This is a genomic window from Pseudogemmobacter hezensis, from assembly GCF_013155295.1.
Taxonomy (GTDB): domain Bacteria; phylum Pseudomonadota; class Alphaproteobacteria; order Rhodobacterales; family Rhodobacteraceae; genus Pseudogemmobacter; species Pseudogemmobacter hezensis.
The window spans coordinates 57266-113931 of the sequence record NZ_JABJXT010000013.1 but is presented as its reverse complement, the minus strand read 5'-3'; the positions used below and the strand labels follow the sequence as shown (position 1 = coordinate 113931).

The following is a 56666-nucleotide window of genomic DNA, read 5'->3' as shown; positions in this document are numbered from 1 at the left end:
TGTCCCTGTAAGGGCAGGGATCAAAGGGAGATAATGTATGGAACTTCAGGGCAAGAACGCGCTGGTGACCGGGGCGGCAGGCGGGATTGGCAGTGCGATCCTGCGCGGGCTGATCGAGGCGGGCGCAACCGTAATCGCCTGCGACCGTGACGCGGCCGCGCTGGATCGTCTGGTGGCGGAATGCGGCCCGGCCTGCGTGCCGATGCTGGCGGATCTGGGCGATTCCGCAGCGCTGCAAACCCGGATCGCCGAAGTGCTGGCCCAGGTCGGCACCATAGACATTCTGGTGAACAATGCGGGCATCCTGTCGCCGAACAAACTGGCAGGCACCACGCTGGAAGAATGGCACAGGCTGATGGCGATCAACCTGGATGCCGCGCTTTTGCTGGTCCAGGCGGTGGTGCCGGGGATGAAGGCAAAGGCCTGGGGCCGTATCATCAATATCGCCTCTTACGCCTGGAAATCGGGCGGGCTGACGGCGGGCACCGGCTATTCGGTCTCTAAGGCGGCGCTGGTCGGGCTGACCTATTCCGCCGCCCGCGAGCTGACCGCGACCGGCATCACCTCGAATGCGATTGCCCCGGCCTATGTCGTCTCGCCGATGATCATGGAGCAGCTTTCGCAGGCAGACCGCGACCGCCAGCTGGCCGCGATCCCCGTGGGCCGCTTCTGCGAGCCCGAAGAGGTGGCCCATGCGGTGCGCTTCCTTGCGGCACCGCTGGCAGGTTTCATGACCGGCACCGTGATCGACATGAATGGCGGGCTGCAATTCGGCTAAGGCCGGACCGAACGCCCCCCTTTGCCATTCCGGCCAGCCGTGCAAATCCGCCACGGCTGGCCCAGCATGCATGAGAGTAAGCTGATATGACGGCCCCCAAAAATCCTCAGACCCGCCCGCGCCTGTCGATGGCAGGCCTTGCCGCCTTGCCAGAAGACATCATCCGCCCCGCCTATGACCGCGCCGCCGTGACACCCGGCATCGTGCATCTTGGCATCGGCGCCTTTCACCGCGCGCATCAGGCGGTGTTCATCGACGATTGTCTCGGGCGGGGCGAAACCGGCTGGGGCATCATCGCCGCATCCCTGCGCAGCCGCGACACCCGCGACGCCATCGCCCCCCAGGACCAGCTTTACACCTATTGCGAGCGCAATGGCGAAAGCGAAAGCCTGCGGGTGATCGGCTCGATCCTGGAGACCATCGTCGCCCCCGAAGATCCCGCCCGCCTGATCGCGGCGCTCAGCGATCCGCGGGTGCGGATCGTGACGCTGACCGTCACCGAAAAGGGCTATCTGGCCAATCTGGCCGAGCGGCGGCTTTTGTCGGATCACCCCGATATCCGCCATGATCTGGAACACCCTGACCGGCCGAAAACCATCCACGGCTATCTGACCGCCGCGATCCGGGCCCGACGCGCCGCAGGCGCGGTGCCGCTGACGCTTTTGTCCTGTGACAACCTGCCCTCGAACGGGCCGGTGCTGAAGGCGCTGCTGGCGGAATTTGCCGCAAAAAGCGATGCGGATCTGGCCGATTACATCCGCGAGACCATCGCCGCGCCCTGCGTGATGGTGGATCGCATCGTGCCCGCCACCACCGATGAGGACCGCGCCGCGATCACCGGGGCGCTCCAGGCCGAGGATGCCTGGCCCGTGGTGGCCGAACCCTATTTCCGCTGGGTGATCGAGGACGAGTTTCCCCATGGCCGCCCCGCCATCGAGCTTTCGGGCGCCGAGATCGTCACCGATGTCGAACCCTATGAGCATATGAAACTGCGGATGCTGAATGGCGCGCATACCGCGATTGCGGCGATCGGCCAGATCACCGGCCTTGCCACCGTGGCCGATGTCTTTGCCGAGCCGCGCTTTCGCCGCTTTATCGACCGCTACTGGCAAGAGGTAGACCCCGCCCTTTCCCCCCAGGTGGACGGGCCCACCTATGTCGCCGGGCTGCGTCAGCGTTTCGCCAACCCCTCGCTGAAACACAAGGCGGTGCAGATCGCCTCTGACGCCTCGCAAAAGGTGCCGCAGCGCATTCTGGCCCCCCTGCGCGAGCTTTTCGCGGCAGGAAAACCCTCGGATGCGGTGTTTCTGGCGCTGGCGCTCTGGATCCGCTCCTGTGCGGCGCATTCTGAGGCCGGCGAGGCGATCACCATCCATGACCCGGCCTTCAACGCCTGGGAGGCCCCCGATCAGACCGCCCTGCCCGCCGAGGCGGTGGTCGCGCAGTTCCTGACATTCGAGCGGGTCTTTGGCCCCGAGGGCGCGGCAGACCCCGCTTTCACGGCGGCGCTGACCGCCGCATATCGCAGCCTTAGCGAAGATGGCGTGGCCGGCGCCATCGACCGGATCCTGTAAGGAGATCACCATGAAAGAGACCTGGCGCTGGTATGGCGAGCCAGACCCGATCACCCTGGAACATGTGCGCCAGACCGGCGCGACCGGGGTTGTCACCGCGCTGCATGAGGTGCCCGACGGCACCTCATGGACGGCTGAGGACATCGCCACCCGTAAGGGCCTGATCGAGAAAGCGGGCCTCGAATGGACCGTCTGCGAGTCGATCCCGATGGAGCAATGCGTCAAGCGCGGCGACAGCGATGCGCCCTCCGCCATTGGCCGCTGGAAAGACACCCTGGCCAATCTTGGCCGCGCCGGGATCCCGGTTGTTTGCTACAACTTCATGCCCGTGGTTGACTGGACCCGCACCGATCTGCGCTGGCGCACGGCACGCGGCACCGGCCTTGCGCTGCGGTTCGAAATGGTCGATTTCATCGCCTATGACGTCTTTATCCTGGGCCGCGCCAATGCGGCGGATAACTATGACGCGGGCCTGGTGGCAAAGGCGGAAATCGCTTTCAAAGCCATGACCGAGGCGGAAAAGCTGGCGCTTGAGACGAATATCATCGCCGGTCTGCCGGGTGGTGCGCTGGTGCAAAGCCGCGCCTCGATCGCGGCGCTGATCGCGTCTTACCAGGGCATTGGACATGCCGAAATGCAGGCCAATCTGCTGACCTTCCTGAAAGAGGTGATCCCGGTCGCCGAGGACTTCGGCATCCGCCTTGGCATTCACCCCGATGACCCGCCCTTCTCGCTGTTCGGATTGCCGCGTGTGGTCTCGACGCCCCAGGATGTGCGCAATATCCTGGCGGTCTCGGACAGCCCCATGCATGGGATCACGCTTTGCACCGGATCCTATGGCTCGCGGGCCGACAATGACCTGACCGCCATGGCGCAGGAATTTGCCCATCGCGTCAATTTCGCCCATCTGCGCAATGTCACGGTCGAGGATGATGGTTCGTTCTTCGAGGATGACCATCTCGATGGCGGCACCGACATGGTCGCGGTGATCGAGGCGCTTTTGCGCGCCGAACGCGCGGCCCAGGCCAAAGGCAGCACTTTCGCGGTGCCCCTGCGATCGGATCACGGGCATTTGCTGGGCGAGGATATCGGCAGGAAAACCAATCCGGGCTATTCCTATATCGGGCGGCTCAAGGGGCTGGCCGAATTGCGCGGCGCAATCCGCGCCCTGACCCGCCAGCTGGACAAAGAAGAGGCCACAGCATGAAAACCCGCGAACTCGGCAAGACCGGACTGCAGCTGACGGAATTCTCGTTCGGCGCCGCCGGCATCGGCAACCTCTACCGCGAGATCCCGCGCGAGGATGCGATGGCCACCCTTGATACCGCCTGGGCGGGCGGCATCCGCTATTTCGACACCGCGCCCCATTACGGCCACGGCCTGTCAGAGCGACGCCTTGGCGATTACCTGCGCAGCAAGCCGCAGGCGGATTACGTGATCTCGACCAAGGTCGGGCGGCTTCTGAAGCCGGTGCCCTATGATCAGATCCCCGATCAGGGCTTTGTCAATCCGCTGCCCTTCGCCCAGGTGCATGACTACAGCTATGACGGCATCATGCGCTCTTATGAGGACAGTCTGCAGCGGCTGGGCCTGAACAGCATCGATATCCTTTATATCCACGATCTTGAGACCGCGACGCTGGGGGCCGAGGCCTATGCCGCCCATTTCCGCAGCTTCCTTGATGGCGGCGCAAAGGCGCTGGATCAGCTGAAATCCTCGGGCGCGATCAAAGCGGTCGGGCTGGGCGTCAACGAAGTGCCCGCCTGCCTTGCGATGCTGGATCATTTCCCGCTGGACGGGATCCTGCTGGCCGGGCGCTACAGCCTGCTGGACCGCGCGGCCGAGGCCGAGCTGCTGGCGCGTTGTCAGGCTCTGGGCACCAGCCTGGTGATCGGGGGGGTGTTCAATTCGGGCATTCTCGCCACCGGCGCAAAACCGGGTGCGACCTTCAACTATACCGAGGCCTCGCCCGAGGTGATGGCACGGGTCGCCGCGATGGAGGCCCTGGTCCAGGCCGCGGGCGTCAGCCTTGCCGCCGCCGCGCTGCATTTCCCGCTGGCGCTGGATCTGACGGCCAGCGTGCTGATCGGCACCGCGAAACCCTCAAGCCTGCAGCGCAATATCGATGTCTTCGACACCGTGCTGCCCGACGGCCTGCTGGAGAGGCTGGACGCCCTGGCGATCCGCTGAAACAAAAGCCCCCCGGTTTTATGAACCGGGGGGCTTTTTTGTCAGGCGACTGACCAGATCCGCCGGGCATTCGCCTGGAATACCGCGCGGCGCTCGCTGTCTGTGCAGCGCGCCAGCAAGGCCTGGCTGGCGGCCACCCATTCCGCAAGGCTGGAATGGTTCGTGCAGACCGGGCTGTCCGATCCCCAGACCAGGCGCTCTGGGCCGAAGCAATCCAGCACGTGATCGACATAGGGTTGCAGATCGGCCAGCACCCAATCCGGCCCGCCATAGGCACAAATCCCTGAAAGCTTGATATTGACATGCGGGCGTGCGGCCAGGCTGCGGATATCTGCGGCCCAGGCGTCAAACTCACGGTCTGCGATGCGGGGATTGCCGCAGTGGTCGATGATAAAGCAGGTATCCGGCGCGGCATCGACCAGATCCACCATCAGCGCCAGCTGACGCGCCAGCGCACAGATGTCGAAAGGCAGGCCCGCCGCACCAAGCGCGCGGATGTTCTGGCGAAAGACCGGCCTGGTGCTCAGCTCATCGGGGGATTCATGCAAGATCCGCCGGATACCGCGCACCACCTTGCGGTCAACCCGCTCCAGCCAGGGGGCGAAGTCGGGGCTTTCGGGGCGGGCAGCACTGATCGCACCCCGGATCAGACTGTCGGGCCGGGCCATCAGCTCGCGGATGAAATCCGTCTCGGCGTCGATATCTTCGGGCGCGACATCCACCTCCATATGCAGCACATCGGTGATGCCGATGCGCCGGGCGCTGGCCTCATAGTCCTCATAGCTCCAGTCGCGCGCAAGCGGCCCAGCCCCGGCCAGCCAAGGATAGCGAAGGCGGCTTCGGTCCACGAGATGCAGATGGGTGTCAAAGATCATGGGGCCTCCTGAAAGGTGGGATAACAGGGTAGCAGACCTGCCACAATCCAGACAGCGCAGCCCGGGTTTCCCGGCGCCGCACGACGGAGGTATTCCTGCCGCGTGAGCAGATCAGTTCGGGATGCCGGCGGCAAGGTCCATATGGCCCTGATGATGTGACCACCCCCTGACGGCATCGGTGTGCCAGGGCGGGTCTGCGAGGATCCACACAGGAAAGCGGTCGTGTCCGGGATTAACACCGTCGGGCTGGATCTGCCGAAGACTGTGTTCCAGGCGCATGGTGCCAACGCCTCCGGGCAAGCTGTGCTGCGCAAGAAGCTGAGGCGGGATCAACTGGCGTGACAACCTCTTCGTTGAACGCCTGTGGCGGGTCGTCAAATACGAGGAGGCCTGCCTGCGGGCCTGTGCAGCGTGCCCGAGGCCCGCGCCGGGATCGGGCGGTATCTGAACCTCTGCAACACCCGCCGTCCGCATTCGTCGCTTGGCGGGAAAGCCTTCGATCAGGCCTGGTTCAGCCAGCCAATGCCCGAAGCGGCAGCGGCATAACTGAGGCGGAAATCCACCTGGAAAACGCCCAGGGTATGGTCAGATCAATCGAGCCACCTCAGTTGCAGTGCCGACAGTCGGTTTACGCCCGTTGTGACGTTCCTGATGATGCTGTCACGTCTGACCCTCTCGTCAACTCGTCAGGGCTCGCAGGTCATTGGCCAGGCCGTTGCTCTGCACGGCACGCCCTTCTGAACGACTTTTCCTGCGGAGAGCTGTGGCATCGGGCCTATGGAATTACGGTTCTGACTTTCACCAACCTGTTTGCAGCGCAGTCAGCGCGACAAGCGCCGGCAGGGTCTGGACGAACAGGATCTTGCGGCTGGAGGTGACGGCGCCAAAGAGGCCCGCCACCGCCACGCAGATCAGAAAGAACAGCCTGAAGGCATCGCCCGTCTCGCCCATCACCAGCCCGGTGATCAGCCCCGCCGCCAGAAAGCCGTTGTAAAGCCCCTGATTGGCGGCCAGCGCCCGGGTGGCGCTGGCAAATTCGGGCTTCAGACCAAAGGCGCGCAGCCCCGCGGGCTTGTCCCACAGGAACATCTCGAGCACGAGGATATAGAGATGCAGCGCCGCAATCAGGGCGATCAGTATATCGGCGATCATCGGTCCGTCCTTTCCCCCGGCGCCCGTTCAGGGGCGCAGCAGCACCTTGCCGGCCTTGCCCGGCGCCAGCGAAGCCTGAACCGCATCGCCGATCCGGTCCAGCCCGAAGACGCTCTCGACCGGAAGTTTCAGCGCGCCGCCTGCAACCAGCCGCAGCAGCTCGCCGATCAGTGCGGCGCGCCTCTGGGCGGGCATCGCGGCGCTGACCCTGGCGCCCCAGAAGCCCTTAACCGTCGCCTGTTTGAAAATCACCTCGCCCGAGGGGATCTGCATCGGCTCACCCGCCATGGTCCCGAACGAGACCAGCGTGCCATTCTCGCCCAGCAGACCCATCAGATCGCGGCTGGCGCTGCCGCCGATGGAATCGACCGCTGCGCGGATCGGGGCGGCTCCGGTCAGCGCGCGGACCCGGTCCTGCCAGCCGTCCGATGCGGTCGAGACGGTGTTGGCTATGCCCAGTGCGGCCATTTCGGCAATGCCCGCATCGCGACGCACGAGGTTCACCACATTGACGCCGCGCCCGGCCGCCAGCATCGCCAGCGTCTTGCCGACCGCGCCATTGGCGGTGTTCTGGATGATCCAGTCCCCCTCCGACACCTGCAGGAAGTCCAGCAGGGAGAGCGCGCTGAACGGCATGGCGATCAGCTGGGCTGCGGCCTCGTCGGAAATGGCCTCGGGGACTGGCACCAGGCCATTGGCGGGCGCCAGGAAATACTCGGCCCAGGTGCCATGTACCGAGGCGACGGCGACCCGCTGGCCAAGGGTAATGCCGCTGACATCGGGGCCAAGCGCCTCGACCGTGCCCACCGCCTCGCTGCCGCCGATCGCCGGCAGCCCGGGCTTGTAGCCATAGCTGCCGCGCACGGTCCAGAGATCGTGATTGTGGATCGGCGCGAGGATGGTTTTGATCCGCACCTGGCCGGGTCCCGGCTCGGGTCGTGGGGCGTCGCCAAGGGCAAGAACCCCGGCCGGATCGCCGAACACGTTATGGATGGCACTGCGCATGGGGGGCTCCTTCACAGGGCGGTGACATGCAGGCGCACGTCGATATTGCCACGGGTGGCATTGGAATAGGGGCAGACCTGATGTGTCGCCTCGATCAGTGCGCGGGCCTCGGCCTCGGTGACGCCACGGGTTTCGACATGGATGTCGATGTCCAGCGCATAGCCGCCCTCGGGGCGCTGGCCGATGCCGACCTCGACCGAAGTCTTGCCGGTGACCTTGAGCTTGCGCTGCTGGGCGATCATGGCAAAGGCGCTGTCGAAACAGGCGGCGTAGCCAAGCGCGAACAGCTGCTCCGGGTTGACCCCGGTCTGGCCCGCACCGGGAGGGGTCAGGTCGAAGCCGAGGCTGCCGTCGTCAAGCTCGGTATGGCCCGAGCGGCCCCCGGTGGCGGTGGCGCGGGTTTTATAGAAGATTTTCATGGCATTGCTCCTGGGTCAGGGCTGGCCGGGCAGGCCAGCAGGGTTTCGGTGGCAGAAAGCGCAGCCGCCATGGGCGCCGGGCTTCGGCTCAGCCTGGCCAGCAGCGCGGCTCCCAGCCACATCTGGTAGATCACCTGTGCCAGCCGTGCTGCATCGGCACCTTCGGGCAGCGATCCGTCGTCGCGCCCCTCGATGATCAGCGCCGCGGTGCGGTTGATCAGACGGGTAACGCCGCCCTGAAGGACCAGCCGCATGTCTTCGGACAAATCGGCCACCTCGGCCGAAAGTTTGACCACCAGACAGCCCTCGGCCCAGCCGGGGCAGGACGGATCCCCGGGATCGCTGATCCAGGCCCGGAAGTAGCGCATCAGCCGATCATGGCCAGTGCCCGGAGTGGCCAGCAGCTGCGTCAGCCGATCAGAATAGGTCTCGACGTAATGGTGCAGCAGCGTGGTCCCGAACGCCTCTTTTGAAGCGAAGTAATGGTAGAAAGAGCCTTTTGGCACGCCCGAGTTCGCAAGGATTTCCTGCAGGCCAAGGCCGGAAAAGCCCTTGTGCAGAACCAGCGCATGGCCGGTTTCGAGAATGTGGCGCCGCGTTGCCGTGGCCTTCGGGGTGAGAGTCGTCTGCGTCATGATATAAAAATAGACCAGTCGTCTACTTGTTCAAGCCCCTGCGCGCGCTTTCAGTGAATTCGAGTGGCCGCTTGTCCTGTCTGTGGGGAACCCGGGCCGGTCTGCAGGCAGTCCAACGCCAGCGAACAGCGCCGACCTTCGCGGGAATCCGCAGCGACAGCGAAGCCTAGCGGGACCGGAATGCCAGTACTGCACTCAGCAGCAGCATCGCCGTCACCATCAGGCAGACCCCCATCCAATCGGCGCGTTGCCAGACCTGGCCGCCGAGCGATCCGGCGACACTGGCACCGAGGTAGAAGAAGATCTGATAGAGTGCGGTGGCCTGGGCCCGTGCCTGTCGGGCCGAGCGGCCGATCCAGCCGCTTACCACCGCATGGGCCGCGAAAAATCCGCAAATGAAGACCGCCACACCCAGAATGGCCGGTACGACCTGATCGACTACCGTCAGGCCTACGCCGAGGGCAGCCACGCCAAGGGCCCCGATCAGGACCCTGCGCGATCCGAGCCGGTCGACAAGTGCCCCGACGCGGGCCGATGTGACGGTGGAAAGCAGATAGACGAGGCTCAGCCACCCCACCGCAGATTGGCTGAGCGCAATCGGCTCGCGCATCAGATGAAAGCTGATGTAATTGAAAAAGGCAACGAAGCTGCCCATGATCAAAAATCCGGTCAGGAACAGCCGCAGCAGCAGCGGATTGCCCAGATGCAGCGCATAGCCGGAAATCGCATTGCCCAGCGACAATCGGCGCGGCTCGAAATGCCGCGAGGGCGGCAGCAACCGCCAGACAAGCACTGCGCCGAGCAGTGTCATCGCCCCCAGCCCTGCCACCGCCTCGCGCCAGATGTCGTAATCGGCCAATACCCCGACCGCCAGGCGTGACAGCATCCCTCCGAGTGAATTCCCCCCGATCATCAACCCCATCGCGAAACCGACCTCGCGCGGCTCGAATTCCTCGGTGAGATAGGTCATGTTGATCGCCGTGATCCCGCCAAGTACCAGCCCGAGGCCGCCGCGCAGCAGCAGGAAGGTCGTCCAGTCACTGGCAAAGGCCGAGGCGATGCTGAGCAGACCCGCCAGCAGCATAGAACCCGCCATGACGTTGCGGCGGCCCAGAGCATCCGAGATCGGCCCGGTGAAGATCAGGCCGACGGCGAGGGTGATGGTCGAGATCGAGACCGCAAGGCTGCTTTCGGCGGCGGTCACCCCGAAATCCGCCACAAGGGTCGGCAGGGCGGGCTGCAGGCAATAGAGCACGGCGAACGCCGAAAATCCCGAACCGATCAGGGCGATGCAGGCCCGTGTAAAGTTCGCCGTGCCGCGACGGATATAGGATCAGGCCCCATTGATTGTGCTGCTGTTCGGTGATTCAGCAGGTGTCAGGAGCCCCTTCTGATGAGCAATCTATTCTGGCTGACTGACGCGCAGATGGCGCGGCTCGAGCCGTTTTTCCCCACGAGCCATGGCCGTCCACGCGTCGATGATCGCCGTGTCTTGAGCGGCATAATCTTCATCAATCGCAATGGGTTGCGCTGGTGTGATGCCCCTCGCGAGTATGGTCCATCAAAGACGCTCTACAACCGCTGGAAGCGCTGGAGCCGGATGGGGGTGTTCACCCGAATAATGCACGGTCTGGCATCGGAGGCTGCCGACGAGAAGACCATCATGATCGATGTCGAGCCGGGGCAGCGCCACTGGTTCGAGCGCCCCGGCGAAGGGTACCTGAAAGCTCATCGCACGGCCTCCAGCCTGCGGGTGAAAAAGGGGGGCGTGGTCGCCTGATCGGTCGCACGAAGGATGGTATGAATACCAAGCTTCACGCCGTTGCCGATGCCCAAGGCCGCCCGATCAGCCTGTTTGTTACAGCCGGTCCGGTCAGCGACTACAGCGGAGCCGCTGCACAGCTCGCGCAGCTTTCCAAAGGCAGAGTGGATGCTGGCGGATCGGGGCTATCGAGCCGGTGACGCGCCACCGGTTCAAGCGAACCGGCGAGGGCCGATTGGTTCAGAGATGCGTTGAAAGACAAAGGCATAAGCACCTGCATCCCGGGGCGGAAAACCCGCAAAAAGAAAGTTCGATACGACAAGCGCCGCTAAAAACGCTGCAACCGCATCGAGATCATGTTCGGCAGGCTCAAGGACTGGCGACGAGTTGCAACCCGATACGACAGGTGCCCCATTGTCTTCCTCTCGGCCATAGCCCTCGCAGCAACCGTCCTCTTCTCGCTCTAAAGTTAATGAGGCTGGAGCCTAAGGCGCTTGAGGCTGCGCTACGCGATGCTCTCGCCCCATTTCCAGATAAGGGCAACTCCCCTTGGGCTTGTCGCGGGTTCAGTTTCAGCGGCGGACCCACGCCCGGGATGTGGCAGGCCACAATCGCGAAGCTGCCACCCGCGCATTGGCCGGGACAGAGGCGAACAAGCCCGCGACCGTTTCCGGGCAGAGACCAGGAGCGCCGCGCCTGGCAGAACCTCGCCAGGTGGAAGCGTAAGCCCAGATACATAACCCCACACACCGGCCTTCCCGGTGGGATGCGCTGGCAGGTGCTGACCCGCTCACATGCCAGATGTGTGGCGCTGCATCCCGCTGGGGTGACAGACGCGACATGGTAGCGGCCCACAAGACATCCGACAGGGGCAATGCCGTGCTGTTCTGGGACGCGGGCAACATCCAGCGTCTCTGTTAGGGGTTCCATGATGGGGACAGGCAGCGCGAGAAGCGGGCGATCCGATAGGGCGCTGCGCACCCGGTGCATGCGAAGCTGAATGGCCGATCAGAAAAAACCATCGACTGGCCCGCGATCAAAGCGGACTGGCGGAAATCCGATTGGAGTATCAGGCGAATATGCCAACAGCCTCTGCAACACGCGCAGGCAGCATTCGGAACCGGGCGACATCAGCCCCATGGAGTTCGAAGCCCGCGCTAAACCAGCTTAGCCCGTGGTCCACGAAACCAGCAGCAGCTCAATGAGCAGAACAGAGCCGAAGCGCGAAGGTGAAGGCTGCATTGATAATCGCTTGACGCGCGATCTGAAAATACCTAATGAAGCCAAGGCTCCGGCGGGTTGGCGGAGAGGTTACGCAGCGGATTGCAAATCCGTGAAGACCGGTTCGATTCCGGTACCCGCCTCCAAATCTTTTCAATCACTTAGCTGAAACGTGCGGCCTTTTCGGGGGCCCGTTTTACAGATCGTTTTACAATCCTGTTCCCGTTCTGGCCTTCTTGGCCGCCGTCAGGGCCTCAAGAACGGTATCGGACTCGTCGGGTGACAGGCGGGCATAATGCCCGATGACGTTCTGCGCATGGCGCAGCCCCCAGCCCATAAACCCCGCGATCTGCGCAAGGCTAAGGCCCGCGTTCAACAGCCGCGTGGCGGCCGTGCCTCGGGCATCCTGAAGCCGCAGCGTGTCCGACAGCTTGGCCTTGTCGCGCCACTGGCGGACGCCTTCTGATGCCCGGTGTTCGGTCAAGGGCTGGCCGTTGGCATTGGTCAGGATCAACAATCGGTCCTTCGGCGTAGCATCCAGAATGGCCGCCATACGGGGCAGCACCGGGATATGCGCCACCCGGCCGCGCTTGTTCGTCTTGATGCGGATGCGCCGCCCGCCCGGCGTCTCTTCGACATGGGCACGGTACAGCTTGATAAGATCGCCCGGCCGCAGCCCGGTTTCGCAGGCGGCCAGAAGGATGCGCGAGACCTATTCGGGCGCATGGGCGGTGAAGGTGGCAAGGTCAGCTTCGGTCCAGACCACCTCGGCCCGGTCGACTTTGTATGCCTTGGGCAAACGGTCGCAATGGTGTTCCGCGACCTTCCCGGCATCCCGCGCCCAATTCAGGATCAGCGTGACCACCGTTCCGGCATAGTCAAATTGCTTGGCCGAATGTGCCCACTGTTGCCGCCATTCGTTCACCTCGCCCCGCGAGGCTGGCTCTTCAAACATGGCGGCGGGATCGTCTTTGAACTCGGCCGAAGACAGATAGGCGTCCACCATCGCGGATGCCAGGTGGCACGTCTTAGGCTTGCCGGTTTCTCGCGCGGCCAGATAGGCCGTGAAGAACGCCGGATCAGTCGGGAAAGGATTGTCGTCCTTCCAGAAGCATGACTTCTTTTGATGGCGCAGGTTGAAGTAATAGCGCACCGCGTCGTCTGCCAGTTTCGCCCGGACCCGGTGTACCTCGGCGGGCAGTTTGTGTCCCCTATGTCGTACCACGCCGCGCCCTCCGCTGGGCCACGAGGCCACTTGCTGCCAAGCCAGAAGCGGTCGGATCGGCAGAAAGCCCTTGGGCTTCGTCCAACCTGCGGCGCACCAAGGCCGGATCATAGACGCCGCGCCGACCCGGAATCGGGTGAATTTTCATCAAGGCGCACCAATCGCGGAAAGCGCCGTTGACGCCGGAAAAGAGCATCTAGCGCGCAAGATCGTCGGCAGAGATCAGTTCAACCATGGGAACCCCCTTGCACGATTGCCAAGGACAGGCGCGGCCGCAGGGCCGCGCGGAGATTGATCGGATGGAGAGGCTCGCAGAGCGCAAAGGCTCTGATCACAGTGAATTGCACAACGGTTCCCTCCAGCGTTCTGGCTGTAAAAGGAACAATGCGAGATAAACCGCTTACCCCCGCTTAAGGGTTTCGAGGAAAACCGGGCCGATTTTCTGCTTTTCCGCTAACCGCGCGTTAACCGAAATAAGGTAGTGCGGCCGTTACCCTCGCATCTGATCCCGCGCGGCCAGCCACCGTGCCATCGCGGAGCGTATCGTGGCGCTGCCAAAGCCGGAAACGCGCCGCAGATCGGTCGCCATTTCCGCATAGATGCGGAGAGGCTGTCCAGCGGCTTCCGCAACGTGCAGACGCCCCAGCGAAGACGCCGAGTCGAAGCCCCGCCGCAGTGCATCGGGCGTCGTGCCGATCCGTGACGCCTCGACGGATAAATCAAACCAGCCCCGCACATCTTCAGCGTTTTCAATGTCGTCGTCGTCATCCATGAGAGGCACGGAACAATGCACCCCCATGGCAAACACGGCCAGCGCCAAGGTTTCGTTGGTCATACCAGGTGCCGCGAGCATTTCCTCCTCCTTATCAAATGGTTAGACAGCCCACCACAAGGCAGGTCCAACGTTCGCTCGACCAATCTTATCCGTCAACACGACATTTTCTTTCGAAGCGACTTTTCTTCAGAGGGGCGGCACGGATGAACCTGAACGGCCGCCCGGTCCCACCGTCGCAGGCGGAGAAGGCCGGAATGGGTAAGCGCGCCCCGTGAGGGACGCGCTTTTCGCTATTAGACCAACATCACCGTTACCCGTATCCGCTCACCGTGAAAGGGCGGGTGTAGCGTCGGTCAGGCGGTCACGGCGTCAGTAACCTTGGCGAAAGACTGGGGATGCCGGGTGGCAATATCCCACTCGGACCATGCGATCAGACGGACGCCCCCTTTGGCCGCTTCCGTCACATTGTCCACAACCAAGTCAATTCCGCCCCACTGTCCGATAATCAGGTCCGACCAGTTGCCGAAGATCAGCGTCGAGAGGCCGGTTCCGGTGCCCTTGGTGCCATTCGACGGCACCAGCGAGGAAAACGCGGCTTTGTAACCAGCGATCTGCCAGCCCGCCGTTGCGGTGTTCTGAAGGATCATGTCCACCGCCGCGTCTGCGGTCAGTTGCGACATAAGCGCGGCCTTCAGCTTGTGCGACATGAGCCAGCCGTAAGAGGTGCCGGACACGTTCTCGCCCTCAACCTCGGCCATGAGAGCGGCGATCTTCGGGAAGGCCAGCGCGGCACCATTGGTCCCCAAGGCCACGCTGCCAATGCCAGAGGTGGCAAGGATGCCACGGGGTTCCGGCGCGACACCGCTGCCGTTGACGGCTGCATCGTCCAGCGCCACGGCAATTGCTTTCCGAAGGTCCGCCTGAAGCAACGCGTCAATTCCGGGCAAACTCTGCTTCAGCACCTTGCGGCTGACTTGGGTGCGGGCCGCAAGCTGGTGCAGCGTAAGCGAAACCGAGTCGAACACGGGGTCGGATTCTGTCACAGCGCTGTTTTCAGCCACCCATTCGGCCGAGGGACCCGACACCATGCGCGGGATGCTGACGTTTTCAACAAGGCCCTGAAGCACGGTCGCGCCCAAGTTCATGACCTGCACCTCGGGGCGCAGCGCGTCGATGAACGACTCCCCGGCGTGATGGGTGCTCTTCATCGCTATGTTCGATCACGCTGATGAGTTGATCGCCGAAAAGCCCCCGCAGATAGGCCACATTGCGGGTGACCCATGTGCCATAGTCGGCACGCGCATCTGCCTCGGGGTTGATCTGCGTCGTCAGATGCGGGCGGAATGGGCAAGGCGGTCTATTCGGGCAGAGAGTTTGAAGAGGGCGAGGAGCTTGATGAGGAAGAAGTCTGATCCGTGAGGTGAGCGCGCACCTTGCGTGGGATCCTGAACGCGCTACAGGCCGAGGGCTCTTCGTGATCCGTCCGCCTGATTTCCGGACGGACCACGATGATATGCGGGTGCCGCCGCTATTCGGCCAAGATGATCGCCAGAATTGCGGCCGAAAGGTCAGGCCCCACGCGTTGGAAACCCAACAGCCGTGCCACAGCGCGCGTCATTTCCTCGGGCGGCATGAGGCCGCTTTCTGCCTTTATCCGTGCGGCGGCGGCCGCGATCTCCATCGGCGACAGGTATTCGGCTTTCAGGATGGCACCCGTTTCGGCCCGCCGATCACGGACGGGCGGCGTGGCAAGCTGCTCCTCGTTCAGCACAAACTCACCAACCCGACGCAGGCGATTGTCGCTACGCTTCTGTACGGCTTGCAGCGCGCGCATGGTGGTATCGACGATCCGCGCCCCGGTGCGCGTCTTTCCAAAGGCCGCGGTGATACGGCGGGCAAGCTCATCGACGTGGATCGGGCCTTCGATATCGACGATCCTGACAATCAGATCCCCGATCTGGCCCTGGGGTGCCTCATGTGGCTCAACGGAAGCGCGCACCGAAAGCTCGGCACGGATATAGGCGGGCGCTGTCAGCTCCAGATGCCCGATTTCGATCGCCTCGGGAGGGGCTTCGTCCTCCAAAACCGGCGCGATGAAGCCGCCGGTATTGGCACCTCGCACGGCAATCCCGTCCGCGCTCGCGTCCTTAGCTTCTGCCAGCGCATCGGCCAGGCGGCGGATTTCCTGCTCGCGGCGGTGGAACCAGTCCGTGCTCCAGATCCGGTGGAAGCTCCAGCCAAGGCCTTCCAGCACGTCCTGGCGCAACCGATCGCGCTCGCGCGCCCACAGGGCGGAGTGATAGGCCGCGCCATCGCATTCGACGGCCACAATGTACTGGCCCGGGCGATCCGGGTGGCGCACGCCGATATCGATGCGGAAACCTGCGGTTCCGACCTGAAGGTCGGCCTCATAACCGAGGCTCCGGATGACGCTGGCGACGTCCTCTTCAAAGGGGCTGTCGGCATCAAGGCAGGTGACAACCCGCTCTTCGATAACGCCGGTCTTTGCGAAATCGAGGAAGCGTTTAAGCACCCTTGGCCCCACACGCGTCGAACGGCTGGGATCGATATCGCCGGGATCAAACGAGGCAAAGACCTCGCAGCGCACCCTGGCGCGCGAGAAAAGCACGTTCAAGCGACGCTCGCCACCTTCGCCGTTGACCGGGCCGAAGGACATCGAGGTAAGTCGGCCATTCGGCTCTGTCGGGCCATATCCGACCGAGATCAGGATCACGTCACGCTCGTCGCCCTGGACGTTTTCGATGTTCTTCACGAAAACACCCTCAGAACGCCCTTCGCGCAGGAAGGCATCCAGGACCGCATCCTTGCGCCGCTCAAACTCAAGCGCCTCGGTCAGCGTATCGGATTGTGCCTTTGAAAACGCGACGATCCCGAGCGAGAGGTCAGGGCAGGTGCGGGCATGTTCGGCCACCGCTTTAACGACATGCTGGGCCTCGATCTTGTTGGTTCCTGCGCGCTCGGTCCCGGTTTTGCCCCTTGCATAAACCCCAGGAACACGGCGAAATTTCAGCCCATAGTTCGGGTCAAGCTGCAAAGGCGAAGGCGGCAGCACCAGGTTGTCGCCATAGAATTCGGCGTTCGAGACCCGGATCAGCGAAGGGTCGCGCGAACGGTAATGCCATTCCAGCATTCGCGAACGGAGACCACGCGCCTCGCAAAGCGACAGGATGCTCTCCATATCGGCGGCCGTGGCGCCGGCTGGCATATCCTCGTCCTCCTCTGCGTCATCGGCCTCGTCGACAAGGCGGTCGAAGAAGGAGGTCGGCGGAAGCTGTTTTTGGTCTCCGACCACGACGATCTGGCGCGCACGGGCGATGACGCCAAGCGCATCTTCGGGGCGGATCTGCGAGGCCTCGTCGATCACCAGAAGATCGAAGGTCAAGGTGCCTGGCGGCAGGAATTGGGCCACGGAAATCGGGCTCATCAGCATGACCGGCTTGATCCGCTGGACCATCGAGCCCGCGTTTTTCATCACCCAGCGGATCGGCTTGTGGCGGCTCTTGCGCCCGATCTCGCCGCGGATCACCCCCATTTCACCCATGCTGCCGCGCGGGATCTGCGCGAACTGGCGGGCAAGGATCAGGGATTGCGCGTCATTCAAGCGGGCGCGTTCCTTTGCCTGGAACATCCGCACCAACTCGTGACGATCAAGGCCCGCGAGGCGGCTAAGCTCCGGCTCTGCCTGGCGGGCGGCATTCCAGCGGGCCTCGGCACAGCCATAGGTGAATTCATCCACCGCTTTCTCAGCCTGAACCCTGCCATCCGCAACCGCGTCGATAACATCGCCGGCGCCTGCCTCAACCGTCTTGGCCATGGCACGGGCAAGCGCGGCCCAGTCGGAATAGCTGTAGCTTTCCGTGCGCATCTCATCGAAGGCCGCGGCCAGTTCAGCCAGATCGGCCTCAAGCAGATCGCCGCCAAGCTCTGCCTCAGCAAGGTTCAGCTTCAGCCTTGCGATTGGCTTCGCGGCCTTTGCCTCACAGTCACGGGCCTGGGTCGTGAGGGTTTGCGCAAGATCTGCGGGCGACTTGCTTGCAGCCAGGGCAGACAGTGCCTCCCCCGCAGAGACGAAACCTGCTGACTTCACCTGTTCCAGCCAGTCCGCCAGATTGGAAATTCCCGCAAAATCCGTGCGCTCGCCGCGCCAGTTTTCGCCGAGCGTCGCCTGCAGCCAGGCCTCGTCATCCGAAAGACGCCGTCTGAGGCCCTGAACAGATGCCAGCTGATCTATGAGATCCAGACGCTCGGATGCCGATTTCGGCAGCGGGTTACGCAACAAACCGGCAAGGGATGCAGATGCCTTTCGGTAAGGTCCAAAGAGGCGCGCCCAGAATGAGGATTGCCCGGCCGCAAGCGCGGAACGCAGGCTGCCCGTCTCGGTCGCCCATGCCTGATCGGCAAAGCGGGGCTCTGCCTCAGCGCGCGCTTGCGCCCAGTCGGCTCCAGCTGACAGCGCCTCTTTCAGGCGCGGCTGACCAACGCGTTCGAATAGGCTGTCCGTAACGCCATTGGCCGCAGCCTCCGGTGCGGATGCCAGAACCTCGAGCAGTTTCACAAGGTTGTCTATTGCCGAGAGTGTCAGTGGGGCTGGCCGTGCCAACTCTGCGCCGATGCGTCCGCCTTCGGTCAAAAGTGCGTTCAGAGCGGTGCTGGCCGCCGAGAGATCGCCCTCAAGCCGCAAAAGGTCGGTCGGCTGAAGGTCATAGTCCTGCACACCGCGGAAGGGATGGGCCTCGGGCGCGCCGATGACGGCCAATGCCTCGACAAACCGGCTGATCGACTGCGCCGCCGTGCGTCGCTGAGGTAGACTGAGCTTATCGAGATTATCCAATGGAATGGATGGCGGCTGCGCCCCCTTGCCGATCAGCCCGATGATCTCGGCCATCGCCCGGAACGGGGTATCGCCCGTTGGGCCTGATGGTGGGCCTGATGGCTTGTGCAGAAGATCCGAGATCCGGTTCAGCGCATCGCGGTCCTGGCGCAGAGCGTCTGCATCGGCGACATTTGGCACCGCGCTTGCGCTGGCCATAAGGGTCCGGCCCAGTTCCTGCGCGAGGGCCTTTTTGTTGGCGCTGCGTGAGTGCAGCTCGAGGCAGACATCGCGCAGGCCCGAGCGCACCAGCCGATGATGCACAACCGAAAGTGCGGCCATCTTCTCAGCCACGAAAAGCACGCTTTTGCCATCATGCGCGGCAGCCGCAATCAGGTTGGTAATGGTCTGCGACTTGCCGGTCCCGGGCGGTCCCTGAACCACGAGGTTCGATCCGCGCCTGACTTCTTCGATCACCTTGGTCTGCGAGGCATCGGCATCGACGACCTGAATGATATCCGCCGGATCAAGCAGCACATCAAGCTTGTCCTCGGGGCCGAATATCGATGTGCCACCGTCGAAACCTTCGGCCAGCAAGCCCGACAGAAGATCGTTTCCGGTCAACTCGCCGTCAGGCCACGACGCCGGGTCAAGATCCCGGTGCATCAAAAGCTTGGCAAACGAAAAGAACCCAAGCTGCATCCCGTCGGCATCCACAGCCCATCCGGACTGGCCGGAAACTGCATCCCTGACCTGCGCATAATAGGCCGAAGGCTTCCAATCCTCGCCTTCGTCGATATCGGGCAGGATGATCCCGAAATCCTGACGCAGCCGTTCCTGCAGCGGCAAATTGGTGGTGATATCGTCTTCGCGGGCGCGAATGTCATAGGTCGATGTGCGCTCATTTCGCACCAGTTCTACCGGCAAAAGCACCAAAGGCGCCTCGCGCCAGATATCAGAACTGCCGCTCTCGCGCCATTTCAGGAAACCAAGCGCCAGATAGAGGATGTTGAGGCCCTGTTCCTCCTCGGCCGTGCGGGCATCGCTGGCCAGCCGCAGCAGCCTGCGCGCCTGCGCCTCGGGCCCAAGCGGCGTTTCAAGGAACTGGTCGGTATAACGCTCCGGTCCCGCTGGGGCGTCGGTTTCGGCCTCTGTCGCCAGCAGCTCGAACTGGTCTTCGGCTTCAGCCTCGTCTTTGCGACGATCCCGACCTGTCGCCTTGAAGCGCATACGCTTGCCCTCATCGCGCAAGAGCGTAAAGACATCATCAGAGCGCTCGTTGATGATCCCAAGGCAATTGACGCGTTGGTTGGCCCGATTGACGTGGATGAGCCGATTTCGCGTCCCGGTCTCAAGCAGCTTGCGCCTTGCGGCATCCAGAATTTTCGTCGTCAATCGGTCTGAGCGGTCAGGCATGGTCAAAAATGTCTTTCGTATGGTCGCGCGGCCAGGGGGTCATAAAGATCCACGATGGTAAAAATGCGCCCACCTGGTGGCATTGCCGCATCTGACAACCTGTCGGTGTATCTTGGCAAGATCCGAGACAGGCTAAGTTGCGGGAATTCTGAAAGCGCTGGTTCGTGGCAACCCCTGAAACAAGTCCATCGACGCCTGAATATTGCCAATGCAGGCACTGCCAGACCTTCCGGTGCGGGGCAGCTCGCCACCCCTCCAGCCGCAACTGTCCCGGAACAGCGTCCAGAGATATGCCGTCTTGGTCTTGCCGGCCCGTGGATCGAGAATCGGGGCTGGATTTCACACATGAGCAGCCGTGCAGAGCGTCGTGAGAGGCCGCGATGCTGCACCCATGTACGAGGATCAAGTGACCTAGATCGACGCGGCCCCGGCCATCCATTTTGAAGCGAGGATCAGGCAGCGGGCGCTGCTTCGCGTGATGAGTTCTTCTCTGCCATGCAGTAGCTCGCGGTGGAGATGGCATCGACCGTGTGCTTTACCCCGAAAAAACACTGATCTGATCGCATTTACTGAAGGTTGAGGTGCGCAGAAACGCAATTGGGTCAAAATTTTGCCGTGACCGTTTCGCAACGTCAGAGAGCAATCATCATGATTGACACCCTTACCGGTGCCCGAAGGAATTACTATGCGCGATCTTTCAGAAGAGGTTCTTGGCAGCCGCTTCGTGGGCCTGCTGCTGATCAGCCCGAAGCTTTTCAAACTGGCGCATGATGCCGAACGCCTCTGCGCGTCCGAGCCGGATCTTGCGCCGAGTTTCTGGCTTGCTACGACGAGGCATATCGCCAGAAGGCCCAACAACCCGCAGGGACGATCCAGAGCATCCTGAACGCTTATCAGGAGACCACAAAGTGGGGCGATCTGGCCGACCGCACCCGCAAGGATTACGTCAAACATATTCGTCTGATCGAGCGCGAGTTCGGGGATTTTTCACTGCCCGCCCTGAGATATCGCCGCACCCGCTCCGCGTTCCTGGAATGGCGCGACCAGATGGCGCTGAAATCGCGTCCGCAGGCGGATTATACCTTCGCCACCTTCGCCTCAATCTTGGCCTGGACCTATGACCGGGGCCACACACTTGCAAACCCCTGCGAGAAGCCGGGAAAGGTCTATCGCGGCGGGCGGGCAGAGAGCATCTGGCAGGACGCCGGCGAAGCCGCGTTCAGGGCCTCTGCGCCACCCCGGCTTTGGCTGGCCTGGTTCCTCGCGGTCTGGACCGGCCAGCGCCAGGGTGATCTGCTCAGGCTGACCTGGGGGGGGGGGCCTGTGACGGCAGCCATATCCGCCTGCGCCAGAGCAAGACCGGGCACCGCGTGGTGATCCCTGTCGGCGCGCCGCTGAAAGACGTGCTGGACGCCACGCCCAAAACGGCTGTGACGATTCTGACGACGATCACCGGAACGGCATGGACAAGCATGGGGTTCAGCGCGAGCTGGCGGAAGGCAGTTGCCGCCTCGATGGTGACTGGCCTCACATTCCACGATCTGCGCGGCACCGCCGAAACGCGGCTTGCGGTCGCATGATGCTCTGAGGCTGAGATTGCAACGATAACCGGGCACAGCCTGAAAGACGTTGGCGCGATCCTGGACGCCCACTATCTGAGCCGTGATTCTCGCATGGCAGAAAGCGCGATCCAGAAACTGGAAAAACACAGGTCGGGAACAAAAACTCCCAACTGGCCTCCCATCTGCTCTGTATTGGCTTGGAGGGGCGAACCGTAAATCCCTGGTTCTGTTGGCAGGGGCAGCAGGGCTCGAACCCGCGACCTACGGTTTTGGAGACCGTCGCTCTACCAGCTGAGCTATACCCCTGTCGTGCGGTTTCATTAGGTTTTTTGCCAGGGGGCGTCAAGCGCTTATCGCAGATGCTTTCAGTTTCACAGGCCCGGCTATTTCCGCGCTGCGCCAGCCCCGTAAAGCCCCCCCCCATGTCGCGAATGGACTGTCGCGGATGAACTGTCGCGGATAGACTGACGCACATAGATTGAAGCGCGGCATCTTGCTGTTCGCCGCTGCCGTCTGATCCTTTGAAGGGCACCGCCTGACAGATCCCGCATCAGACACCCTGCCCCGGATCAAGGACCATCGCGACAGCGGCAGCGCCTGCGAAAAGGTAAACCGCCGCAACGGTATCCCGATGCGGCGGTTTGTTGTGGAGTCGTTTCAGGGAAGGTTTGGCTCAGTTGATCTGTTCGGCCCGAGCCTCAAGTGCGGGTGCCGCCGGCTTTTCGCTGCCGCTGATCTCAATCCGGCGGGGCTTCATCGCTTCGGGGATCTCGCGGGTCAGCTCGATATGCAGCATGCCGAGCTCATGGCTGGCGCCCGCGACGCGGACATGATCAGCAAGCGCAAAGCGGCGCTCGAAGGCGCGGGTCGCAATGCCACGATGCAGGAAGCTGCGGCTGCTTTCGTCACCAGCCTTGCGGGCGGTCACAAAAAGGCTGCCATCGCGCACCTCGACCGAAAGCTCTTCAGGGGAGAAACCTGCAACCGCGATTGAGATGCGATAGGCGTCTTCGGCGGTTTTCTCAATGTTATAGGGGGGATAGCCCGGCTGGGCCACATCCGAGGACAGCACACGGTCCATCAGGTCGGCCACACGGTCAAAGCCGACAGCGGTGCGGTAAAGCGGAGCAAAATCAAAGTTACGCATAGTCATCCTCCAGGGAAGCGATGGTCACGATTGAACCCTCCCCTTCTCGGGGCCGGGCATTGTCACCGGGCCCACTCTGGCACCCGGCATGACAGTGATCTGGGGAAGCGGGGGCGGCCATTCAAGGGGCCAGGGGATGCCGATCTGCGATCACATCCACGTGTGCGGATCGGCCCGCCCTATCGCATGATCGCATCCGCTGGGCCCTGTTGCAGGCAGCAGTATCCGCAGCCCGCGTCGGACATTCGCGCAGACCCTGCGGTCCGCAGGCAATGGGTGACGGAGGGGCGCGCTTTGCGTCCCTGAGGCGGCATTCAGGGGCGGCGTTCAGGGGCGCAGGAACTTTGCACCGCCCCGGTTTTTGTCCTGACCGCTGTCTGCATCGCTGGCCGGGCGATCTGCCGCGCCACCCGACAGTACACGCACACCAGAACCTGCCCGCCCGGCGCCAGTTCTGGCCTCAACTCCGGCCCCAACTCCGGCCTCAGTCCCGACCCCGGCTCCAAGCCCGGCCCCCGCCCCTGCACGCCCGGTCTCTGTCGCGCTCAGCTCGTTTTTCAGCAGCTCCAGCGCCCCATCCAGCGCGACCGCCAGCGCAACCTTTTGCCCGTTATATTCTGCCTTGGCAGAGATGACCGAAACCACCTCTGGCTTGCCATCGCGCAGCGCAAAGACCGGCGCCCCTGACGAGCCGAAATCAATGTCACAGGTCAGCACCAGCGCCGCGCCCTCATGCGCGAGGACCTGGCAGTCACGCTCGATCGAGGGCACCTCAGAGCGGTCCTTGGCATAAGAGACCACCGTGACATCGGCATCCGGCCGGGGCGCCTGCCCGGTCACGAAAGGGGGGATCTGTGGCAGCATGATTGGCTGGTCCAGTTCCAGCAGGGCCAGATCCCAGGCAACACGCGCCACCAGATCGCGGCCGGAATAGACATATTCAGGATGCGCAACAGAGCGGCGCACGCCGCGGTAGGCCTCGGCGCGGCCATTGCGCCAGCCCGCCTGGAAGGTGATCGTGCTGTCGCGCACCCGCGCCCCGGTATCGCGGTCGAAAAGGCAATGCGCCGCGGTCACCACCAGCTTTGGCGCGATCAGAACCCCGGTGCAAAAGCCGCGCTCGCCAAAGACCAGCTTGCCGACCGACTGCCAGCCCCGCGCCTCATCTGCGGTCTGCATGCCCTTCAGCACCTTTGGATCGGCCAGCGCCCGATGTGGCGCGACCACCACAAAAGCGGCGGTCAGAACAGCCGCCAGGGCCGGGGCCGCAAGGGTAAGCCGCCGGATATGACGGGGCCGCAATCTGATCATTTCACCCTGATCTTTCCGATAGTCTGCCCGGAAATCCGGGGTTTATGCTTCATCACCGCCCGGGATCACCGCCCAGGGCACTGCTTTACCGCCCCCGTTCAGCGTCCCTGTTTACCGCCCTCGTCTGTCGCCCACGACGACCGCCCACGTCTGCCGTCCCGGGGCAGGGCTGCCGCAATCGCGCCGCGCGGCCAGGGCCAGCTGCCAGGCCAGAGTCGGATCTTCCCGCATCATTCCGGCCAAATTGCGTCAAAATCAACCGGAACCCGCCCAGTCTCTGCTCAGCACAGCGGAAATGGTTAACCTTCTTGCCCGGTTCCCGGCCCTGCCTCTTGCGCCCGGCACCAATCCGGGCTTTCCTGTGCGCTGACGCACATCCAGCAGGACGTAAGACATGGAAAACTGGGACGAGATCCGCACCGCCTTTCAGGTCGCGCGTCTTGGCACTGTATCTGGCGCGGCCGAGGTGCTGGGCGTGCACCATGCCACCGTGATCCGCCATATCGATGCGCTGGAAAAGCGACTGGGCACCCGGCTTTTTCAGCGCCACACCCGTGGCTATACCCCAACCGAGGCCGGGCGCGATCTGCTGACCGTCGCCCAGACCACCGAAGAGCAATTCGCCCAGCTTGCCTCGCGCATCAAGGGCCATGGCGAGACGGTCCAGGGTGAGTTCATCATCACCTCGATTGCCGGGCTTTCGGGCCTTCTGGTGCCGGTTCTGGCCGAGTTTCAGCGCCAGCATCCGGCGGTTATCGTGCGCCTTCTGACCGATATGCGCATCTTCCGGCTGGATTACGGCGAGGCGCATGTGGCGATCCGCGCCGGTGCCGCCCCCGAAGAGCCCGACAATGTCGTGCAGCCGCTGATCCGCATCCGCTATGGGCTTTACGCCTCAAAGGCCTATATCGAGGCGCATGGCAAACCCGAATCCGAGCATGATTTCGCAGGCCACCGCTTTGTGATCGCCGAAAGCGAGGGCAGCCGCGCCGCCTTTTTCCGCTGGCTGCGCGAGAAGGTGACGCCCGATCAGCTGACCTTCCGCTCGACCGAGCCTGCGGCCTGGGATACGGCGCTGGAAGAGGGGGCCGGACTGGGCTTTCTGCCCGCCTGGGAGGCCGCAACCCGCCCCGATCTGGTCGAGGTTCTGGCCCCAAGGCCCGAGTGGGATTCGCCCCTGTGGATCGTGACCCATGTCGATCTGCACCGCACCCGCAAGGTGCAGGCCTTTGTCAGCCTGCTGAAAGACAAGGCCCGCCAATGGCCACAGGGCGCTGCCTGAGGGCGCAAATCACTGGCTGAAAGTGACAGGGGGCAATTCGGATCGCCCCCCTCAGCATTCGTCGTTAGCCCGCCGCCAGCCCCTGGCAACCAGCCGCCATCAGCCTGCCGTGCTCAGCCCACAGCCTCTGGCATCGGCAAAAGCGCACCGTGATGGCGAACCACTTTTGCGGCCAGCGCATGCGCCTGTGTCGCCGCCTCTTCCACCGCGACACCCTGCAGCCGGGCCGCCAGATAGGCGCCGTTGAAACTGTCGCCTGCCCCGGTCGTATCCACCGGGGTCACCGGATCAAGGCGCATATGGCGCGGTCCCTGCGCCGCCGCCGATGCCTGCCAGAATGTCAGATCGGCGCCGCCATTCTTGACGACGATCTCACTGGCCCCAAGGCCTGCATAGCGGGCGCAGGTCTGGGCGGGATCTGCATCGCCAAACCAGGCCGCCTCATCCTCATAGCCAGGCAGCACGATGTCACTGACGCCCGCCGCCGCGCTGATCATCGCCCGCAGCCTGTCATGATCGCGCCAGAGCTGGGGGCGGATATTGGGATCAAAGGCCACCAGACAGCCCGCAGCCCGCACCTGTTTCAGCGCAGTCAGCAAATTCTGCTGCCCCTGATCAGAGAGGATCGCCATGGTGATGCCAGAGAAGAAGGCCAGATCCGCGCCCTGCAGCGCGGCCTCCAGCGCCTCGGGGTGATCGGCCAGCTGCCGCGCCGCCGAGCTGTCGCGCCAATAGGAAAAGCTGCGCTCGCCCTGATCCAGGCTGATGGCGTAAAGGCCGATCTTGCGCGTCTCATCAATGCCGATGGCATCGGTGTCGATCCCGGCACCTTTGGCGAACCCCAGAAACTGCTGCGAGAAAGTGTCGCGGCCAAGCCGGGTGAAATAGCCCACCTGCCAGTCAGACCCCAGCCGGGCCCGCAGATACCAGGCGGTGTTGAAACTGTCTCCGGCAAAGCCCTGGCGGCAGATCCCGCCCTGGGCCGGCGACAGCTCGACCATGGCCTCACCGATCGAAATTGCGCGTGGCATTGTTATCCCCTCCCTTGGGCTGTTCCCTGCGCAATCTGGCTGCGCGGCTATGGGCGGTGCTGCCTGATTTGCGGCAGATCCCGGCCCGAACCGTGTTTCCCTGAACCAGGGCAGGATCACAAGTGCCTCTATCCCAGGCCCCACCGTAAGCACGGCCTCTGGAGTCCCGCCGCTGAACATGGCAGACACGAGGTTCAATCCGGTCACCCTGGCCGGGCGAGGGCCAGCCGCCAGACCGCCAGCCGCGTCCATTCTGTCGCAATCCCCGGATGCAAAGCCGGGCAGGACAGGGCAAATCACAGGCCAGGCGGGATCGGTCCAAAGGCGAAGCAACCATGACCTCAGATTACGACTGTATCATCGCAGGTGGCGGCCCGGCGGGAATGATGACGGGGCTTTTGCTGGCCCGCGCAGGCTGCCGGGTTTGCGTTTTGGAAAAACACCCGGATTTTTTTCATGATTTCCGCGGCGATACGATTCACCCGGCGACGCTTGCGCTGATTGACAGCCTGGGCTGGCTGGATGAGTTCCTGGCCCTGCCGCATCAGAAGGCGGCGCAGCTGCATGCAGAGATCGCAGGCGCTCAGGTGACGATTGCCGATTTCAGCCGCCTGAAAACCGCCTGCCCCTATATCGTTTTCATGCCGCAATGGGATTTCCTGGATTTTCTGGCCCGCAAGGCAAGCGCCCTGCCCGGCTTTGAGCTGCGGATGGGCCATCAGATCACCGGGCTTTTGCAAAGCCAGGGCAAGGTGAGGGGCGTCAGCTGCCTTGATGCCGGCGGCCAGCCGCAGGAGATCACCGCCCCGCTGGTGATCGGGGCCGATGGCCGCAATTCGGTGGTCCGCCAGGCCGCCGGGCTGCGCACGTTGGACTTCGGCTCGCCGGTGGATGTGCTGTGGTTCCGCCTCAGCCGTCTGCCGGATGATCCCGCCCCCGCCATGAGCCACGCAGGCCCCGCCCAGGGGCTGGTGCTGATTGATCGCGGCGACTTCTGGCAATGCGGCTATGTGATCCGCAAGGGCAGCTGGCAGGACGTGCAGGAGAACGGCCTTCCCGCGCTGCGGGCGGCCCTGGCGGCGCTGTCGCCCCTGCCCGCCGCCCGCCTTGATGAGCTGACCGACTGGAGCCAGCTGCATCTGCTGTCGATCCGCATGGACCGCCTGGAAAAATGGTGGGCGCCCGGCGTGCTTTGCATCGGCGATGCCGCGCATGCGATGTCGCCGGTGGGCGGCTTTGGCGTCAATCTGGCGATCCAGGATGCGGTGGCGGCGGCGAATATCCTCGGCACGCCTTTGCGCGAGGGGCGGTTGCAGCCGCGCGACCTGGCCCGGGTGCAGGCGCGCCGGCTGTTTCCGACCCGCGCCACCCAGGGGCTGCAAAAGATGATGCGCCGCAAACGCAAACCCGATGGTCAGGCCGCCCCCCGCCCGCCGGGCTTTCTGCGCCTGATCGCCCGCTGGCCGTTCCTGTCGCGCTGGATGGGGCGGCTGATCGGCATGGGCTTTCGCCCCGAGAAACTGTCTGCGCAACTGCGCAACCCGTTGAAAGCGATTGGCAAATGACGACGCCTGAGAAGCGAGACAATCCGCAGGCCGCTGCGGCACAGCATGCCGCCGCCGTCCGGGAAACCGCCGAAACATCCGACGAAGCGGTCAGCCAGGACACTGCACTCACGCCGCCCGGCACCCCGCTCAGCCGGGCGCTTTTCCTGCTCCTGGGGTTGTTTTTCACCGGGCTGGGCTTTGTCGGCGCCTTGCTGCCGGTGCTGCCGACGGTGCCATTCCTGATCCTGGCGGTGGCCTGTTTCACCCGCTCATCCACGCGGCTTGAGCGCTGGCTGCTGGCGCATCCGCAGTTTGGCCCGCTGTTGCGCGACTGGCGCGAGAAAGGGGCCATCCCGCGGCGGGCGAAATGGATGGCTGCGGGCGGCATGGCCCTGGGGTTTGCGCTGTTCGTCCTGGGCTCACAGCCCGGCTGGCCGCTGATCGCGCTGGTGCTGGCGGTGATGGGCTATGGGCTTTACTTTGTCTGGAGCCGGCCCGACGCCTGAAGTCTGCCCCCTGGAACCCGGGGCATGCCCCCCGCCCCGGGGCCCGCAGTTTTTTGCTGCACCTGCGACGGAAATCCCCGCCCCCTGGCGTATCACCTGGCAAAAGCCGTGCAATCCAGCCAGCGGAGCCGATGCCAGATGCGCAAAATCCTGTGGTCCACCCTTTTCATCGGCCTTCTCGCCGCGGGCGGCTTTGGCCTTTGGCAGTATAAAAGCGGCGAGGCCTCGGCCAGCGCCCTGCCCGCCACGGAAACCGCCCATCGCAGCACCTTCCGCAAGACCGTGCTGGCCACAGGTGTGATTGAGGCGGCAAGCCTTGTCTCGGTCGGTGCCCAGGTCGGCGGGCAGATCCAGTCGCTGCCGGTGCAGCTGGGGCAGAAACTGGCCCAGGGCGATCTTGTCGCCCAGATCGACCCCGAGGATCAAAAGACCGACCAGCTGCGCGCCGAGGCCTCGCTGGCGCAGATCCGCGCCCAGATCGCCGCCCAGGAAGCCAGTATCGAGGAATCGCGCCTGGCGCTGGAGCGCAAACGCGAGCTGAACAGCCGCAAACTGGCCACCACCCAGGACCTGGAGGCAAGCCAGGCAACCTTCAAGGTGGCCGAGGCCAATCTGGCCGCGCTGAAAGCCAGCGAATCCCAGGCGGAACTGGCGGTGCAATCGGCGCAGATCGCGCTGGAGCGCACCCGGATCACCGCACCCTCGGCCGGGACGGTGGTGGCGCTGGTCGCGCGTGAGGGCCAGACCATCAACGCCAATCAGGCCAGCCCGACGCTGATCAAAATCGCCGATCTCGACCATATGGTGATCAAGGTCGATATATCCGAGGCCGATGTGATCTCTGTGCGGCCCGGGCAAAAGGCCAGCTTTACCCTTTCCGGCGCCCCCGATCAGACATTCGAGGCGGTGCTGCGCGCGATCGAACCGGCCCCCGCCTCGATCGTTTCGGCCGATGAGGTCGATACCAGTGCCGCGATCTATTACCGCGCCCTGCTGGATGTGCCCAACCCCGAGGGGATCCTGCGGATCGGCATGACCGCCGAGGTGGTGATCGTGCAGCAGGAAATAGCAGATGCCCTGGTGGTGCCGACATCGGCGCTGATCGCGGGGCGTGATGGGGCAAAGATGCTGCGGGTGCTGAACGCAGCCGATGGCAAAACCCAGGTGCGCCCTGTTGAAACCGGGGCCGCAACCGCCAGCCAGACGGTGATCCTTGATGGTCTGCAAGAGGGCGAGCAATTCCTCAGCGGCACCGCCGCTGCGGGGCGCTCGGGCACCTCGTCAGGCGGTCGCGCCCCCGGCATGGGCCCGCCCGGCGGCATGTTCTGAGGTCTGCGATGACAACCGAAATGCCCCAGCCCCCGATAAGCGGGGCCCGCACGCCTGATGACGCATCGCAGCCGCTGATCGTTTTGCGCGATGTCAGCCGTCAGTTCACCTCGGGCGGTGAGACGCTGACGGTGCTGAAACACATCAACCTGACGATCAGCGCGGGCGAGATGGTGGCGATTGTCGGCACCTCTGGCTCTGGCAAATCGACGCTGATGAATGTGATCGGCTGCCTCGACCGGCCTTCATCCGGCAGCTATCACTACGGCGGCACCGATGTGACTGCCCTGCCCGAAGAGGGGCGGGCGCGGCTGCGGCGGCTGCATTTCGGCTTTATCTTCCAGCGCTATCAGCTTCTGACCGAGCTGGATGCGGTCGGCAATGTCGAGGTGCCTGCGATCTATGCCGGGCGCCCGGCGGGCGAGCGGGTCCGGCGGGCGCGGCAGTTGCTGACCCGGCTGGGGCTGGGCGATCGCGCCGATCACCGCCCCTCGCAGTTGTCGGGCGGACAGCAGCAGCGGGTCTCAGTGGCGCGGGCGCTGATGAATGGCGGCGAGGTGATCCTGGCGGATGAGCCGACGGGCGCGCTGGACAACCGCTCGGGCAAAGAGCTGCTGGCGCTGCTGGATGAGCTGAACGCCCAGGGCCATACGATCATCATCGTCACCCATGACCGCGATGTCGCCGCCCGCGCCCAGCGGGTGATCGAGATTTCAGACGGGGAAATCATCTCGGACAGCCGCAATGCCAGCCCAAAGGCGGACCCCAGGACTGCCCCCAGGACCGCCCCCCAGACTGACCCCAAGACTGACCCCAAGACTGACCCAGGCCAAAGCCCGGCAGAGCCGCGCCCGGCGGATGCGGCGCAGCAGGTCACGGCGCAGCCAGAGATCAGCCAGCCTCAGCCCGGCCTGCAGCAAGCCAGCGCCCCTCAGCTGGTCCAGGAGAAAACCGGGCCGCTGGCAGGAATGGGGCGGTTCCGCGATGCATTTGCAATGGCGCTGCGCTCGCTTAACGCGCATCGGCTGCGTAGCTTTCTGACCATGCTGGGGATCATCATCGGCATCGCCTCGGTGGTCTCGGTGGTGGCGCTTGGCGCGGGCTCGCGTGAGCAGGTGCTGGAAAATATCGCCTCGCTTGGCACCTCGACGATCACCATCCGGCCCGGATCGGGCTGGGGCGACCGTGAGGCGCGGCGGATCAATACGCTGGTTGACAGTGACGCAACCGCGCTGGCGGGCGAAAGCTATACCGCCTCGGCCTCGCCCGAGATTTCGACCAATGCGACGGTGATCCGGGGCGCGGTCTCGGCCTCGCTTTCGGTGCGCGGCGTGGGGGCGGATTATTTCGACGTGGGCGGCTTTACCCTGGATGAGGGGCAGCTGCTGAACAGCGTCGCCATCGACAGCCGCGCCCAGGTGGCGGTGCTGGATACCGATGCCCGCAGCGCGTTTTTCGCCTCGAATGAGGATCCTGTCGGGGCGATCCTGCTGATCGGGCGGGTGCCGGTCGAGGTGATTGGCGTCGTCAGCACCACCTCGGCGGGGTTTGGCCCCAGCACCCCGCGGATTTTCCTGCCCTATACCACGGTCAGCCAGCGCATCACCGGCCAGAACCGCGTCGATCAGATCACCGTGCGGGTGCATGATGACGCCGATATGGCGGCGGCCGAAACCGGGATCACCCGGCTTTTGACCCAGCGCCACGGCAAGCAGGATTTCTTCCTGACCAATTCCGACACCATCCGCGAGAATATCACCGCCACCAGCCAGATGCTGACGCTGCTGATTGCCTCTATTGCGGTGATCTCGCTGATCGTCGGCGGCATCGGGGTGATGAATATCATGCTGGTCTCGGTGACCGAGCGCACCCGCGAGATCGGCGTCAGGATCGCGGTGGGCGCGCGCCGCTCTGATATCATTGCGCAATTCCTGATCGAGGCGGTGCTGGTCTGTTTCATCGGCGGCGTGCTGGGGGTGGTGCTGGCGATGGGCGGCGGCTGGCTGGCAACACAGCTGGGGCTGACGATCCGGCTAAGCTATTCGACGCTGACGATCCTGGCTGCGTTCCTCTCTTCCACCACAATCGGCATTGTGTTCGGCTTTCTGCCCGCCAGATCGGCCTCAAAACTTGACCCGGTGGTGGCGCTGGCGCGGGAATAGGCGCGCCCCCTTGCCGGATGAGCGGCCTGGCGCTTCGGTTGTCTGTCCCCCGCCCCCTTGGTATGAGGGCGGCTGACAGGCCGGGGATTCCCGGCGTTCAGGGCCAGGCCCACCGCTGGCCGCCCCTTACAGGAGCCGGATATGCAAGTCAGGATACTCGACCCACGCCTGCATGAATGGGGCCTGCCGCGTTATCAAAGCGAGGGCGCGGCCGCCGTCGATCTGATGGCCTGCATCGAGGCCCCCCTCAGCATCATGCCCCAGGCCCCGGCCCTGCTGGTGAAATCGGGGATCGCCCTGTCTTTTGGCGATATGGGGCTGGCGGCGCTGGTGCTGCCGCGTTCGGGCCAGGGGCATAAGCGCGGCCTTGTGATGGGCAATGGCACCGGGCTGATCGACCCCGATTATACCGGAGAGATCATGGTCTCGGTCTGGAACCGCAACCCGCCCGGATCGGATCCGGTGGTGATTGAGCCCGGCGAGCGGATCGCCCAGATGATCTTTGTGCCGATCCTGCGCCCCGAGTTTGAGGTGGTCGGGAATTTCGACACCCAGACGGCGCGCGGCGCGGGCGGCTTTGGCTCGACCGGAAGCTGACGACTGACGGCTGGCAGATTGGCGATACGGGCAATGGACCGGGGCCGCATTGGCTGGCCCTGATACCGGCCCGAGCGATGCGGAACCCCGAACGGATCGGTGATTTTCGATGATTGGCGCGGCGATTTCGATCCTCATTCTGGCGCTGGCCTGGGCGATGGGGCGCGGCCTGTCCGGCCTTTTGGCGGCCTGCGGGATCTGGCTGGCCACGCTGATTGCGGTGGCGCTGACGGGTATCGACAGGCTCAGCGCAAGCGCGGGCACCGATCTGCGCTTTTGGCTGACCATCGGCAGCGTGATCCTTGCCTTTCAGGCCTATCGGCTGGGGCTTGGCTGGCTGCGCAAAAAGGCCAGCCGCACAGAGCCCGCGCCCGGGCCTGCCCCCGACGAAAGCGGCCCCTTCACAAAGCCCGAGGTCGAGCGCTATGCCCGCCATATCTTCCTGCGGGAAATCGGCGGCCAGGGCCAGCAGCGGCTGAAGGCGGCGCGGGTGCTGGTGGTGGGTGCGGGGGGCCTGGGCTCGCCTGTGTTGCAATATCTGGCGGGCGCCGGGGTGGGCACCATCGGGGTGATTGACGATGACCTGGTCGAGGCCAGCAATCTGCAACGCCAGGTGATCCACCGCGAGGCCTCGCTGGGCATGCCCAAGGTGTTTTCCGCCGAGGCCGCCATGCGGGCGCTGAACCCTTTCATCGAGATCCGCCCCTATCACCGCCGCCTTGATGAGGGCGTGGCCGGGGCGCTGATTGCCGATTACGATCTGGTGCTGGATGGCAGCGACAATTTCGCCACCCGCTATCTGGTCAACCGCTGCTGTGCGGCGCTGGAAAAGCCGCTGATCTCGGGCGCGATGACCCAATGGGAGGGGCAGCTTTCCCTCTGGGATCCGGCCCGTGGCGGCCCCTGTTATGAATGCGTGTTCCCCGAGACCCCGGCACCTGGCCTGGTGCCCTCTTGCGCCGAGGCGGGGGTGGTTGCCCCCCTTCCCGGGGTGATCGGCGCGATGATGGCGCTTGAGGCCATCAAACATATCACCCAGGCGGGCGAAGGGCTGATGGGGCGGTTGATGATCCATGATGCGCTTTATGCGCAGACCCGGATGATCCGCGTGAAAAAGCGCAAGGGCTGCGCGGCCTGTGGCGGCTGACAGCGCGACAGGCGCGACAGGCCCGGCGGAATTGCCAGCCGGGCCTGATGCGACGGCGAGGGCCGCCCGCTGCCCTTGCCCGCCCCTGCCCTTGCCAGCCCCTGCCCTGCGCGGCATAGTCGCCGCCATTGCCAGACCATCGGCCCCAGGCGACAGGCACCAGACGAGGAAAGCCAGATGAATATTTCCACCACGATCCGGGGCCTTATGCGGCAGCTGACTCTGACGGGATTTGGCATCGCAAGCCTCGCGCTGGCCCCGATGCTGGCCCCGATGCTGGCGGGCGCAGAAACCGCGGATGGCGGGGCGGCAGGCAAGCTGCCAGACCTTGGCGGGCGCGAGATCGTGGTTGCGACCGAGAATACCTATCGGCCTTTGCAGTTCCTGGATACCGGGGGCATGGCTGTCGGCTGGGAATATGACGCGGTGGCCGAGATCGCCAAACGGCTGAACCTGGTGGTGAAATATGAAAACACCAGCTGGGATGCGATGATCCCCGCCATCAGTGCCGGGCAATATGACATGGCGATGAATGGCATCACCATCCGCGAGGACCGGATGGAGGCTGTCGACTTCTCAACCCCCTATATGCTGTCAGAGATGCTGATGGTGGTGCGCGCCGATGAGACACGTTTCACCGATGCCGCCTCTTTCGCCGCCGATCCGAAGCTGCTGATGGCCGCCCAGCCCGGCACGACCCCTTTCTATATCGGCGTCTATGATGTGCTGAACAGCACCGAGGACGACCCGCGCATCCTGAAATTTGAGACATTCGGCGCGGGCCTTGCGGCGCTGCGGGCTGGCGATGTCGATCTGGCGCTGTCCGACAGCACCGCCGCGCATGGCTATGTCGATGCCTCTGGCGGGGCGCTGAAGATCATCGGCACGCCGATCGGCGCCGAGGAATTCGGCTTTATCTTCCCTAAAGGCTCAGATCTGGTGGCCCCTTTCGATGCGGCCATCCATGAGATGATGGCAGATGGCACGCTCTCTGCGCTGAACCGCAAATGGTTCTTTGAGGCGCAGTTCGAGGAATAGGCCGCGTTTGCGGCGATGATTTCCCCAGACCTGGCCCCAGAGACAGGCGGCGGGCGTAACAGGCAAGAGAAAACCGTGACAGGCAAAAAACAGGATGCGCCCGCAGATTTCCCCTGGTGGCTGCTGGCCATGGGGCTTTTGCTGGGCGCGGGAATTTTCGGCGTGCTGTCAGACAGCCACTACAAGGCGGCGCTTTCGATGCTGTCAGGCGGGATCTGGATCACGGCCATGGTCTCGGTCGTCGCTTATCTGGGGGCCTGTGTTCTGGGGCTTGGCCTGGCCGCGATGGCGATGTCACGCGCGGTCTGGCTGCGGCAGATCTCACGCTTTTATATCGAGCTGATCCGCGGCCTGCCGATCCTTGTGCTGCTGCTTTATGTGGCTTTCGCGCTGACGCCCATGCTGATTGCCGGGCTGAATGCCCTGACGGCGGTTTTCGGGGCCGAGCCCCTCAACAGCCGCGATGTGCCGCTGTTGTGGCGGGCGGTGCTGGCGCTGATCCTGGCCTATAGCGCCTTTCTGGCCGAGATATTCCGCGCCGGAATCGAGGCGGTTGACGCAGGCCAGAGCGAGGCCGCCCAGGCCCTGGGCCTTAGCCGCTGGCAGCGCTTTCGGCTGGTCATATTCCCCCAGGCATTCCGAATAATCCTGCCGCCTTTCGGCAATGATTTCATTGCGATGGTGAAAGACAGCTCGCTGGTGGCGATCCTGGGGGTGACCGATATTGCGCAGCTGGCGAAAATCGCGGTCTCGCAGAATTTCCGCTATATGGAGACCTATAATGTCGCGGCGATGCTTTATCTGACGATGACGCTGGGCCTTTCGCTGATGCTGCGCGGGCTGGAGCGGTGGCTGAAACGTGCCCCCCCGCGCTAGCGGCTTTTGCAGGCGCGGCTTTTGCAGACTCTGTCGCCCTCTCCCCTTGCGGCGCACCTTTCCCGGGATATTTATGAAAAGACGAAATCTGAAAGGCGGAGTGTGACGATGACTGTTTTGCTGGAAAAATGGGATACGCCTTTCGGGCTGCCGCCTTTTGCCAGGATCCGGGATGAGGATTTCGGCCCGGCCTTTGACGCCGCACTTGACGCCGCGCGGGGCCGGATCCAGGCGATTGCCGGGGGCGATGCCACCGATTTCGCCGGGGTGATCGAGGCGCTTGAACTGGCCGAGCATGAACTGGATCAGGTGGCGGGGCTGTTTTACAACCTGGCGGGCGCCGATTCCAATGACGCACGTGAGGCCTTGCAGCGCGATCTGGCGCCGAAACTGAGCGCCTTTTCCAGCGAAGTCACCAATAACAAGGCGCTTTTTGCGAAGATCTCCGCCCTTTGGCAGACCCATGACAGCCTTGGCCTGAATGCCGAACAGCTGCGGGTGCTTGAACTTTATCACCAGATGTTCCTGCGCTCTGGCGCGGGGCTTGAGGGCGATGCCGCCGCCCGGCTGACGGCAGTCAAATCGCGCCTTGCCAGCCTTGGCACCCAGTTCAGCCAGAACCTGCTGGCCGATGAGCGTTCCTGGTTCATGGAGCTGGCCGAAGAGGATCTGGAAGGCCTGCCCGACTTCCTGATTGCCGCCTCCCGCGCGGCGGGGGCGGATCGCGGGCTTGGCCCGGTGATCACGCTGAACCGCTCGCTGATCGTACCGTTTTTGCAATTCTCGCCGCGCCGGGCTTTGCGCCAGAAGGCATGGCAGGCCTGGATCTCGCGCGGCGCGAATGGCGGTGCCACCGACAACCGCGCAATCGCCGCCGAGACGCTGCGCCTGCGCGAAGAACGGGCGCATCTGCTGGGCTATGCCGATTTCGCGCATTTCAAGCTGGAACCAGAGATGGCGAAAACACCCGCCGCGGTGCGCGATCTTCTGATGCGGGTCTGGGCCCCGGCCAAAGCAAAAGCCGAGGCGGATGCAGCGGTTCTGGCGGATATGCTGCACAAAGACGGCATTCAGGGCGCATTGGAACCCTGGGACTGGCGCTATTACTCTGAAAAACGCCGCAAGGCCGAGCACGACCTCGATGAGGCGGCGATCAAGCCCTATCTCTCGCTCGATGCGATGCTGGCGGCGATGTTTGGCTGCGCGACGCGGCTTTTCGGGCTGGAGTTCCGCGAGATCGACGGCCCCTTCTATCACCCCGACGTGCGCGGCTGGGAGGTCACCCGGAACGGCCGCCATATCGCGGTATTCCTGGGCGATTACTTCGCGCGGGGCTCAAAACGCTCGGGGGCATGGTGCTCGGCGATGCGCAGCCAGCGCAAACTGGGCGGCGAGCAGCGCCCGATCGTGGTGAATGTGTGCAATTTCGCCAAGGGTGACCCCTGCCTGCTGTCCTATGACGATGCCCGCACGCTGTTCCACGAATTTGGCCATGCGCTGCATCAGATGCTGTCGGATGTGACCTATGGTTTCATTTCTGGCACCAGCGTGGCGCGGGACTTCGTCGAGCTGCCCAGCCAGCTTTATGAGCACTGGCTTGAGGTGCCCGAGGTGCTGGAACAATACGCCCGCCACTACCAAACCGGCGCGCCGATGCCCGCCGATTTGCAGGCCCGGCTTTTGGGCGCGGCCACCTATGACCAGGCCTTTGCCACAGTTGAATTCATCGCCTCGGCCATGGTGGATCTGGAGTTCCACTCTGGCCCCGCGCCCCAGGATCCGATGCAGAAACAGGCCGCCGTCCTGGCAGAGCTGGGCCTGCCGCATGCAATCGTGATGCGCCACGCAACGCCGCAGTTTTCGCATGTATTCTCGGGCGACGGTTATTCCTCGGGCTATTACAGCTACATGTGGTCAGAAGTGATGGATGCCGACGCCTTCGCCGCCTTTGAGGAAACCGGCGACGCCTTTGATCCGGCAACAGCGGCGCGGCTTGAGAAATTCATCCTCTCGGCCGGTGGCTCGCAGGATGCCGAAAGCCTGTATCGTCAGTTCCGTGGCTCTATGCCCGGGGTCGAGGCGCTGCTGCGCGGTCGTGGCCTGCTGGAACCTGCCTGACCACATCCCCCGGGCGGCTCTGCACCAGGACCCGCCCGGGATTACATCTGCCGCCATCGCAGGCCCCTATTGCCCCCGGGACTGCGGGGCGCGGGCTGAGAATGCCCGAGAATGGTTGTCATTCCAGGCAAAGTTGTGCATTGAGAGCCTGGCTGGTCCCGTGGCTCAACTGGATAGAGCAGCCCCCTCCTAAGGGGCAGGTTACAGGTTCAAATCCTGTCGGGATCACCAATCAAATCAGCGCGTTGTACTGGCGGACGGGATTTTCTCTGGTTGCGCCGGATCTGACCGGCTGATTCGCCCCCGGCCAGACATCCCGCAAGATGCCCAGGGCCAGAGACAGCCGCCACCGCGCGCAGCCTGCACAAACCGGATGCCTGCCGGGGCCAATCGCTGCAAAGGCCGCGCCGCTCCGCTTTACGTTGCGTTGCGCTTTGCCGGGCTTTGGTCTAAGCGGGCGTATCCGATCAGCGGGCCGGGAGACGGGCAAATGACCACCAGCGAGAATGCCGGAAAACAAGGGCTGACCTATGCGGCAGCGGGCGTCGATATTGATGCCGGAAACCGTCTGGTTGACCGGATCAAACCGGCCGCCAAAGCCACCTCACGCGCGGGCGTGATGGGGGGGCTGGGCGGCTTCGGGGCGCTTTTCGACCTGAAGGGCGCGGGCTATCAGGATCCGATCCTGGTCGCGGCCACTGACGGTGTCGGCACCAAGCTGCGCATCGCCATCGACACCGACAATGTCGACACCATCGGCGTTGATCTGGTCGCCATGTGCGTCAACGACCTGGTCTGCCAGGGCGCCGAGCCTCTGTTCTTCCTTGATTATTTCGCCACCGGCAAGCTGGATGTCGATCAGGCGACCCGCATCATCGGCGGCATTGCCAAAGGCTGCTCTGATTCGGGTTGCGCGCTGATTGGCGGCGAGACCGCCGAGATGCCGGGCATGTATCACAAGGGCGATTTCGACCTCGCAGGCTTTGCGGTCGGCGCGATGGAGCGCGGCCAGCACCTGCCCGCAGACGTTGCCGAGGGCGATCTGCTGATCGGCCTGCCCGCCAACGGCGTTCACTCGAACGGCTATAGTTTCGTGCGCAAAGTGGTCGAGATCTCGGGCCTGTCCTGGTCAGATCCCTGCCCCTGGGCGCAATCAACCCTGGGCGAGGCGCTGCTGGCCCCTACCCGGCTTTACGTCAAACAGGCGCTGGCCGCAGTGCGGCTGGGCGGTGTGCATGCCCTGGCCCATATCACCGGCGGCGGCCTGACCGAGAACCCGCCCCGCGTGCTGCCTGCTGCGGATGAAACCGGCGGTCTCGCCTGCGAGATCGACCTTTCCACCTGGGATCTTCCGGCGGTGTTCCGCTGGCTGGCCGAGACGGCGGGCATGTCCGAGCCAGAGCTCCTGAAAACCTTCAACTGCGGCATCGGCATGATGCTGGTCGTCGACCCGGCGCGCGCCGAGGCGGTTGAGGCAGAACTGCGCGCGGCTGGCGAAGAGCCGGTCCGCATGGGCCGCATCGTGGCGCAACAGCCGGGCGGCGAAGGCGTGATCTACAAAGGACGCCTGTTGTGAAGCGCGTCGCCATCCTGATTTCCGGGGGTGGCTCGAATATGGTGGCGCTGGTCAATTCGATGACCGGCGACCATCCGGCACGTCCGGTTCTGGTGGCCTCGAACGATCCGGCGGCTTCGGGGCTGGAAAAGGCGCGGGCGGCGGGGGTTTCGACCGCAGCCGTCGATCACCGCCCCTTTGGCAAAGACCGCGCCGGATTTGAGGCCGCGCTTTTGCGCCATATCGAGGCCGCAGAGCCCGATATCCTTTGCCTTGCGGGCTTTATGCGGGTGCTGACGCCTGATTTCGTCGCCCGGTTTGAGGGCAGGATGCTGAACATCCACCCCTCGCTTTTGCCCAAATATCCAGGCCTTCACACCCACCAAAGGGCGCTTGATGCAGGCGACACCCTGGCGGGCTGCACCGTGCATCAGGTCACGGCGGTGCTGGATGATGGCCCGATCCTGGGTCAGGCCCAGGTTCCGGTGCTGCAAGGTGACACCGCCGATACGCTGGCGGCACGGGTGCTGGTGCAGGAACACCGCCTCTACCCCGAGGCGCTGCGCCGCTTTGCCCTGGGCCAGTCAGAGCCGATCTTCCTGAACGCCTGATCTGCCAGCCGCCGCTTTGGCTACGCCGCCGCTTTGACCGAACGCAGTTCTGGACGGGCAAGAGTTCTGGCGAGACAGCAGCTTTGGTAACAGCTCTGGCCACCAGGCCAACGCTGCCGCTGAACCACATCGGTCTGCTGCCCGCCGTCGCAGTGGCCGCACCGTCGCTATGGTCACACGTCGCGGTGCCCCGCCGTCTCAGTCCAGGCTGAACAGCGCCGCCTCACGACGGTTCAGACAGGGCCGCGAGGTTTGCGGCACCGCATGCCCCTTTTGGGCCGGGCGCAGCAGGCCTGGCACTGCCTTATGCTCAGGCTGCGGCGGGAAATGATCGGGGAACAGCGCCTGCAGCTCTGCCCGGGCCTCGGGGGCCATTGCAGCCGCCGCCATCTGACCGGGATAAAGGCTTTCAGCCAGCATGCCATCGGCGCAAAGGATCTGATGGCTGGCGCAGGCGATGTGCCAGTAACGCACCAGCGGGCGCGATTCCAGCCGGATCCGGTCGCCATCGACCAGATGCAGCGCCGCCACCAGCACCTCATCCTCGCCGAAGTTCAGCTGCGCCTGCCAGCCCGACAACAGCACCCGATGCTGCTGCGACAGCCAGACCGGGCGTTCATTGCCCAGCACCCCCGCCGCAAAGCGCACAGGGGCCAGATGCGCGATGCCACAGGTCTGGCTGGAGCCAATCCAGCGGATCGGTTGCATCCCATGGCCACGCGTCCAGACCTTGTCGCCGGGGCGCAATTCACCGACGGGCACCATGCCACGCCGCGTCAGGATGCCGGTTCCGTCAACGAAACAGGGGATGACGGGCGGCAACAGCTCTTGCGGCGTTTTGGCCAACCCGCTGAAGGGCAGCTTTTCGCTCAGCGCTTCATTCTGCTCGGCGCCGTAATGGGTCGTGCCCTGTCCGACGCCACGCAGGTCAATGATGACATTCTGGCTGTAGCTGAAGATCTGATAGCTATGGCCAGAGGCGCGCCCCTGATACATGTCGTCCTGCGGGTTCAGCTGGCTTAGCACCAGCGTTCCGGCGGGGTTGCTTTCCGACCAGGTATAGACAGAGACCCATTGCCCATTGCGAAATGAGGTGTCGCCCTCATTGGCCTGGGTCACCACGACCCGATAAAGATCATTCGCAGTGCCAAGGGGCTGAACACCGCTGACCGTGACGACCATCTCGTTGCCATTGCCCTGGCCATTGGCCCAGCTGTAGGTGCCGATTTGCGCGCCGGTTATGAAGAATTCGAAGGTTGCCATACTGGTTATCCATCACCACACACACCCCGCAGGGCCCGATCCTGGCGGCGCGATCTTCCTCGCAGGCCACCGGGCAACGGTCGTCATTTATGTTGTGTTATTGAAAAATCAACCAACGGCAGCAATTGCCCATAGCGCACATCACCTGTGCGGTATGGCCACCACAAGGAAGTGTCGGGGGAACGACCCCGGGGGATTATCGGGGAGATGTCGGCGCTTCCGCCCGGCCAGACCCGCCCCGACCAGGCCCGACCAGGCCCGCCCGCAGCCTGACCTGCGGCCACCCGCTTGGCACGCGCCCTAAGGCAGCCCCCCCTAAGGCAGACCCTCTGGGACAGCCCCCCATGAAAGGCGTAACTCTCGGCCGCCCCGGTTCCGGCCCGGCAAGCCGCCGCGCCAGAACGGATGCAGGGGCCCTCAGTCGGCGGCCGGATCAGCCGTCAGATCGGCGGCCGTATCAGGGCGCGACAATGTGCCGCCGCCGACATGGGCCGCCACCCCGGTCGTCGATGGCCCCGAGGTCGCCAGCCCACGCGCCACCCGCACCGCAAGGAAAGCAAAGGCCTGGGCCTCCAGCATGTCACCATCCAGGCCCGCCGCCTCGACCGGCTCGACCGGGGCGCCAAGCCACTTTGCCAGCCCCTTCATCATCACCGGATTGTGCCGCCCGCCCCCAGTGACCAGCAGCCGCGAAACCGGGCGCGGGAAATGCGCGGCCCCCGCCACCACCGCCTCGACCGCGGCCGCCGTCAGCGTCGCCGCCGCCGCCGGGGTATCCAGCCTGCGCACCGATTGCACCAGATCGTCAAAGGCATCCCGGTCGAGCGATTTCGGCGGCATGCGCAGGAAATAGGGGTGGCGCAAAAAGCGCTGGATCAGCGGCTTTTTCACCCGGCCCCGCGCGGCCACCTCGCCGCCCGCATCATGGGTTTTGCCAAGGCGTGCCTGCATCAGATCATTCAGCGGCGCATTGGCGGGGCCAGTGTCAAAGGCCAGCAAAGCGCCGTCCGATTCAGGCTGCGGCAGACCAGGATCGATCCAGGTCAGATTGCCAACGCCGCCCAGGTTCAGAAAGGCCAGCGGCTGCCCGGCCCCGATCTTCTTCGCCAGAGCAAAGTGATAGAAGGGCGCAAGCGGTGCCCCCTGCCCGCCCAGAGCCACATCGGCGGTGCGGAAATCCCACACGACCGGAACCCCCAGCGTATCGGCCAAAAGCGCGCCATTGCCCGCCTGATGCGTGCGCCTTGCACCCTGCAGGCGGCCATCGGGATCATGCGCCAGGGTCTGGCCGTGAAAGCCCGCGATCTGCACGCCGTCAAACCGCGCCATCAGCTCGGCATGGGCGGTTTCGACGATCTCGGCGGCCTCAGTCACGCCAGGCTCACCCGGCCAGCGGCCAAGTGCCGCCTGCAGCACCCTACGCTCAGCCGCGCTATAGGGGCGGAAGGCCGAGGGGCCGAACTCCAGCACCTCATGCCCGTCGGTCAGCACCATCGCCGCATCGACCCCATCCAGCGAGGTGCCCGACATGGTGCCAAGCGCCCAGACCGGGCCCTGATGCCAGGCATCATCTTTGCGGCTGCGTCTTTCCCCGGATCCCGCCGATTGCGCAAGCGTCTTGCCCATCTTTTCCTTTTTCCCCCGCCCGGCTATATCCCGGTGACTGTTTGCACGAGAGCGCGGAGCGCCACCATGACCTACCATCCGAAATCAGAATTCCTGCGAGTGATGTTCGAGCGCGGCTTTGTCGCCGATTGCACCGATTATCAGGCATTGGACGAGGCGCTGATCAAGGGGGTGGTTCCCGCCTATATCGGCTATGACGCGACTGCGGCAAGCCTGCATGTCGGCCATCTGATGAACATCATGGTGCTGCGCTGGCTGCAAAAGACCGGCCATAAGCCGATCACCCTGATGGGCGGCGGCACGACCAAGGTGGGCGACCCCTCGTTCCGCTCGGAAGAGCGCCCGCTTTTGACGCCGGAAAAGATCCAGGAAAACATCGACGGCATGGGCCGGGTCTTTGCGAAATACCTGGAGTATTCGGACGCGCCGAATGGTGCGATCATGCTGAACAATGCCGAATGGCTGGACAATCTGAACTACCTCGATTTCCTGCGCGATATCGGGCGGCATTTCTCGGTCAACCGGATGCTGTCGTTTGAGAGCGTGAAATCGCGGCTGGACCGGGAACAAAGCCTCTCGTTCCTGGAATTCAACTATATGATCCTGCAGGCCTATGATTTCGTTGAGATCAACCGCCGCTACGGCTGTCTGTTGCAGATGGGCGGCTCGGATCAATGGGGCAATATCGTCAATGGGATCGACCTTGCACGCCGCGTGGCCGACAAGGAAATCTACGGTCTGACGACGCCACTTCTGACCACCTCTGACGGGCGCAAGATGGGCAAATCCGCCAATGGTGCGGTCTGGCTGAATGACCAGATGCTCTCGGCCTATGAGTTCTGGCAGTTCTGGCGCAATACGACCGATGCCGATGTGGCGAAGTTCCTGAAGATCTTCACCGAGCTGCCCGTCGAGGAATGCGACCGCCTTGGCGCGCTGCAGGGCGCAGAGATCAACGAGGGCAAGATCATCCTCGCCAATCTCGCCACCGCGCTTTTGCACGGCGAAGAGGCGGCGCGTGCCGCCGAGGCCACCGCGCGTGAGGTCTTTGAAAAGGGCGGTATCGGGGATGATCTGCCGACCGTCACGCTGTCGGTGGAAGAGATCGCCGATGGAATCAGCATCGTGCAGCTTCTGGTTCGCGCCGGGCTGTCGGCTTCGGGCAAAGACGCGAAACGCCTGATCGCTGAGGGCGGCGCAAAGATGAATGACGAAGTCATTCTCGATGCGGGGCTGCGCCTTGGCGCGGGCGAGCTGGCCGATCCGGTCAAGCTGACCGCAGGCAAAAAGCGCCACGCGCTGGTTGTGGTCGCGTAAAAACCACGATGGGGGCTGCTCAGGCCCCCATCACGCTTTCACAGGCACGGCACCGGATCGGCACGGGGGCCAGCACAGGGATCGACACAGGGCCGGGCCTCTATTCCGCCAGCCCGTCCCCGGCAGGGCGCATCCGGTAAAGCGCCCCTTCGGTTTCCGACAGGAACCAGATCGCGCCATCCGGCCCCTCTCTGACATCGCGCACCCGCCCTGTCGCATCCGAGGCGATACGCTCTTCGGCCCATCCGGTGGCTGCGGGCGTGTCCGGGTCAAGGCGCGAGATGAAATCACTGTTCAGCGAGCCTGCGAAAACATCGCCCTTCCATTCGGGCACCAGCGCCCCGGAATAGATCATCAGACCCGAGGGCGCGATTGAGGGATCCCAGTAATGCAGCGGCTGCTCCATCCCATCCTGATGGGTGCCGCTGCCGATCTTTGTGCCGTTGTAATTGACGCCGTAAGAGATCACCGGCCAGCCGTAATTGGCGCCGGGGCGGATCAGGTTGATCTCATCCCCGCCCTTCGCGCCATGTTCGGAAATCAAAAGCGCCCCATCCTCGCGCAGGGCCGCGCCCTGGATATTCCGGTGCCCGATGGAATAGACGCCAGGCTCTGCCCCGTCCTGGGAAATCGCGGGCCTGCCGTCAGCCTCAATATAGACGACCTTGCCGACAGTGAGGCGTGGATCCTGGGCCTCAAGCCCCGCAGGCCCGGTGCCGCGGTCGCCAAGCGTCACGAAGACCCGCCCCTTATCGCCCGGATTTTCCACGATGCGAGAGCCGTAGTGACGCGTCGCCACCATCGATTCGCCCCCGAAAACCGAGGTGATGATTGAAAAATGATTGCTTGCCTCGTCAAAAAGCCCATGGCCCAGCATGGTTCGGGGGCCGTCATCGGAAGGGGCGCTCCAGGTCATCCAGACCAGGCCGCTCTGGGCGTGATCGGCGGGCACCATCACATCCAAAAGCCCGCCCTGGCCCAGGGCAACCACCTCTGGCAGATGGGTCACCGGCTGCTTGTCCGCCAGCGCCCCCGGCACGGGCATTGCCCGCCACATATGGCCCTTACGCTCGGTGATCAGGATGCTGCCATCGGGCAGGAAGGCAAAGCCCCAGGGGCCATCAAGGCCCTCTGCGACTTTCTCAACCACCATCACCCCGGCTGAGGTGTCAATCCGGCCCGCAGCCACATCCCCGGCCACGCCCTCTGCCACACCTTCTGCCAAAGCGCTTTGCGGGCCCAGCGCCGCTGGCAAAACCGCCAGAGCCGCCGCCGCGAATATCTTCCGTTTTCCCGCCATTTCACGCTTCGGCATCGCGTCCCCCTGATCCTGCCACTTGCCCGCAAGATAGGCGTCCTGCACAGAGATCCCTATGCGTGAATGGTAAAAAAGCCCTGGCCCGCTACTTTTTTCCGCACTTTTCTTTTGAAAACGGCCCGGCTAGGGTCATTTCAGGACCTAGATCCAATCAGGGAGAATAGAATGAAAAAGTTTCTGCTGGCCACTGCTGCCTGCGCGCTCGCGGCCGGATCGGCCTCGGCCGAAGATGTGAAACTGGGTGTGCTGCTGGGCTTCACCGGCCCGATTGAAACCATTGCACCGAATATGGCGCTGGCCGCAGAAATGGCCATCAAAGAGGTCAACGACTCTGGCAAGGCCGCCAATGGCTGGGTGTTCAGCGCCGAGCGCGCCGACAGCACCTGTATCGACGCCTCTGCCGCCACCTCGGCTGCCGAGCGTCTGGTCACCTCGGCTGGCGTGAAAGCCATCATCGGCGCAGACTGCTCGGGCGTGACCCGCGCGGTGCTGTCCTCGGTCGCAATCCCCAATGGGCTTGTGCTGATCTCGCCCTCGGCCACCTCGCCGGCGCTCTCGGACGATCCCGATGAGGGCCTGTTCTACCGCACCGTGCCCTCGGATGCGCGTGAAGGCGTCATCATGGCCGATGTCCTGGCCGAGCGTGGCGTGAAGTCGATCGCGATTTCCTATTCCAACTCGGATTACGGCAAGGGCCAGGCCGATGCGATTGCGGCTGCGGCCGAAGCCAAGGGCATCAAGGTCACCATCAACGCAAGCCATGACGACGGCAAAGCCGATTACTCGGCCGAGGTCGCGGCACTGGCGGCAGCGGGCGGCGATGTGCTGGTCGTCGCGGGCTATGTTGACCAGGGCGGCAAGGGCATCATCCAGGCCACCGTCGACACCGGCGCCTTTACCGTCTTTGGCCTGCCGGGCGGCATGTTCGGCGAAAGCCTGACCCAGACCATCGGTGCGCCGCTGGAAGGCTCTTACGGTCAGCACCCCTCGTCGGATGCGGCGGGCTATCAGACCTATCTGGATATGGCCAAGGCCTATGACCCCTCGTTCGATGGCTCGACCAACTTTGCGCCCAATTCCTATGACGCAACCGCCATCGTGATCCTTGCGATGCAGGCCGCCGGATCGACCGATCCGAAAGTCTACAAAGACAAGATCATGGAAGTCGCCAATGGTCCGGCAGATGGCTCGGGCGAGGTGATCAACCCCGGCGAGCTGGGCAAGGCGCTTGAGCTGATCGCAGCAGGCAAAGCGATCAACTATGAGGGCGCAACCGGCGTCACCTTCCTGGAAAATGGCGATGTGACCGGGCGTTACCGCGAATATGAAATCAAGGATGGCGTGTGGGAAACGGTGAAATACCGTTAATTCCTGCGGCGAGGCGGCCACAATGACCGCCCCGCACCCGGCCGTCGCTGGAATTTGCCCGGCGAATGCTTGACAATTGATCCAGGCCCGTGCATCCGCGCGGGCCTGCGAAAATACAAAGTTTAAAAATTACAAAGCCACCCGGCCGCATCTGACGGTAAGAATAACGGGGGCTGTCAGGGGAAGAACATGATCCGGGTTGAGAACCTTCACCGGCATTTTGGCGGTTTTCATGCCGTCGATGGCGCCAGCCTTGAGATCCGCAAGGGCTCGATCACCGGGTTGATCGGGCCGAATGGTGCCGGAAAATCCACGCTTTTCAACGTGATCGCCGGGCGGCTGCCGCCGACCTCTGGCAAGGTTTTCATGGATGGCGAGGATGTCACCGGGCTGCCCCCGCATGAGCTGTTCCACAAGGGCCTGCTGCGCACGTTCCAGATCGCGCATGAATTCGGCTCGATGACGGTGCGTGAGAACCTGATGATGGTGCCCGCCCAGCAACATGGCGAGCATCTGTGGAACGCCCTCTTCTCACGTGGGAAAATCCGCGAAGAGGAAGAGCGTCTGCGGGCAAAGGCCGATGAGGTGCTGGAATTTCTGACCATCAGCCATATCGCCGACAATAAGGCCAGTCAGATCTCGGGCGGGCAGAAAAAGCTGGTCGAGCTGGGCCGCACCATGATGGTCGATGCCAAGATCGTCTTTCTGGATGAGGTCGGCGCAGGTGTGAACCGCACGCTGCTGAACACCATCGGCGATGCGATTGTGCGGCTGAACCGCGAGCGCGGCTATACCTTCTGCGTGATCGAGCATGACATGGATTTCATCGGCCGCTTTTGCGATCCGGTGATCGTCATGGCAGAGGGCAAGGTTCTCGCCGAAGGCAGTGCCGCCGAGGTCCGCGCAGATGAGCGGGTGATCGAGGCCTATCTGGGCCGCGGCCTGAAGAACAAGCTGAAGGCCGAAGCATGAGGCGCGGCCCCTGCCCCCGCCCCGCAGCCAAGCCCTGTTTCAACATCTTTACCCCTGGGGAGGCGTAATGGCGCATCCTTTTCTGATCGGCGAGAACATGACCGGCGGCTATGGCGCGGTCGATATTCTGCACTCCTGCACGCTTGCGGTGGAAAAAGGCGAGATCGCGGTGATCGTCGGCCCGAATGGCGCCGGGAAATCCACCGCGATGAAGGCGGTTTTCGGCATGCTGCCCCTGCGCTCGGGCCAGGTGCGGCTGGAGGGTGAGGATATCACCAAACTCAGCCCCCAGGCGCGGGTGCGCAAAGGCATGGGCTTTGTGCCGCAGACCCATAACATCTTCACCACCATGACGGTTGAGGAAAACCTGGAGATGGGCGCTTTCATCCGCAAGGATGAGGCGATCCAGGACACCATCGCCCAGATCTATGACCTTTTCCCGATCCTGAAGGAAAAGCGCAATCAGGCGGCCGGCGAGCTGTCCGGCGGCCAGCGCCAGCAGGTGGCGGTGGGCCGGGCGCTGATGACGCGCCCCAAGGTTCTGATGCTGGACGAGCCGACCGCAGGCGTCTCGCCCATCGTGATGGACGAGCTGTTCGACCGCATCATCGAGATCGCCCGCACCGGGATCTCGATCCTGATGGTCGAACAAAACGCCCGCCAGGCGCTGGAGATCGCCGATAAGGGCTTTGTGCTGGTCCAGGGGACCAATCGCTATACCGACACTGGCGCGGCGCTGCTGGCAGACCCCGAGGTCCGCAAGTCCTTCCTGGGGGGCTGAGAGATGACAGCCCTGCGCCCCGCTGGCCTTGCGCTGCTGCTGACCGCCCTTTGCGCGACCGCATCGGCCGCTGAGGTGCTGCATTGTCGGCTTGAAAACCACCAATGCGGCACGCGGTCTGAATGCTATGACCCCGAGCCCGATCCGGTCGTCATCCTGCGCCACCTGGGCGATGGCAAACTCAGCCTGACCAATGAGTCGGGCTTTGTGACAGAGTATCAGCTGGTCCGCTCTGACCCGGCCAGTGATCACTATATCAGCACGCCCGCCGAGACCGTCACGCTGATCTACTATTCGTTCCTGACCCTTGATCGGCATGGAAACTTTGCCGAATCGACCCATGAGCTGCAGCGCAGCGGCGAGACGATTGCAGAGGCAACCGTCTCGGGCGGCTCTTGCAAAGCGGGGGCAGCATGAACCGGATCGCGCAAAATGACACCACCCAGCCTCGGCTGACGTCCCAGATCCTGACGAGGTAACCGATGGATATTCTCAACGCCCTCGTGGCTTTTGCCAATTTCGTGCTGGTGCCGGGGCTGACCTATGGCAGCCAGCTGGCGCTTGGGGCGCTTGGTGTCTCGCTGGTTTTCGCCGTGCTGCGGTTCTCGAACTTCGCGCATGGCGATACCATGGCCTTTGGCACCGTTATGGCGATCCTTTTCACCTGGATGCTGCAGTCCTGGGGGATCAGCGCCGGGCCGTTGCCCACCGCCCTGCTGGCGCTGCCGCTGGCGATTGCCGCCACCTCGGTGATGGTGCTGGGCACGGATCGGCTGGTCTACCGCTTTTACCGCCGCCAGAAGGCGAAGCCGATCATCCTGATGATCGCCTCGATTGGGGTGATGTTCGTGATGAACGGCCTTGTGCGGATGATCCTTGGCACGCGTGAGGTGCAATTCGCCGATGGCGAGCGGTTTCTGCTGGCGCCTGCCGCCTTCCGCACCGCCACGGGCCTGGCCGAACCGCTGGGCATCCGCACCTCGCAGGCGGTGACGGTGGTGGTTGCGGTGATCTGTGTGGCGGCGCTGTTTTGGTTCCTGAACCGCACCCGCACCGGCAAATCCATGCGGGCATTTTCGGACAATGAGGATCTGGCGCTGCTTTCGGGCATCAACCCCGACCGGGTGGTGATGGTAACCTGGATCATCGCCGCGGCCCTGGCGACGATTGCCGGCACGCTTTACGGCCTGGACAAGAACTACCGCGTCTTTGTTTATTTCGGCATGCTGCTGCCGATCTTTGCCAGCGCGATTGTCGGCGGCCTTGGCTCGCCCATCGGCGCGATCATCGGCGGCTTTGTCATCGCCTTTTCCGAGATCCTGGTCACCAATGCCTGGAGCAAGATCCTTGGCTATCTGACGCCCGAGGGCTGGCTGGGTGAGGGCCTCTACCAGGCGCTTTCGACCGATTACAAAGTGGCGGTCAGCTTCGTGATCCTGATCATCGTGCTGCTGGTCAAACCCAATGGCATCATGGGGGGCAAATAATGCGCAACCTACTTCTTTTTGCGGCTGTCGCGCTTTTGTTCGTGCTGACCGGGGTGTTCCAAAGCTGGAACCTGTCGCTGAATATCCTGAACCTTGCGCTTTTGTCGGCGATCATGGCCATCGGGGTGAATATCCAATGGGGTTGGGCGGGGCTGTTCTCGGCGGGGATCGTCGGCTCGGTGGCGCTTGGCGGTCTGGCGGTGGTGCTGGTTTCCGGCAAGCCCGTTGCGGGCGCATGGGAGGCGGGCACGCTGCAGATCTTCAGCGCCCTCGTGTTTGGCGCCATTGCCATCGCGCTGGCCGTCTGGATGCAGAAAAAACTGCCCAAAGGCACCAATCGCAGCCTGGCCACCATCATCTTCCTGCTGGTCGCCTTCTTCATCTATCGCGCCTTCCTTGATCCGGCTGTGGCGGCGGTCGAGGCCAATGATTCCGCCAAAGCGGGCCATATCGGCGGGCTTGGGCTGAACTCGCTCTGGGCCTGGCCGGTGGGAGCGCTGCTGGCGGCAGGTGCGGCCTGGGTGATCGGCAAGGTGGCGCTTGGCCTGCGTGAGGATTACCTGGCCATCGCCACGCTGGGGATCGGCGAGATCATCATTGCGATGCTCAGAAATGAGGACTGGCTGGCGCGGGGTGTGAAGAACCTGATCGACCTGCCCCGCCCCTGGCCTGTTCCTTACGAGCTGGAGCTGCAGGGCAGCCCCACTTTCAATGAGTGGATCAATGTGCTCAGCGCAAGCCCGGTCACGGCCTCGGCGATTGTGGTCAAACTGCTTTACTCTGCCCTCTTCATCCTGGTGCTGCTGGTGCTTTTGTGGCTCTGCGACCGGGCGCTGAACAGCCCCTGGGGCCGCATGACCCGCGCTATCCGCGACAATGAGATCGCCGCCGGCGCGATGGGCAAAAACGTCAAATATCGCCATCTGCAGATCTTCGTGATCGGCTCGGCGGTGGTGGGGCTGGCGGGCGCGATGATGACCTCGCTGGATGGTCAGCTGACGCCCACCAGCTATATGCCCCTGCGGTTCACCTTCCTGATCTGGGTGATGGTGATCGTCGGCGGCTCTGGCAACAACAAGGGCGCGATCCTGGGCGGCATCCTGATCGGCTGGCTTTACCTGGCGGTCGAGTTCCTCGGGCCGCAGCTGATGGGCTGGCTGACCTCGGGCCTGCCTGCGGGGCAGCTGAAGACGCAGCTGGCGGAATCGGCGGCGCATATGCGGCTGCTGACGCTGGGGCTGATCCTGCTGCTGGTGCTGCGCTTCGCGCCAAAGGGCCTGATACCCGAGAAATAAGCACCTGGGCCTGCCTTCAGGCAAAGGCCGAATATGAAAAGGGGCGCCTTTCACGGGCGCCCCTTTTCATACTCAGTGCCCTGTTTCAGGGGCCAGTTTCAGTGCGCTGTTTCAGTGCTCTGGCGCAGTAACCGCGAGATGATGCGGCCCGGTGCCCCTGGGGATCAGGCCCCTGCCCCATCGCCATGGTCGGGCTTTTTGCGTGAGGGCGCGAGATAGGGTTTCGTCACATCGCGCAGGGTGATGTCCATGACCTCAACCGCCAGCTCAATCACCCCGTCGCCTGCAAGGATCAGCTGCAGCCGTCCGGTGCCATCCTCGCCCGCGATCCAGGTCAGATCCAGCAGCGACAGCACCTGATCGGCGTCGCCGGGCGTGATCCCCTGGCTGCGCACTTCCAGCACGTCGTCGACGGTCAAAAGGCTGCGCACCCGCTCGAACGGGCGGCCCGCACGTTCGGCCGCCTGGGCATCTTCCCAGCGAAAGCGGTTCACCAGCGCCGCGAAACGGCGGCGCTTGCGGTCATATTTCATCTCGGATGCGGGCAGGACCGCATCCTGAAGCAGGCTGGCCATGACCGTCAGATCCTCGGGCGACTGGCCCAGCAGGTTCAGCGGCCCCTCATCACCATCCTCAAAACGTGCATCGGCCATATTTGCCCCCCCATCAGCTGCCGCTGATGCGCTCGATATGCGCACCGCAGGCCAAAAGCTTTTCCTCGACCCGCTCATAACCGCGATCAAGGTGATAGACGCGGCTGACCACGGTTTCACCCTCAGCCGCGAGGCCTGCCAGAATCAGCGAGACAGAAGCCCGCAGATCGGTCGCCATCACCGGCGCGCCGCGCAGTTTCTCAACGCCATGCACGGTGGCATGACCGCCGTGGACCTCAATCTTCGCGCCCATCCGCATCAGTTCCGGCGCATGCATGAAGCGATTCTCGAAGATCTTCTCTTCCAACACGCTGGTGCCCTCGGCGGTGCACAAAAGCGCCATCATCTGCGCCTGCAGATCGGTCGGGAAGCCGGGGAAAGGCTCGGTCACCACATCAACGGCCTTCACGCGGCCATTCTTGCGCGCAACTTTCAGGCCCTTTTCGGTCTCAGTGACGGAAATACCCGCCGCGTCGAGTTTCTCACAAAAGGCCGCCAGCAGGTCGATCCGCCCGCCAAGGCATTCCACCTCGCCGCCGCAGATCGCGGGGGCCAGCATATAGGTGCCCAGCTCAATCCGATCAGTCACCACCGGATGGGTGGCCCCTTTCAGCGCAGAAACGCCCTGGATTTCGATGGTCGAGGTGCCCTCGCCCGAGATCTGCGCGCCCATGCGGCGCAGACAATGCACCAGATCGACGATTTCCGGCTCACGTGCGGCGTTTTTCAGGACCGAGGTGCCCTTGGCCAGCGTCGCCGCCATCACGAAATTCTCGGTCGCGCCCACAGAGGCAAAGCGCATCTCATGCACCGCACCCTTCAGCCCGCCCTGCGTTTTGGCATGCAGATAGCCGTCACGCAGCTCGATATCGGCGCCCAGAGCGCTGAGCGCGTCGATATGGATATCCATCGGCCGCGCCCCGATCGCGCAGCCCCCCGGCAGCGAGACGACCGCATGGCCAAGCCGCGCCAGCAGCGGGCCCAGCACCAGGTTCGAGGCCCGCATCTTGCGCACGATATCATAATCGGCGGTCGGGTTCAGCGTGCCATGCGAGGACATGGTGATGACCTTGCCATCCTGCAGCGCCGAGACCTCAACCCCCAGCGATTGCAGGAGGCTGGTCATGGTGCGGATATCCGAGAGGCGCGGCGCATTGGTCAGCGTCAGCGGCTCTTCCGACAAAAGCGTCGCCGGCATCAGCGTCAGACAGGCATTTTTCGCACCTGCGATGGGAATCACCCCGTTAAGCGGCCCGTTGCCCTTGACCAGAATCGAATCCATGCCCGCCACCTACACCTTTTCTCTGTTATGCCTGCGCCATATTTCTATGCCGCGAATCCCATGCCGCAGATTTACCGCAGCCGAAAGCCCGATCACCGCCAGGGGCGAAAGAATGCCCTGATTTCGCTCAGCCCTGCGCCGTTCAGGCCAGTGCCCTGCAGGGCCATCACGCTTCAGAACGGCCCCGCATCGGTATCGTCTGCCGCCCTGCCAGAGGTGCCCTGCTCTGCCCCGGGTGCCTCACGCTCTTCGGCAGCCCGCCCTTTTGCCTGAAGTTTGCGCCTTGCCATATTGGCCTTAAGCGCGGCCTTCAGCCTGTCATCGCGGGATTTCCCCACGCTACGCGCCGCCTTTGCGGCGTTTTTACTGTCTGGCGCCTGTTCCATAGGGGCATGAATTACCCTGTCCCTGGGGCACGGTCTATAGGTCACTGCAAGATGTTGCATGGATTTGAGAAAAGGGGCTTGCAGCCCGGAAAGTTTCTGGGTATCTCCCGCCCAACGAAGCGACAGACTGGTCGCCGGGTGAAAATCCCCGCGGATGCGGGAAAAGATCCTGACCAGTTTTGGCGTTAGTTAATTGCTTTTGAACCGTTTGTTCAGCGCCTGTAAACAGGCAGGGACAAATGAAAAAAGCAGGTATGCTGTGGTAGCTCAGTGGTAGAGCACTCCCTTGGTAAGGGAGAGGTCGAGAGTTCAATCCTCTCTCACAGCACCATTTATACCCAAAGTATCAAATACTTATAGGATTGATCGCCGCAGCAGATTTTGCACTTTGCAGGATCGTGCAGCTGTTTTCGGGGAACGCTCGTAAGATTCCCGTACAGCGCTGCGGAGCGCGTTCTCAGCCCGTTTCCCGCGCGCGCTCCAAGGTGGCTGTGCCTGGGGTTGCGGCATGAGTCATCGCGCAACAAACTGGGCCTTCGATCAGCACGGCCTGAAGCCATCGGCAAAGATCGTTCTGCTGGTGCTGGCTGACTACCACAACCTGGAACACGGGTGCTTTCCGACACAGGCCTTCCTGGCCGACGCCTGTGAGATGAACCGCGACACCGTCAATGTGCAGCTCGCGCTCGTCGAAGAACGCGGCCTGGCGCTCGCCTTGTTCCTGCGGCTCATGCTTCCGATGAGCATCGGCAGCTATTTCGGGGCTGTCGAAGTGATGGGCTGGCCGTGGTGGGCTGGGATTCTTGCTGTGCTGCCGGGGCTGCTGTTCATCATTCCCGGCTTGATTGCCAATGCCTTTGCTGCGGCGCGGCGCGGCGCGGATGAACTGCGGGGGCATGGCTTTACCGTAAAAGAAGAAGAGGCCCCCTCGCTGTCCTTACGGCTGCCCCCAATTGTGGACGGTTCCGGCATTGACGGTGGGCTTGTTGCTGGTGGGCACGAGGTAGTCGAGACCGGCGCGGCGTATGTGGTAATGCAGCGCTTCCCGGGTCTCTTCAGCCGCCCCGGGTGCCTGTGTGGGAAGAAGGGAGACGCGCCGGTGCGCATCCCGGATTGCCGTGCGGACCGCTTCCGGACTTTTCGCTCACATCGAGCTGAATGATCGGGGTGGCTCATCCGGAATCGTGGATCAGCCTGACCTTTCGCCTGCAGCTCAGCCGTCGTGCTCCGCTGTCGGCCCAGAACCTGTTCCGCAAAATCAGCCCAGGGACACCCTCAAATCTTTCCAGAACATTCCTTGAACATCAGGAAACACCGCGCTAGATTCCCCGCTATGGATCCTTGGGATGAAAACGACGCCTTCGAGGCAGCAGCAGCCGCGCCCGTGCCGCTTTCGCAGCGTGCTCTTGCGGCGCGTCCGAAACCCTATCTCGACGGGCTGAACGCCTCTCAGCTTGAGGCGGTGCTGACGCTGGACGGCCCGGTCCTGATGCTTGCCGGGGCCGGCACCGGCAAGACGCGGGCGCTGACGGCCCGGATCGTGCATCTGATGGCCGAGGGCCGGGCGCATGGCGGCGGGATCCTCGCGGTCACATTCACCAATAAAGCCGCCCGCGAGATGAAAGAGCGCGTCACGCGCATGATGCAGCATGCCGAGGGGATGCCCTGGATGGGCACGTTCCACTCGCTCAGCGTCAAGATCCTGCGCCGCCATGCAGAGCTGGTCGGCCTGAAATCCAGCTTTACCATCCTCGACACCGATGATCAGCTGCGGCTTTTGAAACAGCAGATCCAGGCCGCCGGGCTTGATGAAAAACGTTGGCCGCCGCGGATGCTGGCCGGGCTGATCGACGCCTGGAAGAACCGCGCCTGGACGCCGGACAAGGTGCCCTCCTCCGAGGCGGGGGCCTTTGCCAATCGCGGCACCGAGCTCTACGCCCAATACCAGGAGCGGCTGCGCGCCCTGAACGCCTGTGATTTCGGCGATCTGCTGCTGCATTGCGTGACGCTGTTTCGCGCCCATCCGGATGTGCTGGCCGAGTATCAGCGCAGGTTCCGCTATATTCTGGTTGATGAGTATCAGGATACCAATGTCTGCCAGTATCTCTGGCTGCGGCTGCTGGCGCAGGCGCATCAGAACATCTGCTGCGTGGGCGATGACGATCAGTCGATCTATGGCTGGAGGGGCGCCGAGGTCGGCAATATCCTGAAGTTCGAGAAGGATTTCCCCGGTGCCAAAGTGATCCGGCTGGAACAGAATTACCGCTCGACCCCGCATATTCTGGGGGCGGCCTCGGGGGTGATCCAGGGCAATGCGAACCGCCTTGGCAAGACCCTCTGGACCGAGGTCGAGGACGGCGAAAAGGTGCGCCTGACCGGCTATTGGGACGGTGAAGAAGAGGCCCGCGGCATCGGCGAAGAGGTCGAGGCGCTGCAGCGCGGCACCCGTGGCCATGCGCCGGTAGGGCTGAACGCACAGGCTATTCTGGTTCGCGCCAGCCACCAGATGCGCGCCTTTGAGGACCGTTTCCTGACCATCGGCCTGCCCTACCGCGTGATCGGCGGCCCGCGCTTTTACGAGCGCCAGGAGATCCGCGATGCGATGGCCTATTTCCGCCTCGCGGTCTCGCCCGAGGATGATCTGGCCTTCGAGCGGGTGGTGAACCTGCCCAAACGCGGGCTTGGCGACAAGGCAACCGCCTCGATCCGCGCCGAGGCGCGGCGCATCGGCATGAGCCAGCATGAGGGCGCCCGCAGCCTGGTGGCCACAGGCGGGATCGGCGGCAAGGGCGCGGGCCAGCTGCGCCAGTTTGTGACGGCGATCGACGGCTGGCACCAGGATGTGCTGGGGGTTCGCCCTGATGTGTCGGATCAGGTGATCGAGCCGCTTTTGCCAGAGACCCCGCCCGCCACTGTCACCGGCCATGTGCGCCTCGCCGAGCGGATCCTGGAGGAATCGGGCTATGTCTCGATGTGGCAAAACGCCGAGAAAGACAAAAACCCCGATGCCGAGGGCCGGCTGGACAACCTGAAAGAACTGGTCAAAGCGCTGGAGCAATTCGACAGCCTGCAGGGTTTTTTGGAGCATGTGGCGCTGGTGATGGAGAATGACAGCGCCGATGCGGCTGAAAAAGTCTCAATCATGACGCTGCATGCCGCCAAGGGGCTGGAATTTCCGGTGGTGTTCCTGCCCGGCTGGGAGGAGGGGCTTTTCCCCAGCCAGCGCAGCATCGACGAATCC

General features: G+C 63.7%; 49 protein-coding genes, 4 tRNA genes and 3 pseudogenes (2 of these 56 running past the window's edge). 35 read left to right on the top strand and 21 right to left on the bottom strand.

Features of this window, described 5'->3' with window-relative positions:
- The 5 genes from HOY34_RS14995 to HOY34_RS14975 form a co-directional block, all read left to right on the top strand.
- A protein-coding gene (locus HOY34_RS14995) for a GntR family transcriptional regulator (protein ID WP_172364252.1) crosses the window boundary here: on the top strand, positions 1-11 show its 3' portion. 739 nt of this gene lie to the left of the window's left edge; 11 of the gene's 750 nt are visible here — the last part of the coding sequence; the start codon falls outside the window, past its left edge; its stop codon occupies positions 9-11.
- Between the two features lie 26 nt (positions 12-37).
- Complete coding sequence (locus tag HOY34_RS14990) at positions 38-778, top strand: SDR family NAD(P)-dependent oxidoreductase (protein ID WP_172364250.1); 741 nt, start codon at positions 38-40, stop codon at positions 776-778.
- Positions 779-864: 86 nt separating this feature from the next.
- Complete coding sequence (locus HOY34_RS14985) at positions 865-2352, top strand: mannitol dehydrogenase family protein (protein WP_216654772.1); 1488 nt, start codon at positions 865-867, stop codon at positions 2350-2352.
- A 10-nt stretch (positions 2353-2362) separates the two neighbouring features.
- The gene (gene uxuA / locus HOY34_RS14980) at positions 2363-3559 is read left to right on the top strand and encodes a mannonate dehydratase (protein ID WP_172364248.1); all 1197 of its coding nucleotides are present in this window, start codon (positions 2363-2365) and stop codon (positions 3557-3559) included.
- Positions 3556-4542, top strand: a complete 987-nt coding sequence (locus HOY34_RS14975; RefSeq protein WP_172364246.1) for an aldo/keto reductase — start codon at positions 3556-3558, stop codon at positions 4540-4542. The genes uxuA and HOY34_RS14975 overlap by 4 nt, the downstream gene beginning before the upstream one ends.
- A gap of 41 nt (positions 4543-4583) precedes the next feature.
- Here HOY34_RS14975 and HOY34_RS14970 read toward each other — a convergent pair whose 3' ends face one another.
- Positions 4584-5417 carry an amidohydrolase family protein gene (locus tag HOY34_RS14970; RefSeq protein ID WP_172364244.1) on the bottom strand — a complete coding sequence of 278 codons (834 nt, stop codon included), beginning with the start codon at positions 5415-5417 and terminating at the stop codon, positions 4584-4586.
- Positions 5418-5639: 222 nt separating this feature from the next.
- On the opposite strand from HOY34_RS14970, the pseudogene HOY34_RS22440 reads away from it, so the two are divergent.
- Positions 5640-5753 (top strand): annotated as a pseudogene (locus HOY34_RS22440) (IS110 family transposase); the annotation flags it as partial.
- Positions 5752-5963 (top strand): annotated as a pseudogene (locus tag HOY34_RS22165) (integrase core domain-containing protein); the annotation flags it as partial. The pseudogenes HOY34_RS22440 and HOY34_RS22165, both read left to right, overlap by 2 nt.
- Before the next feature lie 252 nt (positions 5964-6215).
- Here HOY34_RS22165 and HOY34_RS14960 read toward each other — a convergent pair.
- From HOY34_RS14960 to HOY34_RS14940, 5 genes are all read right to left on the bottom strand, one after another.
- On the bottom strand, positions 6216-6569 hold the full coding sequence (locus tag HOY34_RS14960; protein ID WP_172364242.1) for a DUF1304 domain-containing protein: 354 nt from the start codon (positions 6567-6569) through the stop codon (positions 6216-6218).
- 27 nt (positions 6570-6596) lie between these two features.
- Positions 6597-7574, bottom strand: coding sequence for a zinc-binding dehydrogenase (locus HOY34_RS14955; RefSeq protein ID WP_172364240.1), 978 nt, complete (start codon positions 7572-7574; stop codon positions 6597-6599).
- Between the two features lie 11 nt (positions 7575-7585).
- Positions 7586-7993 carry an organic hydroperoxide resistance protein gene (locus HOY34_RS14950; protein WP_172364238.1) on the bottom strand — a complete coding sequence of 136 codons (408 nt, stop codon included), beginning with the start codon at positions 7991-7993 and terminating at the stop codon, positions 7586-7588.
- Positions 7990-8628 carry a TetR/AcrR family transcriptional regulator gene (locus HOY34_RS14945; RefSeq protein WP_172364236.1) on the bottom strand — a complete coding sequence of 213 codons (639 nt, stop codon included), beginning with the start codon at positions 8626-8628 and terminating at the stop codon, positions 7990-7992. Before HOY34_RS14945 ends, HOY34_RS14950 begins: the two co-directional genes overlap by 4 nt.
- Before the next feature lie 166 nt (positions 8629-8794).
- A complete protein-coding gene (locus HOY34_RS14940) occupies positions 8795-9910 on the bottom strand; it encodes an MFS transporter (RefSeq protein WP_366926966.1) in 1116 nt (371 codons plus the stop codon).
- A gap of 111 nt (positions 9911-10021) precedes the next feature.
- Here HOY34_RS14940 and HOY34_RS14935 point away from each other — a divergent pair.
- Both HOY34_RS14935 and HOY34_RS14930 read left to right on the top strand, forming a co-directional pair.
- Positions 10022-10857: pseudogene (locus HOY34_RS14935) on the top strand (IS5 family transposase).
- Positions 10858-11683: 826 nt separating this feature from the next.
- A tRNA-Cys gene (locus tag HOY34_RS14930) sits at positions 11684-11757 on the top strand.
- A 62-nt stretch (positions 11758-11819) separates the two neighbouring features.
- Here the strand turns inward: HOY34_RS14930 and HOY34_RS22160 are convergent.
- The 5 genes from HOY34_RS22160 to HOY34_RS14910 form a co-directional block, all read right to left on the bottom strand.
- A complete protein-coding gene (locus HOY34_RS22160) occupies positions 11820-12308 on the bottom strand; it encodes a tyrosine-type recombinase/integrase (RefSeq protein ID WP_301538905.1) in 489 nt (162 codons plus the stop codon).
- A gap of 15 nt (positions 12309-12323) precedes the next feature.
- The gene (locus tag HOY34_RS22155; RefSeq protein ID WP_253944480.1) at positions 12324-12947 is read right to left on the bottom strand and encodes a hypothetical protein; all 624 of its coding nucleotides are present in this window, start codon (positions 12945-12947) and stop codon (positions 12324-12326) included.
- A 379-nt stretch (positions 12948-13326) separates the two neighbouring features.
- On the bottom strand, positions 13327-13671 hold the full coding sequence (locus HOY34_RS14920) for a hypothetical protein (protein WP_172364233.1): 345 nt from the start codon (positions 13669-13671) through the stop codon (positions 13327-13329).
- 293 nt (positions 13672-13964) lie between these two features.
- Positions 13965-14819, bottom strand: a complete 855-nt coding sequence (locus HOY34_RS14915; protein WP_172364231.1) for a phage major capsid protein — start codon at positions 14817-14819, stop codon at positions 13965-13967.
- A 320-nt stretch (positions 14820-15139) separates the two neighbouring features.
- A complete protein-coding gene (locus HOY34_RS14910) occupies positions 15140-19858 on the bottom strand; it encodes a DUF3320 domain-containing protein (RefSeq protein WP_172364229.1) in 4719 nt (1572 codons plus the stop codon).
- Between the two features lie 685 nt (positions 19859-20543).
- Between HOY34_RS14910 and HOY34_RS14905 the strand changes: the two genes are divergently transcribed.
- The 3 genes from HOY34_RS14905 to HOY34_RS14895 all read left to right on the top strand — a co-directional run bounded on the left by HOY34_RS14905 (position 20544) and on the right by HOY34_RS14895 (position 21438).
- Positions 20544-20744: a hypothetical protein gene (locus HOY34_RS14905; protein ID WP_172364227.1), complete on the top strand. Its 201-nt coding sequence runs from the start codon at positions 20544-20546 to the stop codon at positions 20742-20744.
- A 161-nt stretch (positions 20745-20905) separates the two neighbouring features.
- Entirely contained in the window at positions 20906-21235 is a 330-nt protein-coding gene (locus tag HOY34_RS14900; protein ID WP_172364225.1) for a site-specific integrase, read from the top strand.
- The gene (locus HOY34_RS14895) at positions 21232-21438 is read left to right on the top strand and encodes a site-specific integrase (protein WP_172364223.1); all 207 of its coding nucleotides are present in this window, start codon (positions 21232-21234) and stop codon (positions 21436-21438) included. The genes HOY34_RS14900 and HOY34_RS14895 overlap by 4 nt, the downstream gene beginning before the upstream one ends.
- Positions 21439-21650: 212 nt before the next feature.
- Here the strand turns inward: HOY34_RS14895 and HOY34_RS14890 are convergent.
- The 3 genes from HOY34_RS14890 to HOY34_RS14880 form a co-directional block, all read right to left on the bottom strand.
- Positions 21651-21726, bottom strand: a tRNA-Trp gene (locus HOY34_RS14890).
- 367 nt (positions 21727-22093) lie between these two features.
- Positions 22094-22567: an Hsp20 family protein gene (locus HOY34_RS14885; protein ID WP_172364221.1), complete on the bottom strand. Its 474-nt coding sequence runs from the start codon at positions 22565-22567 to the stop codon at positions 22094-22096.
- 327 nt (positions 22568-22894) lie between these two features.
- A complete protein-coding gene (locus HOY34_RS14880; protein WP_216654771.1) occupies positions 22895-23878 on the bottom strand; it encodes a trypsin-like serine peptidase in 984 nt (327 codons plus the stop codon).
- Positions 23879-24272: 394 nt separating this feature from the next.
- On the opposite strand from HOY34_RS14880, the gene HOY34_RS14875 reads away from it, so the two are divergent.
- Positions 24273-25160, top strand: a complete 888-nt coding sequence (locus HOY34_RS14875) for a LysR family transcriptional regulator (protein WP_172364219.1) — start codon at positions 24273-24275, stop codon at positions 25158-25160.
- Positions 25161-25273: 113 nt separating this feature from the next.
- On the opposite strand, the gene HOY34_RS14870 is transcribed toward HOY34_RS14875, so the two are convergent.
- Positions 25274-26191: a sugar kinase gene (locus HOY34_RS14870; RefSeq protein WP_172364217.1), complete on the bottom strand. Its 918-nt coding sequence runs from the start codon at positions 26189-26191 to the stop codon at positions 25274-25276.
- A gap of 335 nt (positions 26192-26526) precedes the next feature.
- Between HOY34_RS14870 and HOY34_RS14865 the strand changes: the two genes are divergently transcribed.
- From HOY34_RS14865 to purN, 12 genes are all read left to right on the top strand, one after another.
- Positions 26527-27756, top strand: coding sequence for an FAD-dependent oxidoreductase (locus tag HOY34_RS14865; RefSeq protein WP_172364215.1), 1230 nt, complete (start codon positions 26527-26529; stop codon positions 27754-27756).
- A complete protein-coding gene (locus HOY34_RS14860; protein WP_172364213.1) occupies positions 27753-28244 on the top strand; it encodes a YbaN family protein in 492 nt (163 codons plus the stop codon). Before HOY34_RS14865 ends, HOY34_RS14860 begins: the two co-directional genes overlap by 4 nt.
- Before the next feature lie 138 nt (positions 28245-28382).
- A complete protein-coding gene (locus tag HOY34_RS14855; protein ID WP_172364211.1) occupies positions 28383-29573 on the top strand; it encodes an efflux RND transporter periplasmic adaptor subunit in 1191 nt (396 codons plus the stop codon).
- A gap of 8 nt (positions 29574-29581) precedes the next feature.
- Positions 29582-31735 (top strand): MacB family efflux pump subunit, encoded by a 2154-nt coding sequence (locus HOY34_RS14850; protein WP_436645203.1) that lies wholly within the window; start codon positions 29582-29584, stop codon positions 31733-31735.
- A gap of 141 nt (positions 31736-31876) precedes the next feature.
- Positions 31877-32332, top strand: coding sequence for a dUTP diphosphatase (gene dut, locus HOY34_RS14845; protein WP_172364209.1), 456 nt, complete (start codon positions 31877-31879; stop codon positions 32330-32332).
- A gap of 109 nt (positions 32333-32441) precedes the next feature.
- Complete coding sequence (locus tag HOY34_RS14840; protein WP_172364207.1) at positions 32442-33479, top strand: HesA/MoeB/ThiF family protein; 1038 nt, start codon at positions 32442-32444, stop codon at positions 33477-33479.
- Between the two features lie 261 nt (positions 33480-33740).
- Positions 33741-34517 carry a transporter substrate-binding domain-containing protein gene (locus tag HOY34_RS14835; protein WP_172364307.1) on the top strand — a complete coding sequence of 259 codons (777 nt, stop codon included), beginning with the start codon at positions 33741-33743 and terminating at the stop codon, positions 34515-34517.
- Positions 34518-34592: 75 nt separating this feature from the next.
- A complete protein-coding gene (locus HOY34_RS14830) occupies positions 34593-35393 on the top strand; it encodes an amino acid ABC transporter permease (protein ID WP_436645202.1) in 801 nt (266 codons plus the stop codon).
- A 108-nt stretch (positions 35394-35501) separates the two neighbouring features.
- Positions 35502-37511, top strand: a complete 2010-nt coding sequence (locus HOY34_RS14825; RefSeq protein ID WP_172364203.1) for a M3 family metallopeptidase — start codon at positions 35502-35504, stop codon at positions 37509-37511.
- 154 nt (positions 37512-37665) lie between these two features.
- A tRNA-Arg gene (locus HOY34_RS14820) sits at positions 37666-37742 on the top strand.
- Between the two features lie 259 nt (positions 37743-38001).
- Entirely contained in the window at positions 38002-39087 is a 1086-nt protein-coding gene (purM, locus tag HOY34_RS14815; RefSeq protein WP_172364201.1) for a phosphoribosylformylglycinamidine cyclo-ligase, read from the top strand.
- Positions 39084-39677 (top strand): phosphoribosylglycinamide formyltransferase, encoded by a 594-nt coding sequence (purN, locus tag HOY34_RS14810; RefSeq protein ID WP_172364199.1) that lies wholly within the window; start codon positions 39084-39086, stop codon positions 39675-39677. The genes purM and purN overlap by 4 nt, the downstream gene beginning before the upstream one ends.
- A 198-nt stretch (positions 39678-39875) precedes the next feature.
- Here purN and HOY34_RS14805 read toward each other — a convergent pair whose 3' ends face one another.
- Complete coding sequence (locus HOY34_RS14805) at positions 39876-40940, bottom strand: Hint domain-containing protein (RefSeq protein WP_172364197.1); 1065 nt, start codon at positions 40938-40940, stop codon at positions 39876-39878.
- 417 nt (positions 40941-41357) lie between these two features.
- Positions 41358-42566, bottom strand: a complete 1209-nt coding sequence (locus HOY34_RS14800; RefSeq protein ID WP_172364195.1) for an anhydro-N-acetylmuramic acid kinase — start codon at positions 42564-42566, stop codon at positions 41358-41360.
- A 66-nt stretch (positions 42567-42632) separates the two neighbouring features.
- Here HOY34_RS14800 and tyrS point away from each other — a divergent pair, with 66 nt between their 5' ends.
- Positions 42633-43883 (top strand): tyrosine--tRNA ligase, encoded by a 1251-nt coding sequence (gene tyrS / locus HOY34_RS14795; RefSeq protein ID WP_172364193.1) that lies wholly within the window; start codon positions 42633-42635, stop codon positions 43881-43883.
- A 100-nt stretch (positions 43884-43983) separates the two neighbouring features.
- Here the strand turns inward: tyrS and HOY34_RS14790 are convergent, their stop codons facing one another.
- A complete protein-coding gene (locus HOY34_RS14790) occupies positions 43984-45198 on the bottom strand; it encodes a PQQ-dependent sugar dehydrogenase (RefSeq protein WP_253944479.1) in 1215 nt (404 codons plus the stop codon).
- 168 nt (positions 45199-45366) lie between these two features.
- Between HOY34_RS14790 and HOY34_RS14785 the strand changes: the two genes are divergently transcribed.
- From HOY34_RS14785 to HOY34_RS14760, 6 genes are all read left to right on the top strand, one after another.
- Entirely contained in the window at positions 45367-46569 is a 1203-nt protein-coding gene (locus HOY34_RS14785; RefSeq protein ID WP_172364191.1) for an ABC transporter substrate-binding protein, read from the top strand.
- Between the two features lie 189 nt (positions 46570-46758).
- Positions 46759-47541, top strand: a complete 783-nt coding sequence (locus HOY34_RS14780; RefSeq protein WP_172364189.1) for an ABC transporter ATP-binding protein — start codon at positions 46759-46761, stop codon at positions 47539-47541.
- Positions 47542-47608: 67 nt separating this feature from the next.
- A complete protein-coding gene (locus HOY34_RS14775; protein WP_172364187.1) occupies positions 47609-48322 on the top strand; it encodes an ABC transporter ATP-binding protein in 714 nt (237 codons plus the stop codon).
- Positions 48323-48325: 3 nt separating this feature from the next.
- Positions 48326-48739 (top strand): hypothetical protein, encoded by a 414-nt coding sequence (locus HOY34_RS14770; RefSeq protein WP_172364185.1) that lies wholly within the window; start codon positions 48326-48328, stop codon positions 48737-48739.
- 65 nt (positions 48740-48804) lie between these two features.
- Entirely contained in the window at positions 48805-49809 is a 1005-nt protein-coding gene (locus HOY34_RS14765) for a branched-chain amino acid ABC transporter permease (RefSeq protein WP_172364183.1), read from the top strand.
- Positions 49806-51104: a branched-chain amino acid ABC transporter permease gene (locus tag HOY34_RS14760; RefSeq protein ID WP_172364305.1), complete on the top strand. Its 1299-nt coding sequence runs from the start codon at positions 49806-49808 to the stop codon at positions 51102-51104. Before HOY34_RS14765 ends, HOY34_RS14760 begins: the two co-directional genes overlap by 4 nt.
- Positions 51105-51268: 164 nt before the next feature.
- Here HOY34_RS14760 and HOY34_RS14755 read toward each other — a convergent pair whose 3' ends face one another.
- The 3 genes from HOY34_RS14755 to HOY34_RS14745 all read right to left on the bottom strand — a co-directional run bounded on the left by HOY34_RS14755 (position 51269) and on the right by HOY34_RS14745 (position 53425).
- On the bottom strand, positions 51269-51757 hold the full coding sequence (locus HOY34_RS14755; RefSeq protein ID WP_172364181.1) for a DUF2948 family protein: 489 nt from the start codon (positions 51755-51757) through the stop codon (positions 51269-51271).
- A 13-nt stretch (positions 51758-51770) separates the two neighbouring features.
- Positions 51771-53039 (bottom strand): UDP-N-acetylglucosamine 1-carboxyvinyltransferase, encoded by a 1269-nt coding sequence (murA, locus tag HOY34_RS14750; RefSeq protein ID WP_172364179.1) that lies wholly within the window; start codon positions 53037-53039, stop codon positions 51771-51773.
- 173 nt (positions 53040-53212) lie between these two features.
- Positions 53213-53425, bottom strand: coding sequence for a hypothetical protein (locus tag HOY34_RS14745; RefSeq protein ID WP_172364177.1), 213 nt, complete (start codon positions 53423-53425; stop codon positions 53213-53215).
- A gap of 256 nt (positions 53426-53681) precedes the next feature.
- Here HOY34_RS14745 and HOY34_RS14740 point away from each other — a divergent pair.
- The 3 genes from HOY34_RS14740 to HOY34_RS14730 all read left to right on the top strand — a co-directional run.
- Positions 53682-53756, top strand: a tRNA-Thr gene (locus HOY34_RS14740).
- 177 nt (positions 53757-53933) lie between these two features.
- Positions 53934-54587, top strand: coding sequence for a helix-turn-helix domain-containing protein (locus HOY34_RS14735; RefSeq protein ID WP_172364175.1), 654 nt, complete (start codon positions 53934-53936; stop codon positions 54585-54587).
- Between the two features lie 171 nt (positions 54588-54758).
- Positions 54759-56666 carry the 5' portion of an ATP-dependent helicase gene (locus HOY34_RS14730; RefSeq protein ID WP_172364173.1) on the top strand. 522 nt of this gene lie beyond the right edge of the window, so 1908 of the gene's 2430 nt are visible here — the first part of the coding sequence; the start codon lies at positions 54759-54761; the stop codon falls past the right edge of the window.

What these genes read in the sequence shown, in the direction of transcription:
- HOY34_RS14990 (WP_172364250.1), top strand. Translation starts at nt 38, where the DNA reads ATGGAACTTCAGGGCAAGAACGCGCTGGTGACCGGGGCGGCAGGCGGG.
- HOY34_RS14985 (WP_216654772.1), top strand. Translation starts at nt 865, where the DNA reads ATGACGGCCCCCAAAAATCCTCAGACCCGCCCGCGCCTGTCGATGGCA.
- uxuA (WP_172364248.1), top strand. Translation starts at nt 2,363, where the DNA reads ATGAAAGAGACCTGGCGCTGGTATGGCGAGCCAGACCCGATCACCCTG.
- HOY34_RS14975 (WP_172364246.1), top strand. Translation starts at nt 3,556, where the DNA reads ATGAAAACCCGCGAACTCGGCAAGACCGGACTGCAGCTGACGGAATTC.
- HOY34_RS14970 (WP_172364244.1), bottom strand. Translation starts at nt 5,417, where the DNA reads ATGATCTTTGACACCCATCTGCATCTCGTGGACCGAAGCCGCCTTCGC.
- HOY34_RS14960 (WP_172364242.1), bottom strand. Translation starts at nt 6,569, where the DNA reads ATGATCGCCGATATACTGATCGCCCTGATTGCGGCGCTGCATCTCTAT.
- HOY34_RS14955 (WP_172364240.1), bottom strand. Translation starts at nt 7,574, where the DNA reads ATGCGCAGTGCCATCCATAACGTGTTCGGCGATCCGGCCGGGGTTCTT.
- HOY34_RS14950 (WP_172364238.1), bottom strand. Translation starts at nt 7,993, where the DNA reads ATGAAAATCTTCTATAAAACCCGCGCCACCGCCACCGGGGGCCGCTCG.
- HOY34_RS14945 (WP_172364236.1), bottom strand. Translation starts at nt 8,628, where the DNA reads ATGACGCAGACGACTCTCACCCCGAAGGCCACGGCAACGCGGCGCCAC.
- HOY34_RS22155 (WP_253944480.1), bottom strand. Translation starts at nt 12,947, where the DNA reads ATGATCCGGCCTTGGTGCGCCGCAGGTTGGACGAAGCCCAAGGGCTTT.
- HOY34_RS14920 (WP_172364233.1), bottom strand. Translation starts at nt 13,671, where the DNA reads ATGACCAACGAAACCTTGGCGCTGGCCGTGTTTGCCATGGGGGTGCAT.
- HOY34_RS14915 (WP_172364231.1), bottom strand. Translation starts at nt 14,819, where the DNA reads ATGAAGAGCACCCATCACGCCGGGGAGTCGTTCATCGACGCGCTGCGC.
- HOY34_RS14910 (WP_172364229.1), bottom strand. Translation starts at nt 19,858, where the DNA reads ATGCCTGACCGCTCAGACCGATTGACGACGAAAATTCTGGATGCCGCA.
- HOY34_RS14905 (WP_172364227.1), top strand. Translation starts at nt 20,544, where the DNA reads ATGCGCGATCTTTCAGAAGAGGTTCTTGGCAGCCGCTTCGTGGGCCTG.
- HOY34_RS14900 (WP_172364225.1), top strand. Translation starts at nt 20,906, where the DNA reads ATGGCGCTGAAATCGCGTCCGCAGGCGGATTATACCTTCGCCACCTTC.
- HOY34_RS14885 (WP_172364221.1), bottom strand. Translation starts at nt 22,567, where the DNA reads ATGCGTAACTTTGATTTTGCTCCGCTTTACCGCACCGCTGTCGGCTTT.
- HOY34_RS14880 (WP_216654771.1), bottom strand. Translation starts at nt 23,878, where the DNA reads ATGATCAGATTGCGGCCCCGTCATATCCGGCGGCTTACCCTTGCGGCC.
- HOY34_RS14875 (WP_172364219.1), top strand. Translation starts at nt 24,273, where the DNA reads ATGGAAAACTGGGACGAGATCCGCACCGCCTTTCAGGTCGCGCGTCTT.
- HOY34_RS14870 (WP_172364217.1), bottom strand. Translation starts at nt 26,191, where the DNA reads ATGCCACGCGCAATTTCGATCGGTGAGGCCATGGTCGAGCTGTCGCCG.
- HOY34_RS14865 (WP_172364215.1), top strand. Translation starts at nt 26,527, where the DNA reads ATGACCTCAGATTACGACTGTATCATCGCAGGTGGCGGCCCGGCGGGA.
- HOY34_RS14860 (WP_172364213.1), top strand. Translation starts at nt 27,753, where the DNA reads ATGACGACGCCTGAGAAGCGAGACAATCCGCAGGCCGCTGCGGCACAG.
- HOY34_RS14855 (WP_172364211.1), top strand. Translation starts at nt 28,383, where the DNA reads ATGCGCAAAATCCTGTGGTCCACCCTTTTCATCGGCCTTCTCGCCGCG.
- HOY34_RS14850 (WP_436645203.1), top strand. Translation starts at nt 29,582, where the DNA reads ATGACAACCGAAATGCCCCAGCCCCCGATAAGCGGGGCCCGCACGCCT.
- dut (WP_172364209.1), top strand. Translation starts at nt 31,877, where the DNA reads ATGCAAGTCAGGATACTCGACCCACGCCTGCATGAATGGGGCCTGCCG.
- HOY34_RS14840 (WP_172364207.1), top strand. Translation starts at nt 32,442, where the DNA reads ATGATTGGCGCGGCGATTTCGATCCTCATTCTGGCGCTGGCCTGGGCG.
- HOY34_RS14835 (WP_172364307.1), top strand. Translation starts at nt 33,741, where the DNA reads ATGCTGGCCCCGATGCTGGCGGGCGCAGAAACCGCGGATGGCGGGGCG.
- HOY34_RS14825 (WP_172364203.1), top strand. Translation starts at nt 35,502, where the DNA reads ATGACTGTTTTGCTGGAAAAATGGGATACGCCTTTCGGGCTGCCGCCT.
- purM (WP_172364201.1), top strand. Translation starts at nt 38,002, where the DNA reads ATGACCACCAGCGAGAATGCCGGAAAACAAGGGCTGACCTATGCGGCA.
- HOY34_RS14805 (WP_172364197.1), bottom strand. Translation starts at nt 40,940, where the DNA reads ATGGCAACCTTCGAATTCTTCATAACCGGCGCGCAAATCGGCACCTAC.
- HOY34_RS14800 (WP_172364195.1), bottom strand. Translation starts at nt 42,566, where the DNA reads ATGGGCAAGACGCTTGCGCAATCGGCGGGATCCGGGGAAAGACGCAGC.
- tyrS (WP_172364193.1), top strand. Translation starts at nt 42,633, where the DNA reads ATGACCTACCATCCGAAATCAGAATTCCTGCGAGTGATGTTCGAGCGC.
- HOY34_RS14790 (WP_253944479.1), bottom strand. Translation starts at nt 45,198, where the DNA reads ATGCCGAAGCGTGAAATGGCGGGAAAACGGAAGATATTCGCGGCGGCG.
- HOY34_RS14785 (WP_172364191.1), top strand. Translation starts at nt 45,367, where the DNA reads ATGAAAAAGTTTCTGCTGGCCACTGCTGCCTGCGCGCTCGCGGCCGGA.
- HOY34_RS14780 (WP_172364189.1), top strand. Translation starts at nt 46,759, where the DNA reads ATGATCCGGGTTGAGAACCTTCACCGGCATTTTGGCGGTTTTCATGCC.
- HOY34_RS14775 (WP_172364187.1), top strand. Translation starts at nt 47,609, where the DNA reads ATGGCGCATCCTTTTCTGATCGGCGAGAACATGACCGGCGGCTATGGC.
- HOY34_RS14770 (WP_172364185.1), top strand. Translation starts at nt 48,326, where the DNA reads ATGACAGCCCTGCGCCCCGCTGGCCTTGCGCTGCTGCTGACCGCCCTT.
- HOY34_RS14765 (WP_172364183.1), top strand. Translation starts at nt 48,805, where the DNA reads ATGGATATTCTCAACGCCCTCGTGGCTTTTGCCAATTTCGTGCTGGTG.
- HOY34_RS14755 (WP_172364181.1), bottom strand. Translation starts at nt 51,757, where the DNA reads ATGGCCGATGCACGTTTTGAGGATGGTGATGAGGGGCCGCTGAACCTG.
- murA (WP_172364179.1), bottom strand. Translation starts at nt 53,039, where the DNA reads ATGGATTCGATTCTGGTCAAGGGCAACGGGCCGCTTAACGGGGTGATT.
- HOY34_RS14745 (WP_172364177.1), bottom strand. Translation starts at nt 53,425, where the DNA reads ATGGAACAGGCGCCAGACAGTAAAAACGCCGCAAAGGCGGCGCGTAGC.
- HOY34_RS14735 (WP_172364175.1), top strand. Translation starts at nt 53,934, where the DNA reads ATGAGTCATCGCGCAACAAACTGGGCCTTCGATCAGCACGGCCTGAAG.